The organism is Nocardia sp. NPDC006630, from assembly GCF_040611495.1.
Classification (GTDB): Bacteria; Actinomycetota; Actinomycetes; order Mycobacteriales; family Mycobacteriaceae; genus Nocardia.
The window spans coordinates 1-56,002 of the sequence record NZ_JBEXOK010000010.1 but is presented as its reverse complement, the minus strand read 5'-3'; the positions used below and the strand labels follow the sequence as shown (position 1 = coordinate 56,002).

General features: G+C 65.3%; 55 protein-coding genes and 1 pseudogene (1 of these 56 cut by a window edge). 21 read left to right on the top strand and 35 right to left on the bottom strand.

Annotated features, from left to right (window positions below; genetic code table 11):
* The 6 genes from ABZX86_RS28585 to narI all read left to right on the top strand — a co-directional run.
* Positions 1 to 677 carry the 3' portion of a LysR family transcriptional regulator gene (locus tag ABZX86_RS28585; protein WP_355127755.1) on the top strand. 238 nt of this gene lie to the left of the window's left edge, so only the last 677 of its 915 coding nucleotides appear in the window; its start codon lies beyond the left edge, outside the window; it ends in the stop codon at positions 675 to 677.
* Positions 678 to 776: 99 nt separating this feature from the next.
* Positions 777 to 1,346, top strand: coding sequence for a DUF308 domain-containing protein (locus ABZX86_RS28580; RefSeq protein ID WP_355127754.1), 570 nt, complete (start codon positions 777 to 779; stop codon positions 1,344 to 1,346).
* Positions 1,347 to 1,480: 134 nt separating this feature from the next.
* Positions 1,481 to 5,167, top strand: coding sequence for a nitrate reductase subunit alpha (locus ABZX86_RS28575; protein ID WP_355127753.1), 3,687 nt, complete (start codon positions 1,481 to 1,483; stop codon positions 5,165 to 5,167).
* A complete protein-coding gene (gene narH, locus ABZX86_RS28570) occupies positions 5,164 to 6,828 on the top strand; it encodes a nitrate reductase subunit beta (RefSeq protein WP_355127752.1) in 1,665 nt (554 codons plus the stop codon). The genes ABZX86_RS28575 and narH overlap by 4 nt, the downstream gene beginning before the upstream one ends.
* Positions 6,825 to 7,463, top strand: coding sequence for a nitrate reductase molybdenum cofactor assembly chaperone (gene narJ, locus ABZX86_RS28565; RefSeq protein ID WP_355127751.1), 639 nt, complete (start codon positions 6,825 to 6,827; stop codon positions 7,461 to 7,463). Before narH ends, narJ begins: the two co-directional genes overlap by 4 nt.
* On the top strand, positions 7,460 to 8,194 hold the full coding sequence (gene narI / locus ABZX86_RS28560; RefSeq protein WP_355127750.1) for a respiratory nitrate reductase subunit gamma: 735 nt from the start codon (positions 7,460 to 7,462) through the stop codon (positions 8,192 to 8,194). The genes narJ and narI overlap by 4 nt, the downstream gene beginning before the upstream one ends.
* An 11-nt stretch (positions 8,195 to 8,205) precedes the next feature.
* Here narI and ABZX86_RS28555 read toward each other — a convergent pair whose 3' ends face one another.
* Positions 8,206 to 8,580 (bottom strand): avidin/streptavidin family protein, encoded by a 375-nt coding sequence (locus ABZX86_RS28555; protein ID WP_355127749.1) that lies wholly within the window; start codon positions 8,578 to 8,580, stop codon positions 8,206 to 8,208.
* Between the two features lie 123 nt (positions 8,581 to 8,703).
* Here ABZX86_RS28555 and ABZX86_RS28550 point away from each other — a divergent pair, with 123 nt between their 5' ends.
* A complete protein-coding gene (locus ABZX86_RS28550; RefSeq protein ID WP_355127748.1) occupies positions 8,704 to 10,749 on the top strand; it encodes a M3 family metallopeptidase in 2,046 nt (681 codons plus the stop codon).
* A gap of 52 nt (positions 10,750 to 10,801) precedes the next feature.
* Here ABZX86_RS28550 and ABZX86_RS28545 read toward each other — a convergent pair whose 3' ends face one another.
* Positions 10,802 to 11,650, bottom strand: coding sequence for a helix-turn-helix transcriptional regulator (locus ABZX86_RS28545; protein ID WP_355127747.1), 849 nt, complete (start codon positions 11,648 to 11,650; stop codon positions 10,802 to 10,804).
* A 201-nt stretch (positions 11,651 to 11,851) separates the two neighbouring features.
* Here ABZX86_RS28545 and ABZX86_RS28540 point away from each other — a divergent pair, with 201 nt between their 5' ends.
* The gene (locus ABZX86_RS28540) at positions 11,852 to 12,754 is read left to right on the top strand and encodes an oxidoreductase (RefSeq protein ID WP_355127746.1); all 903 of its coding nucleotides are present in this window, start codon (positions 11,852 to 11,854) and stop codon (positions 12,752 to 12,754) included.
* A gap of 59 nt (positions 12,755 to 12,813) precedes the next feature.
* The gene (locus ABZX86_RS28535) at positions 12,814 to 13,179 is read left to right on the top strand and encodes a DoxX family protein (protein WP_355127745.1); all 366 of its coding nucleotides are present in this window, start codon (positions 12,814 to 12,816) and stop codon (positions 13,177 to 13,179) included.
* 23 nt (positions 13,180 to 13,202) lie between these two features.
* Here the strand turns inward: ABZX86_RS28535 and ABZX86_RS28530 are convergent, their stop codons facing one another.
* On the bottom strand, positions 13,203 to 14,276 hold the full coding sequence (locus ABZX86_RS28530) for an aldo/keto reductase (RefSeq protein WP_355127744.1): 1,074 nt from the start codon (positions 14,274 to 14,276) through the stop codon (positions 13,203 to 13,205).
* Between the two features lie 71 nt (positions 14,277 to 14,347).
* On the opposite strand from ABZX86_RS28530, the gene ABZX86_RS28525 reads away from it, so the two are divergent.
* Positions 14,348 to 14,950, top strand: a complete 603-nt coding sequence (locus ABZX86_RS28525; RefSeq protein WP_355127743.1) for a TetR/AcrR family transcriptional regulator — start codon at positions 14,348 to 14,350, stop codon at positions 14,948 to 14,950.
* A gap of 31 nt (positions 14,951 to 14,981) precedes the next feature.
* On the opposite strand, the gene ABZX86_RS28520 is transcribed toward ABZX86_RS28525, so the two are convergent.
* From ABZX86_RS28520 to ABZX86_RS28505, 4 genes are all read right to left on the bottom strand, one after another.
* A complete protein-coding gene (locus tag ABZX86_RS28520; RefSeq protein ID WP_355127742.1) occupies positions 14,982 to 15,803 on the bottom strand; it encodes an NAD(P)H-binding protein in 822 nt (273 codons plus the stop codon).
* Between the two features lie 109 nt (positions 15,804 to 15,912).
* Positions 15,913 to 16,272, bottom strand: a complete 360-nt coding sequence (locus tag ABZX86_RS28515; protein WP_327139434.1) for a VOC family protein — start codon at positions 16,270 to 16,272, stop codon at positions 15,913 to 15,915.
* A gap of 59 nt (positions 16,273 to 16,331) precedes the next feature.
* Positions 16,332 to 17,165, bottom strand: coding sequence for an alpha/beta hydrolase (locus tag ABZX86_RS28510; RefSeq protein ID WP_355127741.1), 834 nt, complete (start codon positions 17,163 to 17,165; stop codon positions 16,332 to 16,334).
* Positions 17,162 to 17,746, bottom strand: coding sequence for a WHG domain-containing protein (locus tag ABZX86_RS28505; protein ID WP_355127740.1), 585 nt, complete (start codon positions 17,744 to 17,746; stop codon positions 17,162 to 17,164). The genes ABZX86_RS28510 and ABZX86_RS28505 overlap by 4 nt, the downstream gene beginning before the upstream one ends.
* A gap of 165 nt (positions 17,747 to 17,911) precedes the next feature.
* Between ABZX86_RS28505 and ABZX86_RS28500 the strand changes: the two genes are divergently transcribed.
* The 4 genes from ABZX86_RS28500 to ABZX86_RS28485 all read left to right on the top strand — a co-directional run bounded on the left by ABZX86_RS28500 (position 17,912) and on the right by ABZX86_RS28485 (position 20,587).
* Complete coding sequence (locus ABZX86_RS28500; protein WP_355127739.1) at positions 17,912 to 18,376, top strand: hypothetical protein; 465 nt, start codon at positions 17,912 to 17,914, stop codon at positions 18,374 to 18,376.
* Positions 18,373 to 18,684 carry a transcriptional regulator gene (locus tag ABZX86_RS28495; protein ID WP_355127738.1) on the top strand — a complete coding sequence of 104 codons (312 nt, stop codon included), beginning with the start codon at positions 18,373 to 18,375 and terminating at the stop codon, positions 18,682 to 18,684. The genes ABZX86_RS28500 and ABZX86_RS28495 overlap by 4 nt, the downstream gene beginning before the upstream one ends.
* A gap of 78 nt (positions 18,685 to 18,762) precedes the next feature.
* Positions 18,763 to 19,665 carry an SGNH/GDSL hydrolase family protein gene (locus tag ABZX86_RS28490; RefSeq protein ID WP_355127737.1) on the top strand — a complete coding sequence of 301 codons (903 nt, stop codon included), beginning with the start codon at positions 18,763 to 18,765 and terminating at the stop codon, positions 19,663 to 19,665.
* Between the two features lie 94 nt (positions 19,666 to 19,759).
* Entirely contained in the window at positions 19,760 to 20,587 is an 828-nt protein-coding gene (locus tag ABZX86_RS28485) for an alpha/beta hydrolase (RefSeq protein WP_355127736.1), read from the top strand.
* A gap of 59 nt (positions 20,588 to 20,646) precedes the next feature.
* Here the strand turns inward: ABZX86_RS28485 and ABZX86_RS28480 are convergent, their stop codons facing one another.
* Positions 20,647 to 20,967, bottom strand: a complete 321-nt coding sequence (locus ABZX86_RS28480; RefSeq protein ID WP_355127735.1) for a hypothetical protein — start codon at positions 20,965 to 20,967, stop codon at positions 20,647 to 20,649.
* Positions 20,968 to 21,070: 103 nt separating this feature from the next.
* Positions 21,071 to 21,907, bottom strand: coding sequence for an SMP-30/gluconolactonase/LRE family protein (locus ABZX86_RS28475; RefSeq protein WP_355127734.1), 837 nt, complete (start codon positions 21,905 to 21,907; stop codon positions 21,071 to 21,073).
* A 375-nt stretch (positions 21,908 to 22,282) separates the two neighbouring features.
* On the opposite strand from ABZX86_RS28475, the gene ABZX86_RS28470 reads away from it, so the two are divergent.
* Positions 22,283 to 23,140: an alpha/beta hydrolase gene (locus ABZX86_RS28470; RefSeq protein WP_355127733.1), complete on the top strand. Its 858-nt coding sequence runs from the start codon at positions 22,283 to 22,285 to the stop codon at positions 23,138 to 23,140.
* Positions 23,141 to 23,187: 47 nt separating this feature from the next.
* On the opposite strand, the gene nuoN is transcribed toward ABZX86_RS28470, so the two are convergent.
* From nuoN to ABZX86_RS28395, 15 genes and pseudogenes are all read right to left on the bottom strand, one after another.
* The gene (gene nuoN / locus ABZX86_RS28465; protein WP_355127732.1) at positions 23,188 to 24,804 is read right to left on the bottom strand and encodes an NADH-quinone oxidoreductase subunit NuoN; all 1,617 of its coding nucleotides are present in this window, start codon (positions 24,802 to 24,804) and stop codon (positions 23,188 to 23,190) included.
* Positions 24,801 to 26,417, bottom strand: a complete 1,617-nt coding sequence (locus tag ABZX86_RS28460; protein WP_355127731.1) for an NADH-quinone oxidoreductase subunit M — start codon at positions 26,415 to 26,417, stop codon at positions 24,801 to 24,803. Before ABZX86_RS28460 ends, nuoN begins: the two co-directional genes overlap by 4 nt.
* Positions 26,414 to 28,285 carry an NADH-quinone oxidoreductase subunit L gene (gene nuoL, locus ABZX86_RS28455; RefSeq protein ID WP_355128286.1) on the bottom strand — a complete coding sequence of 624 codons (1,872 nt, stop codon included), beginning with the start codon at positions 28,283 to 28,285 and terminating at the stop codon, positions 26,414 to 26,416. The genes ABZX86_RS28460 and nuoL overlap by 4 nt, the downstream gene beginning before the upstream one ends.
* Positions 28,286 to 28,305: 20 nt before the next feature.
* Positions 28,306 to 28,605, bottom strand: coding sequence for an NADH-quinone oxidoreductase subunit NuoK (gene nuoK / locus ABZX86_RS28450; protein WP_297617092.1), 300 nt, complete (start codon positions 28,603 to 28,605; stop codon positions 28,306 to 28,308).
* Positions 28,602 to 29,420 (bottom strand): NADH-quinone oxidoreductase subunit J, encoded by an 819-nt coding sequence (locus tag ABZX86_RS28445; RefSeq protein WP_355127730.1) that lies wholly within the window; start codon positions 29,418 to 29,420, stop codon positions 28,602 to 28,604. Before ABZX86_RS28445 ends, nuoK begins: the two co-directional genes overlap by 4 nt.
* Positions 29,417 to 29,980 (bottom strand): NADH-quinone oxidoreductase subunit NuoI, encoded by a 564-nt coding sequence (gene nuoI / locus ABZX86_RS28440; protein ID WP_355128284.1) that lies wholly within the window; start codon positions 29,978 to 29,980, stop codon positions 29,417 to 29,419. The genes ABZX86_RS28445 and nuoI overlap by 4 nt, the downstream gene beginning before the upstream one ends.
* Positions 29,972 to 31,180, bottom strand: a pseudogene (gene nuoH / locus ABZX86_RS28435) (NADH-quinone oxidoreductase subunit NuoH); the annotation flags it as partial. The gene nuoI and the pseudogene nuoH, both read right to left, overlap by 9 nt.
* Positions 31,181 to 31,187: 7 nt before the next feature.
* Positions 31,188 to 33,653: an NADH-quinone oxidoreductase subunit G gene (locus ABZX86_RS28430; protein ID WP_355127729.1), complete on the bottom strand. Its 2,466-nt coding sequence runs from the start codon at positions 33,651 to 33,653 to the stop codon at positions 31,188 to 31,190.
* A complete protein-coding gene (gene nuoF / locus ABZX86_RS28425; protein ID WP_355127728.1) occupies positions 33,650 to 34,966 on the bottom strand; it encodes an NADH-quinone oxidoreductase subunit NuoF in 1,317 nt (438 codons plus the stop codon). Before nuoF ends, ABZX86_RS28430 begins: the two co-directional genes overlap by 4 nt.
* Positions 34,963 to 35,658 carry an NADH-quinone oxidoreductase subunit NuoE gene (gene nuoE / locus ABZX86_RS28420; protein ID WP_355127727.1) on the bottom strand — a complete coding sequence of 232 codons (696 nt, stop codon included), beginning with the start codon at positions 35,656 to 35,658 and terminating at the stop codon, positions 34,963 to 34,965. The genes nuoF and nuoE overlap by 4 nt, the downstream gene beginning before the upstream one ends.
* Positions 35,655 to 37,004 (bottom strand): NADH dehydrogenase (quinone) subunit D, encoded by a 1,350-nt coding sequence (nuoD, locus tag ABZX86_RS28415; RefSeq protein WP_355127726.1) that lies wholly within the window; start codon positions 37,002 to 37,004, stop codon positions 35,655 to 35,657. The genes nuoE and nuoD overlap by 4 nt, the downstream gene beginning before the upstream one ends.
* Positions 37,004 to 37,798, bottom strand: coding sequence for an NADH-quinone oxidoreductase subunit C (locus tag ABZX86_RS28410; RefSeq protein WP_355127725.1), 795 nt, complete (start codon positions 37,796 to 37,798; stop codon positions 37,004 to 37,006). The genes nuoD and ABZX86_RS28410 overlap by 1 nt, the downstream gene beginning before the upstream one ends.
* Positions 37,795 to 38,349 (bottom strand): NADH-quinone oxidoreductase subunit B family protein, encoded by a 555-nt coding sequence (locus tag ABZX86_RS28405; protein ID WP_327139455.1) that lies wholly within the window; start codon positions 38,347 to 38,349, stop codon positions 37,795 to 37,797. The genes ABZX86_RS28410 and ABZX86_RS28405 overlap by 4 nt, the downstream gene beginning before the upstream one ends.
* A 74-nt stretch (positions 38,350 to 38,423) precedes the next feature.
* Positions 38,424 to 38,804, bottom strand: coding sequence for an NADH-quinone oxidoreductase subunit A (locus ABZX86_RS28400; protein WP_327139456.1), 381 nt, complete (start codon positions 38,802 to 38,804; stop codon positions 38,424 to 38,426).
* 266 nt (positions 38,805 to 39,070) lie between these two features.
* On the bottom strand, positions 39,071 to 39,406 hold the full coding sequence (locus tag ABZX86_RS28395) for a hypothetical protein (RefSeq protein ID WP_297617196.1): 336 nt from the start codon (positions 39,404 to 39,406) through the stop codon (positions 39,071 to 39,073).
* A 297-nt stretch (positions 39,407 to 39,703) separates the two neighbouring features.
* Here ABZX86_RS28395 and ABZX86_RS28390 point away from each other — a divergent pair, with 297 nt between their 5' ends.
* Together ABZX86_RS28390 and ABZX86_RS28385 are read left to right on the top strand one after the other, a co-directional pair.
* Positions 39,704 to 41,077 carry an NAD(P)/FAD-dependent oxidoreductase gene (locus tag ABZX86_RS28390; RefSeq protein WP_355127724.1) on the top strand — a complete coding sequence of 458 codons (1,374 nt, stop codon included), beginning with the start codon at positions 39,704 to 39,706 and terminating at the stop codon, positions 41,075 to 41,077.
* Positions 41,078 to 41,165: 88 nt separating this feature from the next.
* Positions 41,166 to 41,594 carry a CBS domain-containing protein gene (locus ABZX86_RS28385; RefSeq protein WP_297617062.1) on the top strand — a complete coding sequence of 143 codons (429 nt, stop codon included), beginning with the start codon at positions 41,166 to 41,168 and terminating at the stop codon, positions 41,592 to 41,594.
* Positions 41,595 to 41,616: 22 nt separating this feature from the next.
* Here the strand turns inward: ABZX86_RS28385 and ABZX86_RS28380 are convergent, their stop codons facing one another.
* A complete protein-coding gene (locus ABZX86_RS28380; protein ID WP_355127723.1) occupies positions 41,617 to 42,183 on the bottom strand; it encodes a helix-turn-helix domain-containing protein in 567 nt (188 codons plus the stop codon).
* A 93-nt stretch (positions 42,184 to 42,276) separates the two neighbouring features.
* On the opposite strand from ABZX86_RS28380, the gene ABZX86_RS28375 reads away from it, so the two are divergent.
* Complete coding sequence (locus ABZX86_RS28375; RefSeq protein WP_355127722.1) at positions 42,277 to 43,488, top strand: pyridoxal phosphate-dependent aminotransferase; 1,212 nt, start codon at positions 42,277 to 42,279, stop codon at positions 43,486 to 43,488.
* 109 nt (positions 43,489 to 43,597) lie between these two features.
* Complete coding sequence (locus tag ABZX86_RS28370; protein ID WP_355127721.1) at positions 43,598 to 44,056, top strand: VOC family protein; 459 nt, start codon at positions 43,598 to 43,600, stop codon at positions 44,054 to 44,056.
* An 81-nt stretch (positions 44,057 to 44,137) separates the two neighbouring features.
* Here ABZX86_RS28370 and ABZX86_RS28365 read toward each other — a convergent pair whose 3' ends face one another.
* The 6 genes from ABZX86_RS28365 to ABZX86_RS28340 form a co-directional block, all read right to left on the bottom strand.
* Entirely contained in the window at positions 44,138 to 44,734 is a 597-nt protein-coding gene (locus ABZX86_RS28365; protein WP_355127720.1) for a DUF4352 domain-containing protein, read from the bottom strand.
* A gap of 192 nt (positions 44,735 to 44,926) precedes the next feature.
* The gene (locus ABZX86_RS28360) at positions 44,927 to 46,108 is read right to left on the bottom strand and encodes an MFS transporter (RefSeq protein WP_355127719.1); all 1,182 of its coding nucleotides are present in this window, start codon (positions 46,106 to 46,108) and stop codon (positions 44,927 to 44,929) included.
* A gap of 66 nt (positions 46,109 to 46,174) precedes the next feature.
* Positions 46,175 to 46,534: a hypothetical protein gene (locus tag ABZX86_RS28355; protein WP_355127718.1), complete on the bottom strand. Its 360-nt coding sequence runs from the start codon at positions 46,532 to 46,534 to the stop codon at positions 46,175 to 46,177.
* Between the two features lie 153 nt (positions 46,535 to 46,687).
* Positions 46,688 to 47,167: a MarR family transcriptional regulator gene (locus ABZX86_RS28350; RefSeq protein ID WP_327139465.1), complete on the bottom strand. Its 480-nt coding sequence runs from the start codon at positions 47,165 to 47,167 to the stop codon at positions 46,688 to 46,690.
* A gap of 4 nt (positions 47,168 to 47,171) precedes the next feature.
* Positions 47,172 to 48,815, bottom strand: a complete 1,644-nt coding sequence (locus ABZX86_RS28345; RefSeq protein ID WP_355128281.1) for an MFS transporter — start codon at positions 48,813 to 48,815, stop codon at positions 47,172 to 47,174.
* Between the two features lie 282 nt (positions 48,816 to 49,097).
* The gene (locus ABZX86_RS28340; protein ID WP_355127717.1) at positions 49,098 to 50,012 is read right to left on the bottom strand and encodes an SDR family oxidoreductase; all 915 of its coding nucleotides are present in this window, start codon (positions 50,010 to 50,012) and stop codon (positions 49,098 to 49,100) included.
* Between the two features lie 149 nt (positions 50,013 to 50,161).
* Here ABZX86_RS28340 and ABZX86_RS28335 point away from each other — a divergent pair, with 149 nt between their 5' ends.
* Both ABZX86_RS28335 and ABZX86_RS28330 read left to right on the top strand, forming a co-directional pair.
* Positions 50,162 to 50,782 (top strand): TetR/AcrR family transcriptional regulator, encoded by a 621-nt coding sequence (locus ABZX86_RS28335; RefSeq protein WP_355127716.1) that lies wholly within the window; start codon positions 50,162 to 50,164, stop codon positions 50,780 to 50,782.
* A gap of 285 nt (positions 50,783 to 51,067) precedes the next feature.
* On the top strand, positions 51,068 to 51,739 hold the full coding sequence (locus ABZX86_RS28330) for a hypothetical protein (protein WP_355127715.1): 672 nt from the start codon (positions 51,068 to 51,070) through the stop codon (positions 51,737 to 51,739).
* Positions 51,740 to 51,791: 52 nt separating this feature from the next.
* Here the strand turns inward: ABZX86_RS28330 and ABZX86_RS28325 are convergent, their stop codons facing one another.
* The 4 genes from ABZX86_RS28325 to acpM form a co-directional block, all read right to left on the bottom strand.
* Entirely contained in the window at positions 51,792 to 53,501 is a 1,710-nt protein-coding gene (locus ABZX86_RS28325; protein ID WP_355127714.1) for an endo-1,4-beta-xylanase, read from the bottom strand.
* A gap of 75 nt (positions 53,502 to 53,576) precedes the next feature.
* Positions 53,577 to 54,158, bottom strand: a complete 582-nt coding sequence (locus ABZX86_RS28320; RefSeq protein ID WP_355127713.1) for a TetR/AcrR family transcriptional regulator — start codon at positions 54,156 to 54,158, stop codon at positions 53,577 to 53,579.
* 24 nt (positions 54,159 to 54,182) lie between these two features.
* The gene (locus tag ABZX86_RS28315; protein ID WP_355127712.1) at positions 54,183 to 55,433 is read right to left on the bottom strand and encodes a KasA/KasB family beta-ketoacyl-ACP synthase; all 1,251 of its coding nucleotides are present in this window, start codon (positions 55,431 to 55,433) and stop codon (positions 54,183 to 54,185) included.
* A gap of 13 nt (positions 55,434 to 55,446) precedes the next feature.
* Positions 55,447 to 55,752, bottom strand: a complete 306-nt coding sequence (gene acpM, locus ABZX86_RS28310) for a meromycolate extension acyl carrier protein AcpM (RefSeq protein ID WP_355127711.1) — start codon at positions 55,750 to 55,752, stop codon at positions 55,447 to 55,449.
* Positions 55,753 to 56,002: the final 250 nt, after the last annotated feature.

Here is a 56,002-nt window from a genome sequence, read left to right as displayed (position 1 = left end):
ATCTGGTCGGCGCACTCGACGACGCGGTAAGTGTGGTGCGCAGCAATGCCGATCCGGACAGCGGCCTCGTACGCTTCGGCTTCCCACTCACCCTGGGTCCGGTCAGCATCCCCTCACTGCTCGCCGACTTCCACAGCAGTGCACCGCGAATCCGCTTGCACCTGGTGCAAGCTCATGGAGAAGCGCTTGCCGCCCAGGTCAGGGCAGGGCAACTGGACCTCGCGGTGATGATCCCCGCGCCGGCCGACCTACCCGCAACGGTGCTGGGCCACCAGCGCATTCACCTCTATGTCGCCCGCACGCACCGCCTTGCCGATCGGGACGCGATCGACCTCGGCGACCTGGCCGAAGAATCCTTCATCGCCAACCCGCCCACCTACCATCTGCGCCACCTCCTCGACTCCTGGTGCGCCGAGGCCGGATTCATTCCACGCGTGCCGTTCGAGATCACCGAATTCGATACCCTGCGCGCCTTCGTCGCACACGGCCTCGGCGTCGCCCTGCTGCCCGAACCCGAGATCCCGCACCCTGACCTGCATCGCATAGCGCTCGCCGGTCCGCGCGACCGCGGTATCGGCCTGGTCGCCGGAAACCATCGGCCGACCCCCGCCGTCGCGCGCCTGCACGACTATCTCGCGACGCATGCCATGGCCCACATCGACAAGGCCGCATCCTGAACAATGTGGCGATTCAGCTGACCCGCCCGGCATGCCGTGCAGACGTGCGGGATACGCCATCCTCCGATCATCTGGACTAATCGGTCATATCATCGATCTATGCCCACCAATCGGATCGAGGGGCGTACCGCGGTGTTTGCCGACTGGGCTTGGCAGGCACTGCTGGTCGTGGGCGCGTGTTCGGTGCTGGTGGGACTCACCCTGGCGGTCTGGCCGAACAAGTCCGTGACGGTCGAGGGCATCCTGTGCGGACTGGTCCTGCTGGCCACCGGCGGCGCGCAGTTCATCGTGGCATTCGGTGCAAATATCGCGACGCCCCTGAAGGTGCTGGAGTTCTTCGGCGGCCTGACGGCACTGTTGTTCGCCCTGTGGTGCATCAACAGCGGGCAGTGGGTGCTGTTGCTGGCCTTGTGGATCGGCATGGGCTGGATGATCCGCGGCATCGTGCAGGCGCTCGTCGCGGCCTGGTCGGACGAGTTCACGGGTTCGGGCTGGCAGGAGATCTTCGGGCTGTGCACGACGGTGGTGGGCGCCGTGGTCGCGGTCGGGCCCTTCCAGTCGACCACTTCGCTGTCGGTGGCGGTCGGATTGTTCACCATCGCCCTCGGCATCACCGAGATGTCGACCGCCGCGCGGTGGGAGCGCACCGGTATGGCGCAGACCGCCTGACGACATTCACCCGGCACTGCGACACTTCCCGAATTCCCCAATTGCCAAATATTTGCCGGTACGGTTCGGCTATTCGTGTGCTCGAGGAGATCGTGCGACGAGACGCCGCCCGGTCACGGTGAGAGGCAGGGCGGATGGCGCGTAAGAACGGCACTGTGCTCGACGGGGAGCTGACCGAGGCGCTGATCAAGGCGAGACGGTTTTTCACCCGGGCGGACATATCACCGGATCTGCGCAGTGAATACCGCACCGGCGGACGCCAAGCCGACGATTTCTATCGTGACCGCTGGTCCCACGACAAAGTGGTGCGCTCCACGCACGGCGTGAATTGCACCGGCTCGTGTTCGTGGAAGGTGTTCGTCAAGGACGGCATCATCACCTGGGAAACCCAGGCCACCGACTATCCCAGCACCGGCCCCGACCGCCCCGAGTACGAACCCCGCGGCTGCCCGCGCGGTGCGGCCTTCTCCTGGTACACCTATTCGCCGACCCGGGTGCGCTATCCCTACATTCGCGGGGTGCTGCTGGAGATGTACCGGGAAGCCAAGCGGCGCACCGGAGATCCCGTGCTGGCGTGGGAATCGATAGTGTCGGACCCGGAACAATCGCGCCGCTACAAGAGCCTGCGCGGGCGCGGCGGTCTGGTCCGCGCGAGCTGGGACGAGGCGGTGGAACTCATTGCCGCCGCGCATGTGCACACCATCAAGGCGTACGGACCCGATCGCATTGCCGGGTTCTCACCGATTCCCGCCATGTCGATGGCGTCCTTCGCGGCCGGCTCCCGGTTCATCTCGCTCATCGGCGGCGCGATGCTCTCGTTCTACGATTTCTATGCCGACCTGCCCGTGGCCTCACCACAGGTATTCGGCGACCAGACCGATGTCCCGGAGTCCGGAGACTGGTGGGACGCAGGCTATCTCATCATGTGGGGCTCGAATGTCCCGGTTACTCGTACCCCGGACGCGCACTGGATGGCCGAGGCGCGCTATCGCGGTCAGAAGGTCATCTCCATCGCCCCGGACTATGCCGACAATGTGAAGTTCGCCGATGAATGGCTGGCCCCGCATCCGGGCACCGACGGCGCTCTGGGTTTCGCCATGGGCCATGTGATCCTGCGCGAGTTCTTCGTCGATCGGCAGGTGCCCTACTTCCAGCAGTACGTGCGCCGCTACACCGATCTGCCGTTCCTGGTGCGACTGGAGCAGACCGACAACGGATACCGCCCCGGCAAGTTCCTCACCGCCGCCGATCTCCCGGAATTCGCGAGCGAGGCGAATGCGGAATTCAAGACGGTGCTGCTGGACGGCGAGGGAAAACCGTTGGTGCCCAATGGTTCCCTGGGCTTCCGCTACGGCGACGAGGGTCTCGGGAAGTGGAATCTGCAGCTGGAAGACGTGCAGCCGATGCTGTCCATGGAGGGGCAGGACGCGGTGCAGGTGACACTGCCCAGGTTCGATACCGGCGACGGTTCGGCCGCCGATCTGGTGCGCGGTGTGCCCACCCGGATCGTCGGCGGGCATCTGGTCACCACGGTCCTGGATCTGATGCTGGCGCAGTACGGGGTGCATCGCCCCGGAATGCCGGGGGAGTGGCCGACCGGATACGAAGATGCGACGCAGCCGGGCACACCCGCTTGGCAGGAGACCATCACCGGTGTTCCCGCCGAGGTGGCCGCGCGCATCGGCCGCGAATTCGCCGCCAATGCGGAGGAGTCGAACGGCCGCTCCATGATCATTCTCGGTGCGGGCACCAATCATTGGTTCCACTCCGACACCATCTACCGGACCTTCCTGGCGCTGACGACCCTCACCGGCTGCCAGGGCGTGAACGGCGGCGGCTGGGCGCATTACGTCGGCCAGGAGAAGTGCCGGCCGGTGACCGGCTGGGCGCAGGTCGCCAATGCGCTGGACTGGACGCGCCCGCCGCGGCAGATGATTCAGACCGCCTACTGGTATCTGTACACCGATCAGTTCCGGTACGACCCGTTCAGTGCGGATACGCTCACGAGCACCAATGGCGCCGGGCGATTCACGGGCCGCTCCACCGCCGACCTCATCGCACAGACCGCGCGGATGGGCTGGATGCCGTCCTTCCCGACCTTCGATCGCAATCCACTCGATCTGGTGGACGAGGCCGAGGCGTCCGGGATAGCGCCCGCGGATCATATTGTGTCGCAACTCAAATCGGGGCAGCTGCGGTTCGCCTGCGAGGATCCAGACGAGCCGCGCAACTTCCCGCGGCTGCTGACCATCTGGCGGTCGAACCTGCTGGGTTCTTCGGCCAAGGGCAATGAGTATTTCCTCAAACATCTCCTGGGCGCGGATTCCTCATTACGCGCGGAGGAGGCGCCACCGGAGGCACGGCCCAAGGACATCGTCTGGCACGAGGAAGCCCCCACCGGGAAGCTGGATCTGCTTCTGACACTGGACTTTCGGATGACGAGCACCACCATTTTCTCCGATGTCGTGCTGCCCGCCGCCACCTGGTACGAGAAGCACGATCTGTCCTCCACCGATATGCACCCGTTCGTGCACTCCTTCAGCCCGGCTATCGCGCCGCCCTGGCAGACCCGCACGGACTGGGAAGCGTTCATGACCATCGGCGCGGAGTTCAGCAAGCTGGCGCGCAGACATCTGGGCGTGCGCAAGGACCTGGTCGCGACTCCGCTACTGCACGACACACCGGATGAGATGGCCAACCCGCACGGTGTGGTCCGCGACTGGAAAACCGGTGAGTGCGAACCGATTCCGGGCGTCACCATGCCGCGCCTGACGGTGGTCGAACGCGACTACCCGGCCGTGCACGCCAAGATGAGCGCCATCGGGCCGCTGCTCGACAAGCTCGGCGCCACGACCAAGGGCATCACCTATCAGGTCGAGCGCGAAATCGAATATCTCGGCCGTAAGAACGGCCTCGTGCGCGGCGGACCGGCCGACGGGCGGCCCTCGCTGGTCCGCGATATCGACGCCTGTGAGGCGATTCTGGCGCTGTCGGGAACCACCAACGGGCACTTGGCAACCCAGGGTTTCCGCACCCTGGAGAAGCGCACCGGCACCGCGCTGGCGGATCTGTCCGCCGAGCACGAGGGCAAGCAGATCACCTTCGCCGATACCCAGGTCGCGCCGGTCCCGGTGATCACCTCCCCGGAGTGGTCCGGTTCGGAATCCGGTGGCCGCCGCTACTCGCCGTTCACGGTGAATGTGGAGCGAAACAAGCCCTGGCACACCCTTACCGGTCGCCAGCACTTCTATCTCGACCACGACTGGATGGAGGAGGTCGGCGAGCAGTTGCCGGTCTACCGGCCGCCGCTCAATATGACCGCGCTGTTCGCCGAACCGCGGCTGGGCGAGCACGGCGCGCAGGGCCTGACGCTGCGGTATCTCACGCCGCATTCGAAGTGGTCCATCCATTCCGAGTATCAGGACAACCTGTTCATGCTCAGCCTGTCCCGAGGCGGCCCCACCATCTGGATGTCGAATCTCGATGCCGCGAAACTCGGTATCGCGGACAACGAGTGGATCGAGGCCGTGAACCGCAACGGTGTGGTCGTGGCTCGCGCGGTGGTCTCCTATCGCATGCCCGAGGGCACGGTCTACATGCACCACGCCCAGGACCGCCTCATCGACGTTCCGCTCGCGGAGGCCTCCGGCAAACGCGGCGGCATCCACAATTCGCTGACCCGCCTGCTCATCAAGCCCACCCACCTCATCGGCGGTTACGCCCAACTCTCCTTCGCCTTCAACTATCTCGGCCCGACCGGTAATCAGCGCGATGAGGTGACGGTCATCCGCCGTCGCAGCCAGGAGGTCGAATACCGATGAAACCCATGGCGCAGATGGCGATGGTGATGAACCTCGACAAGTGCATCGGCTGTCACACCTGTTCGGTCACCTGCAAGCAGACGTGGACCAATCGTGCAGGTGTCGAGTACGTCTGGTTCAACAATGTGGAAACCCGTCCGGGACAGGGGTATCCGCGCACCTACGAGGATCAGGCGCGGTGGCGCGGCGGGTGGTCGCTCGATCGCAAGGGCCGGCTGAAACTGCGTGGCGGCGGGCGGATGCGCAAGCTGTTCACCATCTTCGACAATCCGATCCTGCCGGAGCTGTCGGACTACTACGAGCCGTGGACCTACGACTACGAAACGCTCACCACCGCGCCGGTGCAGAAGCACACGCCGGTGGCGCGGCCGAAATCGCTGATCACCGGGCAGGACACCAAGATCACCTGGTCGGCCAACTGGGACGACAATCTCGGTGGCGCACCGGAACTCACCCAGGGTGATCCGCTGCTCAAGCAGGTCGGCGACAAGGTGAAGTTCGAATTCGACCGCACCTTCATGTTCTATCTGCCGCGTATCTGCGAGCACTGCCTGAATCCTGCGTGCGCGGCCTCGTGCCCGTCCGGCGCGATCTACAAGCGCGCCGAGGACGGCATCGTGCTGGTGGATCAGGACAAGTGCCGGGGCTGGCGCATGTGCGTATCCGGGTGCCCGTACAAGAAAGTGTTCTTCAATCACCGCACCGGCAAGGCCGAGAAATGTACGTTCTGTTTCCCGCGGCTGGAGGTCGGACTGCCGACGGTGTGCGCGGAGACCTGCGTGGGACGGCTGCGGTATATCGGCCTGATGCTCTACGACGCCGATACCGTGTCAGAGGTAGCGGCGACCCCGAACGAGAAGGATCTGTACGCGGCACAGCGGGATGCTTTCCTGGACCCGTTCGATCCCGATGTCATAACCGCCTGCGAGCGGGCGGGCATCCCACGCGATTGGGTCCAGGCGGCACAGAATTCGCCGGTATACGCGCTCATCCGCAAATACCGCGTGGCACTGCCGCTGCATCCGGAATACCGCACGGTGCCGATGGTCTGGTACATCCCACCGCTCTCACCGGTCGTCGATTCCCTGCGCGATACCGGACACGATGCGGAGGATCACGGAAACCTGTTCGCCGCCATCGAGGCGCTGCGCATCCCGATCGAATATCTGGCGGAACTGTTCAGCGCCGGCGATCCGGCACCGGTGGACGCCGTGCTGCGCCGGCTGGCCGCCATGCGCAGCTATATGCGCGATCTGAATCTGGGCCGCGAGGCGCGCCCGGAGATCGCCGCCAAGGTCGGCATGAGCGAAGAAGACCTCTACGACATGTACCGCCTGCTGGCGCTCGCCAAATACGAGGACCGCTACGTCATTCCTCCCGCGCACGCCGAACAGGCGCACGGCCTGGAGGAATTGGCCACCGACTGCAGCCTCGACTACGACGGCGGCCCCGGCATGACCGGTTCGGGCCCGTTCGGCGAGAGCTCCGGCCCCCTGACTCCCGTTGCGGTGGAGAACTTCCGCATGCTGCAGGAACGCCAGACCGCCGATACCGGGGCGGCGATCGAAGGATCCGGACGCGTCAATCTTCTCAATTGGGACGGCCGCGGAGCCCCGGACGGGCTCATGCCACAGACCAACGGCGGAAGGCATCGCAAATGAAGCTGACGGATTCTGTACGTTCCGGAGCGTGGCAGGTGCAATCGATGCTGCTCGGATATCCCGATGAGCGGCTGCTGGATTCGCTGTCGCTGCTGTGCCGGACCGCCTCGGCGCTGCCGGAGGCAGTCGGTGCACCGTTGCAACCGCTGTTGAATCATCTCGAACGCAGCCAACCGCTCACGCTGGCAACCGAATACGTCGAGACGTTCGATCATCGCAAGCGGTTCAGCCCGTATCTGACGTGGTTTCTGTACGGGGACACTCGCAAGCGGGGGATGGCGCTGCTGAAGTTCAAGCAGCTGTATCGCGCGTCCGGACTGGTGCTCGATGACGGCGAGCTGTCCGACCATCTGTGCGTGGTGCTGGAATTCGCTGCCGCGTATCCGGAGCCGGGGCAGCAGCTGCTCGAGGATCACCGCGCGGGAATCGAGGTGATGCGCCTTGCCCTGCGTGACGCGCAGTCGCCGTGGACGGGTGTTCTGGAATCACTGTCGGCGACCTTGCCCGCCCTGCGCGGCGATGAACACGATGCCATCGCACGGCTTGTCGCGGCCGGACCGCCCGGTGAGGATGTCGGCCTGGAACCGTTCGCGCCGCCGACCTACATGCCGCAGGTGATCGGAGCGCGCCGATGACGCTCAGTGCCGAGGACGTGCTGCTGTGGGTGGCGGTTCCCTATGCCGCACTGGCGATCTGCGTGGTCGGCCTGATCTGGCGGTATCGCTACGACAAATTCGGCTGGACCACGCGCTCCTCGCAGATCTACGAGAACCGGCTGCTGCGGCTCGGCAGTCCGCTGTTCCACTACGGGATCATCTTCGTCTTTCTCGGGCATGTCATCGGCCTGGTGATTCCGGAGTCGTGGACCGATGCCGTCGGGATCAGCGAAAGCATGTATCACGCGGCGTCATTCAGCCTCGGTGCGATCGCGGGGGTGGCCACCGTCGCCGGGCTGCTCATCCTGATCTATCGGCGGCGGACCGTCGGCCCGGTGTTCTCGGCGACCACCCGCAACGACAAAATGATGTACGTCCTGCTGGGTCTTACGCTGGCGCTCGGCCTCGGTGCGACGCTGTACGGGAATCTGACCGGGCACGCGCACAATTACCGGGAAGACATCGCGCCCTGGTTCCGCTCCATCTTCTACTTCCAGCCGAAGCCGGAGCTCATGGTCTCAGCACCACTGGGTTTCCAGCTGCACGCGCTCTGCGCCTGCGCACTGTTCGCCTTCTGGCCCTTCAGCCGCCTGGTGCACGTGTTCTCCGCACCGATCGGCTACCTGACCCGCCCGTACATCGTCTACCGCAGCCGTGACGACTCCCTCGGCACCCAGCGCCCGCCGCGTGGCTGGGAGCGGGTCCAGTAGTACTCGCTGGATCAGCTTGTGCGAGTGAAGGTATCGCTATTGGTCAGTACCGCGTGCGCCCAGGGCAGAGCCATCAGCTTGGGCTCTGCTCCCGGATAGGGCGGTTTGATCGCCTCGTCGGAGACCACATGCCAGGCGGCGTGCAACTTCTCCTCCCGCAGCAGCCCGGTGAACGAGCAGATGCTCGCGATATCACCCGCCGCCACGAACGAGAACTGCGCGCACGGGCCGCGGTGCAGGCCGATGATGGGCACCGCGGAGGCGGCGAAGGCGCTGTCGCCCAATGCCGTCTCGAAGGTGCCGGTCAGCCGCCCGTCCGCATCATCGGTGATCGTCAATCGCGATCCGTACTCATTGACCCAGGAGCCATTCCAGTGCAAATCCATCACAGCTCCCGTATACCCCGATGGCGCGAGGCTAATTCGAGATGATCGAGCCGGTGCGACCGCCCCGCGCGCGAGCACCGGGTTCGGTGGGCTTCCCGCGCGGTTCCGGCATAGGGTTCGGTGGTGACGAGCAACCCGTTCTTCGAACCCAGCACCCTGCCGTACCAGCTGCCGCCGTTCGCGGAAATCCGCGCGGAGCACTATCTCCCCGCCTTCGAGGCGGGCATGGCCGAGAAGCTGGAGGAGGTCAACGCCATCGCCGCCGCGGCGGACGCGCCGACCTTCGCGAATACGGTCGTGGCGCTGGAGCGTTCGGGGGCCGTGCTGACCCGGGTCGCCAATGTGTTCTTCAATATCGCCTCCTCGGACTCCACCAAGGAGACGGAGGCGATCGAGGCCGAGCTGTCGCCGAAGCTGGCCGCGCTCAGTGATGCGATGCTGTTGAACCCGCAGCTCTTCGCTCGCATCCGGGCGCTCTACGAACAGCGCGACAGCTTGGGTCTGAGCGCCGAGGAGTCGCGGCTGCTCGAGCGGTACCACACCCGATTCGTCCGGGCGGGCGCCGCGTTGAACGACACCGAGCAGGATCAGCTGCGGGCCTGGAATATGGAGTTGGCCTCGGCGACAACCGAGTTCGGGCACAATATTCTGGCCGCAACCAATGCCGCCACCCTGCTGCTGGATTCCGAAGAGCAGCTCGCCGGGCTCGCGCCCACCGCGGTCGCCGCGGCGGCCGAGAACGCCAAGTCGCTGGGACACGAGGGGGAGTGGGCACTGAGCCTGCAGAACGTCTCCAACCAGCCGGTTCTCGCCGATCTGGCCGACCGCGATGTGCGGCACCGGATGATGATGGCCTCGCTGGGCCGTGGGTTCGGTGCCAGCAGCCCCAATAGTGAACTCGCGGGCCGAATCGCGAGCCTGCGCGCCGCACGGGCCGCACTGCTCGGCTACCCGGACCATGCCACGTACATCGTGGCGGACCAGACGGCGAAGACGCCGGAGGCGGTCGAGGAGATGCTCACCCGCTTGATCGGACCGGCCGTGGCCAATGCCGAGCGCGAAGCAGCCGAGTTGACGGTGGCCATGCACGCTGCCGACCCGGCGGCGGGTGAACTGCACTCCTGGGACTGGCTGTATTGGTCGGAAAAGGTGCGGGCCGAACGGTTCTCGGTCGATGCCGATGCGCTGCGCCCCTACCTGGAGCTGGAGCGCGTCCTGCGGGACGGCGTTTTCTATGCCGCGCAGCAGGTTTACGGCATCACCTTCCAGGAGCGCACGGATCTGGTGGGCTACCACCCCGAGGTCCGGGTCTTCGAGGTCTTCGACACCGACGGGAGCGGTCTGGGCCTGTTCCTCGGCGATTTCTTCGCTCGCCCGTCCAAACGTGGTGGCGCCTGGATGAACTCGCTCGTCGACCAGTCCGGTCTGGAGGGCACCAAGGCGGTGGTGATCAACAATCTGAATATCGTGAAGCCGCCCGCCGGCGACCCGGCGCTTTTGACCTGGGACAACGTCCGCACCCTCTTCCACGAGTTCGGGCACGCGCTGCACGGACTGTTCTCGGATGTGCAGTACCCGTTCTTCTCCGGCACCCAGGTGCCGCGTGATTTCGTGGAATTCCCGTCCCAGGTCAATGAGATGTGGGCGGCCCGGCCCGAAATCCTGGCCAATTACGCCCACCACGTCGAGACCGGCGAGCCCATGCCCGCCGAACTGATCGAAAAGCGTGTGGCTGCCGAACAATTCGGCGAGGGCTTCCGCACCGTCGAATACCTCGGTGCGACGCTCCTGGACTGGGCCTGGCACCGCATTACCACCGACCAGACCTCCGATATCGACGCCGAACTCTTCGAAGAGGCCGCCCTGCACAAGGCCGGTCTCGCCCTCACCGCGATCCCGCCCCGGTACCGCACCGGCTATTTCGCGCATATCTTCGCGGGCGGCTACGGCGCGGGCTACTACTCCTACATCTGGAGCGAAGTACTCGACGCCGACACCGTCGAATGGTTCGAGGACGGCGCGGCCACCATCCGCGACAAGGGCGAGCAATTCCGCCGCGGCTTACTCGCCCGAGGCGGTTCCGTGGACCCCCTCACGGCCTTCGAATCCTTCCGAGGCCGCGCCCCGGAGATTCAGCCGCTCCTGGTTCGTCGCGGACTGACCACCTAGAGGTAAACGATTCCCGCACACCGCGAATGCCATGTGCGGGAATCGCGAGGTATCACAGCCCGATCGTGAGGTTCTGGTTCCCGATCACCGAGAGCAGGTCGAGCTTCTCCTGGCTGCTGCTGCCAGGCGTGGCGATGAACAGCAGCAGGGCCTGATGCTGATCGGGATCGAGCAGGGTCTGGCAGTGCACTTCGATGAGCCCGACCTCCGGGTGCAGAATGCGCTTCTGCTCGGTGAATCCGAGACCGATTTCGTGATCACTCCAGAGCGCGGTGAACTCGGTGCTCAGTTGCGCGAGGGAGCGCGCCAATTCCGCCGCGGGCGATTCCGGGCCCTGCTCGGTGACAACACGCCTGAGCTGCGCGGTATAGATCCGCGCGACACCCGGCTGATCCTCTTCGGGGTAGATGTTTCGCGATGAAGGGTCGGTGAACCAACGATAGAAAACGCTGCGGGACGGGCCGGCGAATCGAGTCTCGTCGCCCAATAGCGCACGGGCGACGCGTGTTTGGCGCAGGGTCTCGCCGAGGCCGCTCATGATCTGGGCAGGTACATCATCGAATCGGTCGAGTACTCGCATGAGCGCCGGACTTATATGGTCGTCCCGAATTGCGCGCTGGGGAGCGTGATGTCCGATCAATTGGAACAAATGATCGCGTTCGGCGAGGGAGAGTCGCAACCCGCGCGCGAGGGCGGCGGTCATCTGCTCGGAGGGCCTGGGTCCGGTGCCGCGTTCCAGCCGGGCGTAGTAGTCGGCCGACATGGAGCACAATTGCGCGACCTCTTCACGGCGCAGGCCGCTGGTACGACGCCGGGGGCCGCGTTCGAGCCCGACATCCTCGGGCTGTAGCGCCTGACGGCGAGTGCGCAGGAAATCCGCGAGTTCCGGTCGATTCATCAATGCTCTCCCAGGACTTGTCTGTCTCCCTATGCCTACCGGTGTCGAACACTCTCATCCAGGACCTGATGATCCACCCTTGGCGAGTCACACGCCCGCGGCGCAGGTATCCGCAGATCATCTATCAGTGGATAGGTGCGTCCTTGTCGCCGCTGTTTCGCTTCGGTGGAGTAGATGCGAGACCCGAGACCGAAGGAGCCGACCATGGCGAAATGGACCGCAAGTGATCTGCCGGATCTGACCGGGCGTACGGCCGTGGTCACCGGCGCGACGAGCGGGATCGGCCTGATCACCGCGCGCGAACTCGCACGGGCCGGAGCCCGTGTGGTGCTGGCGGTTCGCGACCCGGACAAGGGCGACCGGGCTGTTCGGGACATGCCCGGCAATACCGAGGTGCGGCAGCTCGATGTGGCCGACCTGACCTCGGTCCGGAGTTTCGCGCGGGCATGGACCGGCGATATCGACATTCTCGTCAACAATGCGGGAATCATGGAGGTTCCCCTCGCCTATACCGCCGATGGCTTCGAATCGCAGGCTGCCACAAACTATTTCGGCCCGTTCGCATTGACGAATCTGCTGTTGTCGCACGTTACCGATCGGGTCATCACGGTCTCCTCGCAATTGCATCGCCGGGGGCGGGTCCGCCTCGACGATCTCAACTGGAGACAGCGGCGGTACAACCCCACGGCCGCGTACTGCGATTCCAAGCTCGACGTGACCGTCTTCGCGCTGGAACTCGATCGTCGCCTCGCGGCCTCCGGTAGCCGGGTGCGCTCGCTGCTGGCGCATCCGGGCATCGCGAGTACGAACCTCACCGCCCATGTCGGTGGCGGGCGGGCGATTCTGTACAAGGCACTGGGGTCGGTATTGAACGATGCCGAGCGTGGAGCGTTGCCGACCCTGTTCGCGGCCGTCAGTGATATTCCGGGCGGCTCGTATGTGGGACCCGACGGGTTCGGTGGCATCAAAGGGTTTCCCACGATCGGCAAGACCTCACGTGCTGCTCGGGACATGGATGTCGCACATGCTTTGTGGGACAACACTGTTCAGCTCACCGGCGCCGGTGAGCAGCTCCCGGCAGCCCCCGGAACTCTGCACGACCGGTAGTGCCGCCGCTGCTTCTATAGGGTGACCCCCGACAACTTGAAACCAGAGGGATGTGCTGAATGAACGTGGCGTATTGGATCGTTGCCGGTGTACTTTCCGTGTTCTACGTGTATTCCGGTGGGACCAAAGTGGTGCAGTCCAAGGAAAAGCTGCGGCCGATGATGGGCTGGATCGATACCGTGCCGATGAGCTTCGTGCGCACGATCGGCGGGCTGGAGGTGCTCGGCGCGTTCGGGCTGATCCTGCCGCCGCTGACCGGTATCGCGCTGGTGCTCGCCCTGCTCGCGGCTGTCGGGCTGGCATTGGTGCAGGTCGGTGGGCTGGCGCTGCACATCAGCCGGCGTGAGTTCAAGGTGATCGGGCTGAATATCTTCCTGCTCGTCCTCGCCTGCGTCGCCGCGTGGCTCGCGACCACCTGGCTGTAGCGCGAACCGCTGGTGGCAACCGCTCAAGCCTGTGAGCTGTACCCGGCCGGCTTGTTCCGGACATCGGCATTGAGGCCGCCCTGCAGCAAGGTCATGAAGCTGTAGGGCACGGCCGCAGGGGGAGCGCTGATCTCGTCCAGCCGGTGGCGGAGTTCTTCAGGGAGCGTGAAATCGAGAGACGTCACGGTCGACTGGATCTGGTGAAGTTTGCTGGCGCCCAAGAGAACCGAGCCCACCGCGGGCCGGTTGGCCACCCAGTTCACGGCCACTTCCGCGGGGCTGCGGCCGACCTGCTCGGCCACCGCGGCCAGTTCGGTCACGATGCGCCAATTGCGTTCACTGCGGTTGTCCTGCGAAGGCCGGTGGATGGCAGCGACTTTGACGCGTCCCTCGGGCAGGTCCTCGGTGGCCGAGGCATCGGCGGAGTACTTGCCCGACAGCAAGCCCTTGGCCAGCGGACCCCATGTCATCAGACCCATGCCCAATTCCTGTGCCAGGGATGGGAATTCGTATTCCAGTCCGCGCTCGGCCAGTGAGTACTCCAGTTGCAGTGCGATCAGCGGCGCGTAATCGCGCCACTCGGCCAGCGTCTGGGCGCGTGCGGCGTACCAGGCGGGGACGTCCGAGAACGCGATGTAGCGCACCTTGCCCGAGGACACCAGATCGTCCATCCCGCGCATCACCTCTTCCACCGGGGTCAGGCCGTCCCACGCGTGCATGATGTAGAGATCGATGTAGTCGGTGCCGAGCCGGCGCAGTGAATCCTCCAGGCAGTGCAGCATGGCTTTGCGGCCGTTGCCCGCGAGATTGGGATCACCGGCCCGCGCTCCGAGGGTGAACTTGGTGGACAGCACCGTGCGATCCCGAATCCCGCGCTCGGCGAGCAGTTTCCCGACCAGTTCCTCGCTGGCGCCACCGCTGTAGGCGTTCGCGGTATCGACAAAATTGCCACCCGCCTCCAGGTAGGCGTCGAAGATCTGCCCCGAGGTCTCGGCATCCGCGCCCCAGTCCGACTGCCCGAAAGTCATGGTGCCCAGGGCGAGTGGGCTGACCCGCAGTCCCGAACGGCCCAGCGTGTAGTAGGTGTCGAGCGCCATGATGCCTCCGTGCTGATCAATTTCTCATTACGATACTGAACGTGCAGTATCGTAATAGTAAGCTGGTCATCATGACAACCCCCGGTGAACCGGCCACCCCCGGCAGGCCACGCAGCGAACGCGCCCGCCAAGCAGTCCTCACCGCGGCGCGCGAGCTACTCACCGATAAGGGTCTCCCCGGCCTGAGCGTCGACGACATCGCCCGCAGCGCGGGCGTCAGCAAGAACACCATCTACCGCTGGTGGCCCAACAAAGCAGCGGTCCTCATGGACGCCTTCGCCGAAGCCACCAGCCCCAAACTGGAATTCCCCGCCGACGGCGACGCCCTCACCAACCTCCGAACCCAGGTCCGCCAGGTCGCCCACCTGATGAACGCCCCCCGCGCCCGCCGCCCCTTCGTCGCCCTCGTCGCCGCCAGCCAGCACGACCCCGAACTGGCCGCAGCCCTCCGCGAACGCTTCATCGCCACCCGCCGAGCAGGCGCCCACGCCATGATCTCGAAAGCCATCGACACCGGCGATTTCCGCCGAAACCTGGACCCCGACATCATCATCGACCTGATCTACGGCGCCCTCTACTACCGCCTCCTGATCACCGGCGCCCCCCTCAACGCCGACTACGCCGACCACCTACTCGACAACATCGAACCAGCCCTCCGCCCGGACGGACGATAAGCCGATCGCCGGCTTATCGCCGAACCGGTGTCTAGCGGAAGGCTTCGGCGTGGGTTGTGGCCCACTGGGCGAAGGTTCGGGGGGTGCGGCCGGTGATGTGTTCGACGGTGGGGCGGACTATGGATTCGTCGATGGCGCCGTTGACGTAGAAGTCGAAGAAGGCGTCGATGTATTCGACGGGGGTGTTGCTGAGCATATCGGCGCGGGATTCGTCGGGGGTGAGGCCTACACACTGGAGGTCGCGGCCCAGGACTTCGGCGAGGATGGCGATCTGGTCGGCGGGACGGAGGGGTTCCGGGCCTGTAGGCCAGAGGATTTCGCCGTTGTAGGTGTCTTCGAGGAGAGCGCGAGAAGCTACTGCCGCGAGGTCGTAGGAGTCCAGGGATGCGGTGCGTACGTCGGGGAAATTGGCGCGGACCACATCTCCGGCGCGGAGTTGGGGGAGCCAGCGCAGCGCATTGGAGTCGAAGGCGCAGGGGCGCAGGATAGTCCAGGAGACACCGGATTCGGTGACCTCTTTTTCGGACGCCATCATGTATCGCGTGACAGCGTTGCCGGTATCGCCGGTTGCCGCTGAAACACCTGAGAGCTGCACAATGTGCTCGACGCCCGCCTTCGCGGCGGCCTCGGCCACACCCGGATAGCCGGGCAGCAGGAACAGTGCGCGCACACCCTCGAGCACGGACCCCAGCGTGTCCGGTGCCGTCAGATCGGCGGCGACTGCCTCGACGCCGGCGGGCAGGACGGCCCGCTGCGGGTCACGCACCAGTGCCCGTACCGGTTCCGCGCCGCCGGCCAGGGACTGCACCAGATCCGCGCCGACATTGCCGGTCGCACCCGTCACCAGAATCATGCTCAACAACCCCTTATCAGTGGTTCCCGGATGGGCTACCCGATCTCAGGAATACACGAAAACACAACGGGTGGAGCATATTAGACGCAACCCCTACGGTGTCGGCGGATCATTCCAGGTCGTAGGCGACCGGGTGCAGCGGCTGATACAGGCCGACCTCACCCGCACCCGGCACCAGGAAGCTGGTGATCCGCCCCCAGCGCTCCTGGGTGATCTCCGAGGTGAACTCGACATCCTCGGCCCGCAGCTCCGCCACGGTGGCCTCGAGGTCGTCGCACATGAAATAGACCGCGGCCATACCGCTCTCCGGCGGCGCGGCCGGATGGACAGCGAGTTCGGCGGGCGGCGATTTGAAGATGAGCCAGTCGCCGCCCGCATCCACATTCGGCAGCTTCAGCACATCCCGGAAGAATGCCCGCGCGCGGTCGGCGTCGGAGGCGTAGATGATGGTGTGCGCACCATTGATCATGGATCGACGCTAGCAGTGCGCGGTCGTCCGCTTCGGCAGATCACGGGGTGGGTCGAGCGTCAGCTCCGCACCGGGGCGAGCAGCGTTTCCAGCAGCAGGCGGGCGAAGGCTTCGGGTTCATCGGTGAAACCGCTGTGGCCGCCCGGGAATTCGGTGATCTCGATGCCGAGCCGGTTGGCGAGTTCTGCCGCTGGACGTGCCGGAAGGTGTGTTCCGGTCTCCCGGCCCGAGCCCAGCACCAGTCGATCGACAACACCGGCGAGCGCATCGATATCCGGAATATACGAAGTGAACTGGCGCAGTTCGTGTTCCATCATGATCGGGGAATTGGCCTGCAGGCGCGTCATCATGGCAGCGGCCCTGGGCGGCAGCTCCGCAGGCGCCGGCATCGGCTTCAATGTCCCGCCGATCCCTTCCAGGAATCGCATACCCGCCGCGACCAGGCCCTCGGTGCGGAAGAGCGTGTACACCTCCTCGACGAAGGCACGCTGCTCCTCGGCATCGGGAAGGATTGCGAAGCACGGCGGTTCGTGCGCGACCAGCCGCCGGATGCGCTCCGGATGCCGAGCCAGCAGATCCAGGCCGACAATCGCCCCGCTGCTGCCGCCGAATACGTAGGCGGGCTCATCGGTGAGATGCGTGATCAGCCGGTAGGCGTCATCGCTCTGCACCTGCACCCGCTGGTCCCGCGGCTCCGCGCCGTCGAGGGTGCTGCGGGAGTAGCCGCGCGGATCGAGGCAGGCCACGGTGAAGTGCTCGGCGAGCAGATCCGCGATCGGATCGACCACCGCGGCATCCCCGCCGCCACCCGGAATCATCAGCAGCAGTGGACCATTGCCGCGCACCTCGTAATAGAGGTGCGCGCCGGGCACGCGGAGGGTATCGGATCTCATCGGTTCTCCTTGATGGTCGGCCACTGCAGCAGCAGGACGTGCAGGGCATCCAGAATGTGTGCCCACGAACTGTCGGTTTCGCGGGAGTGCGCGAAGCCACCGCTCGTCTCGAGCGTGGCGTAGCCGTGAAAAGTGCTGCGCAACAACCGGCCTGCGTCGATGAGGTCGTCATCGTCGAGGTGGTAGGCGCGCAGCATGGCGGTCGTGAGTTCCACGCTGCGCAGCAGGCCGGGGGCGTCGGCGATCGCGGCGGGATCGACCCGGCTCTGTGTGGCGGCATAGCGGCCCGGATACCGAACCGCGAAGTCGCGGTACGCATCCGCGAATGCGACAAGTGCGTCCTTGCCCGCTCGTCCCGCGACGGCCGCGGCAATCTTGTCGGTCATCTCGACGGCGCCCAGCAGCGCGATACGCGTGCGCAGATCCTGCAGATTGCGCACATGCGAGTAGAGGCTCGGATCCTTCACACCGAACTTCCTGGCGACCGCGGACAGCGTCACATTGTCGAACCCGACCTCGTCGGCGAGTTCGGCGGCGGCGCGGGTAATGCGATCGGCGGACAGGCCCGCTCGGGGTGACATCGCAGCTCTCCGTTCTTCCTATGAAGATTAGGCAGAAACCTAATATACATAGGTTTCCGGTCTCGGCAAATGGCCCCGAACCCGTCTACCTGCGCGATGGCCCTTGACTTTCCTGATGGGAAAGTGGGAATCTTACTTTCCTAGTAGGAAAGTAAGGGAGTCGTCATGGACAACACCGCACCTGATCAAGCCCGCGCCGCACTCGATGCGGCCGCCGCCGCGCAACGCCGAGTCGCCGAGGAGGTCGGCCTGCCGCGCGGTTACTGGTGGGCAATGGCCGCCGGGTGGCTCGTGCTCGGAGTGATCGGCGGCGTCGGGCCGACATGGCTCATCACGGTCGCCACCCTGGCCTTCGGCATGGGACATTCGGCCCTCGCGTCACGATTGCTCGATGGTCGGCGGCGCACGGATCAACTCCAGGTCAGCTCATCGGTCGCGGGACGCCGCACCCCGCTGGTTGTGATCGGCATGCTGCTCGGGCTCGTTGCGCTCACCATCGGTGTGGCATTCGCGCTCGATGCCGACGGAGCCAGGCATGCCGGTATCTGGGCGGGCGTATTCGTCGCGGCCGTCATCGGATTCGGCGGCCCGGAGATGCTGCGGGTGCTGCGCCGCTGGGCCCGGGCATGACAACTGCGCGGTTCGACGAGCTGATTCATCCGAGCACCCGGCTCACCCTCGTCGCGACTCTCGCCGCCGCCGACTGGGCCGAGTTCGCCTTCCTCAAAGATCGTCTGGGGCTGTCGGATTCGGCCCTGTCCAAACAGCTCGCGACGCTCGAGGAGGCCGGATACGTCCTCACCGAACGGCGGCTCGACGGTGGCCGGCGCAAGGTGCGCGCCCAATTGACGAGTACCGGGCGCGATGCCTTCAACGGTCATATCGCGGCACTGCAGGAAATTGTCGCCGGTGTCGCGCCACCGGTGGTAGGTGAGTGAGGCACCGGAATCTAAGGTGAGGGCGCGCGTTCGTCGATGCCCGGCACGAGAGATCGTCTGCCGAGTGAGGAGTTGGTCATGCCCACAGCCGAGATCGCGAGCCGGCGAAGTCTGCGTCGGCTCGCCGCGGTGGCGGCGGCGTGCACCACGGCGGGCATTGCGACCGGTACGGCACATGGCAATTCGCCGCTCATCGAGGCGGGAACGACGTACGTCGCGCTGGGCAGCTCCTATGCCGCCGGTCCGGCTCTCGAGCCGATTGCCGACATCGATTGCCTGCGTTCCGGGTCCGACTACGCGCATCAGGTCGCGGACCGCTTCCATCTGAATCTGGTCGACGCCACCTGCAGCGGCGCCACCAGCGCCGATATCCTGACCAACCACCAACACGGAGTCACCGGCCGGAGCCTCGCACCGCAGATCGATGCCGTCACCTCCGACGCACGTCTGGTCACCATCACCATTGGCGGGAACGACCTCGGATACGTCGGTGCGCTGACCACACTGAGTTGCCGAAACACCCTCGGCCCCAATGCCTGTAGCGGCAAGGCCGTGCAGGCCACGGCCGCCGACTTGGACCGGGTGAAAAGTTCGCTCACCGAGGTGGTCAATACCGTTCGCGCGAAGGCCCCGGACGCGACCGTCATGCTGGTCGACTACCTACCTGTCCTCGACGTCCATGCCGAAACCTGCGCCGCCGTGCCTCTCACCCCGGACCAGGCAACAGCCTTGCGCGCCACCTACACCGGCCTGCTCGCCGCCACCCAGCACGCCGCCGACGCCACAGGCGCGACTGTGGTGCGTGCCGCTGCGGACGAATCCCAGCACACCGCCTGCGGACCGCAACCCTGGGTCACCGGTTTCGAACTTCCGAATCCGATGGCAGGCAAAGGCGCTCCGTACCACCCCAATTCCTCCGGCATGGCCGCCGTCGCGGATGCGATCACCACAATTCTCGGCCACGAGACGACTGAGCAGTAGGCAGCCGACTCGCGGAGTTGGCAGGTTCCGATGAATCCGGGCCGGGCGTACCGTCTCAAATGGTGTAAGCGTCGCCTGCCCATTGGGAGTAACCATGACCTCGACCACCCCCGTGACCACCGGCTTCCTGACCGTGCCCGACGGCCGCCTCTATTACGAAGTACGCGGCAGCGGGCCGCTGCTGGCGCTGGTGGGTGCGCCGATGGATTCGGGGCCGTTCGTTCCCGCCGCGGAACTGCTCGCGTCCGATTACACGGTGCTCACCCCGGACCCGCGCGGGCACGGCAAGAGCACACTGAACGATCCGAATCAGGACTCCACCCCCGAACTGCGTGCCGATGATCTGGCACGGCTGATCACCGATCTCGATGCGGGCCCGGCCATTGTGATCGGGTCCAGTGGCGGCGCCATCACCGGTCTTGCGCTGGCTCTGCATCACCCAGAGGTGGTGTCCACACTCATCGCGCACGAGCCGCCACTGCGTGAACTCCTCGACGATCGTGACGCCTTGCGCGCCGAGGCCGAGGACATCATCGACACCTACAGCTCGGTCGATGCCGAAGCCGGAGTGCGAAAGTTCTTCGCCATGACCGGACTGGCCATGCCGGAGCCGGTCATGCAGCAGATGTTCGCCAATCCACGCAATCCCGAGGCCGTCGCCTCCGAAGCGTTCTTCTACAAGCACGAATTCCGCGGCACCGCGGGCTGGGAGCCCGACCTGGACGGTCTGCGCGCGACTCCCACCCGCGTCATCATCGGCATCGGTGACACCTCCACCGACAAGTTCTGCGATCGCACCTCCCGCAAGCTCGCGGCGGCGCTGGGTATCGAGCCGGAGCTGTTCCCCGGCGGCCACGGCGGCTTCGTGGAGGATCCGGAAGCCTTCGTCAAGCGGGTGCGAGAAGTGCTGCGGGACAACTGAAGACCGTGCGGCCGGGTCGAGATCCGGCCGCATCCGCTCGCCTGTCGTAGGACATTCCGTCAGTTCGGCGGGATGACCCAGCGGGTGTAGGTGTTCTCCGGATTGACGGTGATCACATCGGCCAGATCGATGATTCGGTCGGGAACTTCGCCGTCGAAGTGTTCGAGGCCGACCGTGATGACCGCATCGGCCTCGAGCTGGGAGACCGCATCGCGCAGCTGCTCGATCGGCTCGTCCGTCTCCGGTCCGAACACCAGCATCTTGCACAGGTCATAGCCCAAACGTTTTGCCAGGTGCTGTATTTGGGCGATATCCCACTGCTGGTGCGCGGCAGACACATCATGGCGCAGGTATCCGATCGCCCCCGGTTGCTGTCGCATCTGCCCCTCCTTCCGCGGATCCGGCTCGGTTCTCTACTTCAACGCTATGGCACTGCCCGCCATCCTGCGAGGAAAACTCCTGGGAGTGCGGGGCAATTGCGCGTCAGGGCTTTCCGGCGCCCGGCGCGGGAGCGCGGAACGCGACAATCTGCCCCGTGGGTTCCGAGGCTTCGGGCCCACCCCAATTCTGGCCCACCACATACAGATACGGGTTTTCGCCCCGGCTGAGCGCACAGGCGAACGCACCCCGGTCGAGCTCGACGGTGGCCAGTATCGCCCCGCCCTCGGCGACCCGGACGCAATGCCGATTGCCCACATCGGCGTACCAGACCGCATTCTCGGCATCGATACAGATCCCGTCCGGATGGTCGCCCGGAGTCGCCGCCCAGACCCGGCGATTGCCGAGACCGCCGTCGGGCTCGATGTCATAGGCGGTCAGCTGTTCCGCATAGGATTCCGCGACGATCAGCGTCCGCCCGTCGGGCGTGATCGCCATCCCGTTCGGGAAGGCGAGGTTGTCGGCGACCTGCCGAACGGTGCCGTCCGCCGTGACCACGACAACGAACCCCGGCGCGAATTCCTCTGCGGGGAAATTGAATCCGATGCTGTTGACGTAGGCATAACCCCGGTCATCGACCACAATATCGTTCCACGGCTTCTCCGACACCGCGGACAGGTCGGCATGCCGAACCAGCGATCCGTCGGCCGCGCGGCGCAGCAACTGGCGCTGCGCCGAATCCACGATCAGCAATTGCCCGTCCGGCAGAAAGTCGATGCACATCGGAAACGACGGAATCTTCACGATCACCTCGTGCCCGCCGTCCCGGCCGAGCGCGATCACCTCGTTCGCTCCCCAGTCGGAGAACCAGAGTTTTCCCTCGTGCCAGCGCGGAGACTCACCGAACACGATTCCCCGCATAAGAATCTCGGGCTCATTCACGTCGCGACGTCCTTTCTGGGTCGGTAGTAATGGTGACGGCCCCGGCCTCGAAAACTCATCGTTCGACACGCATACAGTTCGATGCATATTCGGACTGGCGAAGTTCGTCTCGAAGGTGCAGGCCACCACCGGTTCGGCAAAGCTGGACATGGGTCTTCTACGAGGATCCTTTCCCGGACAGCCCGGCGGTGGATCATTCGACCCTGCGTTCGAGCCCGCAGGCCGCGAACTGGGTTGTGGACCAACTGTATTCACGCTGAGACCGAACGAAGCCGCCGTCGGCGAACTTCGCGAGGATGTCCAGCTCTTCCTGATCGAACTTGCACGACAGGTCGGCGCAAGCGTGACGACAGGGCCTTTCTGCAGACTCCGTTCATGAGCAAAGCGGCAGTCATGACGTCGATGACCATCAATTCAGTGCAGGCGCCGGATGGCACCCGAATCGGGTACCGGCAGATCGGGGAAGGTCCGGGGCTGGTCCTTGTGCACGGTGCGATGATGGCTTCGAAGGACTTCGAAACACTTGCCGGTCTTCTCGCCGCGGACTTCACGGTGTATGTTCCCGATCGCCGAGGTCGCGGGAGGAGCGGGCCCTTCGGTCCCGGCTATGGCATCAGGACCGAAATCGATGATCTGGCAGCCCTGTTGGAGGAGACCGGCGCACACTACGTTTTCGGTCTCAGTGCCGGTGCGACCGTCGCGCTGCACGCCGCACGCGCCCTGCCGCAGATCACCAAGTTGGCCCTCTACGACGCGCCGCTCGCTGATGCCGACGGCATCTCACCGCTCGGCTGGCTGGACCGCTACGAGTACGAAATGAACTACGGCAAGACCGCCACGGCGTTTGTCACCGTGGTCAAGGGGACCGGTGATATCGGCGGCGTCGCGAAACTCCCCAGATTTGTGTTGACGCCGGTGATCGCCCTGATGTTGCGACTGAACAAGGGCACGGAGGACGACCCGTCCCTGGGTGATCTGCTCCCCACTGTGCGCTACGACGTGGGCATGGTCGAAAGCGTCATCGGTGACAAGGATTTCGGCGCGCTGGGCTGCGATACCCTCCTGCTCGGTGGCGAGATGAGCATCGGCTACCTCCGGGACGCTTCGGACACTCTGGAGAAGCTGCTGCCGGACGTCCGCCGCGTCACGCTCCCCGGAGTCGGTCATACAGCGGCATTGAATGATGAGAAGCCCGAACTCGTCGCCGCCGAACTCCGCAATTTCTTCCGATGACAACAAAAGGCCCGCCACGAAATCGCGGCGGGCCTTTGTTCGTGGGATCAGTGTGCGAAGGTGGCCGCGTTCTTGGCGAGGTCCAGCAGGGGCTGGGGGAAGATGCCGAGGACGAGGGTTGATGCCGCGGTCAGGGCGACCACCGTGGTGGTGAGGGTGGGGGAAACGACGGTGGCGGAAGTGGTGGGTGCGTCGGTGAAGAACATCAGGACGATGACGCGGATGTAGAAGAAGGCCGCGATGGCGCTGCTGATCACACCGACGATGACCAGGGTTGCGGCCTCGCCGGAGGACGCGGCTTCGAAGACTGCGAACTTGGCGATGAAGCCGCTGGTGAGCGGAATTCCGGCGAAGGAGAGCAGGAACAGGGAGAAGATGGACGCGAGCCAGGGAGAGCGGCGTCCCATTCCCGCCCAGGCCGAGAGAGACGTTGCCTCGTCACCGTTTTCGTCGCGGACCAGGCTGACCACGGCGAAGGCGCCGAGGGTTCCGAGGCCGTAGACCGCGAGGTAGAACAGCACCGAGGAGACGCCCGCCGTATTGGCGGCGACCAGGGCCGTGAGAATGAAGCCGGCGTGCGCCACCGACGAATACGCGAGCATACGCTTCATATCCGTCTGCGTGATGGCGAAGACCGCGCCGACCACCATGGTGGCAATGGCGATGGCCGCGAGCACCGGCCGCCAGTCATTGCGCAGCCCGGGGACCGCCACGTAGAGCACCCGCAACATGGCGCCGACCGCCGCGATTTTGGTTGCGGCGGCCATGAATCCGGTGATCGGAGTAGGCGCGCCCTGGTACACATCGGGCACCCAGGACTGGAACGGCACCGCACCGATCTTGAAGAGCAGCCCGACGGCCAGCATGCCCACACCCAGCACCGCCAGGGTGTGCGAGGAGCTGGTGTCGCGGGCAACCGCATCGGCGATCCCGGAGAGCCGTACGGTCCCGGCGTAGCCGTAGAGCAATGCCATTCCGTAGAGGAAGAACGCCGACGAGAACGCGCCCAGCAGGAAGTACTTCAATGCCGCTTCCTGCGACAGCAACCGCTGTCGGCGGGCCAGCCCGCACAGCAGGTACAGCGGCAGCGACAGCACTTCCAGCGCCACGAACATCGTCAGCAGATCATTGGACGCCGGGAAGAGCATGAGCCCGGCCACCGCGAAGAGCGTGAGCGGGAAGACCTCGGTGGTGGCGACTCCCGCTCGCGTAGCGGCGATTTCGTCGGAACTGCCCGGCATGGACGCGGCCTGCGGAGCAAAGGCGTCCACCCCGCGCGAGGCGGTGAGGCTCCAGGTGCCCGGCCCTTCCTTGCGCACCGGCTGCCGATCGGACCGGCGCTCGGCAATGAACAGCAGCCCGAGGATCGAGACGACCAGGATGGTGCCCTGCAAATACAGCGTCACCCCGTCGATGGCGACCGCCCCGACCACCGCGGTCTCATTGGTGCCGCGCAGCCCGATCACCGCGCCGAGCGCGACACCCATGCCGCCGAGCCCGAGGATCAGTTGAATCAGGTACCGGGATTGCCTGGGCGCGAACGCCTCCACCAGTACGCCCGCGACCGCGACGCCGAACACGATGAGCATCGGCGCGAGATCGCGGTACTCGATACTCGGCGCGGGAACGGACACGGTGGCGAGGATCAAGGGTGTAGCACTCACTTGTGAGCACCTCCGCTAGGTGTCTGTGCGGCTTCGGGTTTCACGGCCGGCGCCGGATCGTGCTGTCCGATGGTGTCGAGCGTGCGGGCCACCGCCGGATCGATGCGGTCCAGAACGGGTTTCGGGTACGCGCCCAGGAACAGCAGCGCGGCGATGAGCGGGACCACGACCACCATTTCTCGGGGCAGCAGGTCGTAGAGCCGCTCATTGCCCTCCTTGACCGGCCCGGTCATCATCCGCTGGTACATCCACAGCACATACAGCGCCGCGAGCACCAGGGCGCTGGCCGCGAAGATCGCCGCCACCGGGTACCGCGTGAATGTGCCGATCAGCACCAGGAATTCGCTGATGAAAGGTGCGAGTCCGGGCATCGAGAGCGTCGCCAGACCGGAGATGAAGAAGGTGCCCGCCAGAATCGGCGCGACCTTCTGCACCCCGCCGTACGCGGCAATGAGCCGACTTCCCCTGCGCGACACCAGGAATCCAGCGATCAGGAACAGCGCCGCGGTGGAGATCCCGTGATTGACCATGTACAGCGTCGCCCCGGATCCGCCCTGCGTGGTGAGCGCGAAGATCCCGAGAATGATGAAGCCGAAGTGCGAGATCGAGGTGTAGGCGATGAGCCTCATGACATCGGTCTGCCCGATGGCCAGTAGCGCCCCGTAGATGATGCCGATCACCGCGAGCACACTGATGAACGGCGCGTAAGTCGCTGTGGCGGAGGGGAACAGCAGCAGGCAGTAGCGCAGCATGCCGAAGGTCCCGACCTTGTCGACCACCGCCATCATGAGTACCGCACTGGCCGGAGTGGCGGCCACGGCCGCATCCGGCAACCAGGTGTGCAACGGCCACAGCGGCGCTTTCACCGCGAAGGCGAACATGAATCCGAGGAACAGCGCGTTCAGCACCGCGGGCGTCGCGCCCAGCTGCCCGGAGTTGGCGGCATGCATCACGACCCGGAAATCGAACGTCCCGGCCCCGTGCAAGCCGAGCTTCTCCCGCGCGGTCAGTACATACAGCCCGATGACCGCCGCCAGCATGATGAGCCCGCCGAACAGGTTGTACAGCAGGAACTTCACCGCCGCCCGCGACCGCTGGGCCCGCATGCCCGGATCTCCCACACGCGGCCCGAACCCGCCGATGAGGAAGTACATCGGGATGAGCATGACCTCGAAGAAGACGTAGAACAGCAGAATGTCCAAGGCGGTGAAGGAGATCAGCACCATGGCTTCCACCACGAGCATGAGCGCCACGTAGTAGTGCGCCACGCGCGGACCGTTGCCGACCTCGCGCTCGTCCTGCCAGCCGGCGAGAATGAGCAGCGGCGCCAAACCTGCGGTGAGCAGGATCAGCACCAGGGCGATACCGTCGATGCCGAGGGTGTATCCGGCCCCGAAGGCCGGAATCCACTCCCGCGATTCGACGAACTGATACTGCGCCCCACCGGTTTTGAACTGCGTGGCCAGCCAGATCGCGATCCCGAGCGTGCCCAGCGACACCAGCAGCGCGAAGATTCGCGCCCCGCTGCGCCAGGCGGACGGGAAGAACAGCACCAGCGCGGCCCCCACCATGGGCACCGCCCACAGCATTGTCAGCCAGGGAAAGTCACTCAAAACAACCTCACCGCCAGCAGGGCGGCGGCCACCAGTGCCGCGCCGGTGAACATGGACAGAGCGTAGGAGCGCACAAAACCGGTCTGCAGCCGCCGGACTCGGCCCGACAGCCCGCCGATCATGGCGGCGGTGGTATTGACCAGACCGTCGATACCGCGATTGTCGACGAAGACCAGCGAGCGGGTCAGATGCTGACCGGGCCGCATGAACGCACCCTCGTTGAACGCGTCGCCGTAGAGATCGCGGCGGGCCGCCTGGGTGAGAGCCGTTCCCTCCGGGGCGATTTCGGGAATCGGATGCGCCGCGTACTGGTCGTAGGCCACCCATGCGCCCGCGGCCACCACGGCCAGGGCGAAGAAGGTGATGGCCCACACGGGGATGATCGGCTCACCGTGATGGGTGCCGACCACCGGCGCCAGCCAATTCTGCAGCGAGGAACCGTAGGCCAGCAGTGCGCCGGAGGTGACGGAACCGATGGCCAGCAGGATCATCGGGCCGGTCATGGAGGCGGGGGATTCGTGCGGATGCACCCCTTCCTTCCAGCGCTTCTCACCGAAGAAGGTGAGCAGCATGACGCGGGTCATGTAGAACGCGGTGATACCCGCACCGGCCAGCGCCGCGAGTCCGGTGATGATGCCGCCGAATCCGCCGTGCGCGAAGGCTGCTTCGATAATCCGGTCCTTGGACCAGAACCCCGCGAAGGGCGGCACTCCGAGGATGGCGAGATAGCCGAGCCCGAAGGTGACGTAGGTGATCGGCAGCAGTTTGCGCAGTCCGCCGTACCTTCGCATGTCGGTTTCGTCGTCCATGGCGTGCATGACCGACCCCGCACCGAGGAACAGCCCGGCCTTGAAGAACCCGTGTGTCAGCAAATGCATGATGGCTGCGGCATATCCGACCGGGCCGAGGCCCGCCGCCAGAATCATGTAGCCGATCTGACTCATCGTCGAGGCGGCGAGGGCCTTCTTGATGTCGTCCTTGGCGCAGCCGATGATCGCGCCGTACAGCAGCGTGACCGCACCGACCGCCATCACCGCGGCCTGCGCGCCCGGCGCCAGATCGAAGATCGGATTCGAACGCGCGATCAGATACACACCGGCGGTGACCATGGTGGCCGCGTGGATGAGCGCCGACACCGGAGTCGGGCCCTCCATCGCGTCCCCGAGCCAGGCCTGCAGCGGCACCTGCGCCGACTTACCGCACGCGCCGAGCAGCAGCAGCAGGCCGATGGCAGTGAGGGTTCCACTGCTCGCCTGATGCGCCGCCCCGAACACCGTCCGGAAGTCGATGCTGCCGAAGGTCGCGAACATGATCATGAGCGCGATCGCCAGACCCATATCGCCGACCCGGTTGACCACGAACGCCTTCTTGGCAGCGGTTGCGGCGGAAGGCTTGTGGTACCAGAACCCGATCAGCAGGTACGACGCCAGACCGACGCCTTCCCAGCCGAGATACAGCACCAGGAAGTTGTCCGCGAGCACCAGCACCAGCATGGCCGCCAGGAACAGATTGAGGTAGGCGAAGAACCGCCGCCGTCCCTCGTCGTGTGCCATGTACCCGATCGAATAGATGTGGATCAGCGATCCGACACCGGTGATCAGCAGCGCGAAGCACATCGACAGCTGATCCAATTGCAGTGCGGCATCGACCTTGAACCCGGTGACCGGCACCCAGCTGAACAGGGTGTAGTGCACGCCGCGAGTGGCATTGGAGCGATCGAGCATCTCCGAGAAGGCCCAGATCGCCACCCCGAAGGATCCTAGAGCCAGCGCGGTACCGACCCAGTGACCCCACTTATCGCTGATTCGTCCCAGCATCAGCAGGAATACGGCGCCGCCGAGGGGCAGCGCCGGCAGCAGCCACAGCATCATCTGTGCAGTTGTCATGGTTAGTACCGCAGCAGACTGGCGTCGTCGACCGAGGTCGAGCGGCGGGCACGGAAGATGGTCATGATGATGGCCAGGCCGACCACGACCTCGGCGGCCGCGACCACCATGGTGAAGAAGGCGAACACCTGCCCGTCCAGATTGGCGTGCAGCCGGGCGAAGGTGACAAACGCCAGGTTCACCGCATTGAGCATGAGCTCGATGCACATGAACACCACGATCGCATTGCGCCGCACCAGCACTCCGGCCGCGCCGATGGTGAAGAGCAGGGCGGAGAGATACAGATAGTTGTCCGGGTTCACCGCGAGCCTTCCTCTGAATTGTCGTCACCACTGCCGCTGCCGACCGTGCGCACCACCGCTTCCTCGTGGGCGCGATTGCGGCGATGCCGCAGAATGGAACTGACCGACAGCTCCTCGAAGGAGCCGTCCGGCAGTCGCGCCGGTGCGTCGACGGCATTGTGGCGGGCGTACACGCCGGGTGTCGGCAGCGGTGTGACCCGCCTGCCGTCCCGGAATCGCTGTTTGGACAGTTCGCGCTGATCGGCGCGCGGGCCGAACTTCTCCCGGTGCGCGAGCACCATGGCGCCGATGGTGGCGGTGATGAGCAGTGCGCCGGTCAGTTCGAAGGCCCAGACGTAGCGCACGAAGATGAGTTCGGCCAGCGCCCCGATGGCATCCTTACCGCCCAGCCCCGGGCCGGTGGCCGCGACGCTGGTGGACTTCATACCGCGCGCGAGCGCGGCGATGATCAGCATGCCGAACCCGACGCCGACGACGATGACCGCAATCCGCTGGCCCCGCAATGTCTCTCGCAGCGATTCCTGCGAGTCCACGCCGACCAGCATCAACACGAACAGGAACAGCATCATGACCGCGCCGGTGTAGACGACAATCTGCACAATGCCCAGGAACAGCGCGTTCTCGGCGATATAGAAGGCCGAGAGCGTGATCATGGTGGCCGCCAGGCACAGTGCCGAATGCACGGCCTTGCGTGCGCACACCATGCCCAGCGCGCCGACCACCGCGATGACGGCCAGAATCCAGAACTGCACGGCCTCGCCGGTGGAGGTGTGCGTGATCACCTGCTGCGCCGGTTGGGCGTAGAGGGAATTCATCGCTTGACCCCTCCTTCGACTCCCGCGAGTTCGACTGCCGCACCGGGGACTTCACCGCGGTAGTAGGTGCCCTCGTCCGCGCCCGGGTACATGGCGTGCGGCGCGGGCTGCATACCCGCCAGCATGGGCGCGAGCAGATCCCGCTTCTCGAGGATGAGATCGGCGCGATTGTCATCGGCCATCTCGTACTCGTTGGTCATGGTCAGCGCCCGGGTCGGGCACGCCTCGATGCACAGGCCGCAACCGATGCAGCGCAGGTAGTTGATCTGATAGACCTGGCCGTAGCGCTCACCGGGTGAGAAGCGCTCCTCCTCGGTGTTGTCCGCGCCCTCCACATAGATGGCGTCGGCCGGGCAGGCCCAGGCGCACAGCTCGCAGCCGATGCACTTCTCCAGCCCGTCCGGATGCCGATTGAGCTGGTGCCGCCCGTGATAGCGCGGCGCCGTCGGGGTTTTGACCTCCGGGTACATCTCGGTATTCGGCTTCTTGAACATGGTGGCGGCGGTGACGTAGAACCCGCCGAGCGGTTCCAGCAGACCGGATTTCGGTGTCGAGGCCATCGGCTCGGCCGGCATGGGCGGCACCGGAAAGTCCGAATACATCCGGGTCGCATCCGCATCCGGTGCGGCCTTGGAACGATCGTCGCCCGCATGCCCGGCGCGCAGCACCATGCCGATCATCACCGCGGCGACCACCAGGCCGCCGATGACCATGCCCGGCGTCTGGACGTGAATGCCGTTGTTCTGCAGCGCGCGCAGCGTCGCCACGAACATGACCCAGGCCAGCGAGATCGGAATCAGCATCTTCCAGCCGAGATTCATGAACTGGTCGTAGCGCAGTCGCGGCAGGGTGCCACGCAACCAGATGAACACGAACAGGAAGGTCCACACCTTGGCGACGAACCAGATCATCGGCCACCAGCCGTGATTGGCGCCCGCCCACAGGCTGATCGGGAACGGCGCGTGCCAGCCGCCGAAGAACAGCGTGGTGGCCAGCGCGGAAACCGTCGCCATATTGATGTACTCGGCCATCATGAACATGGCGAACTTCAGCGAGGAGTACTCGGTGTGGAAACCGCCGACCAGCTCACCCTCGGCCTCGGGCAGATCGAAGGGCGCACGGTTGGTCTCACCGACCATGGACACCGCGTAGATGAGGAACGAAGGCAGCAGCAGGAAGACGTACCAGGTGCCGAACTGCGCCCGCACGATATCCGAGGTGGCCATACTGCCCGAGAGCAGGAAGACCGCCGCGAAGCACAGCGCCATGGCGATCTCGTAGGAGATGACCTGCGCGGTGGAGCGCAACCCGCCCAGCAGCGGGTAGGTGGAGCCGGAAGACCAGCCCGCCAGCACGATTCCGTACACACCCACCGAGGCCATGGCCAGCACGTAGAGCACACCCACCGGCATATCCGTCAGCTGCAGCGGCGTGCGGTGCCCGAACATGGAGACCTCGGGCCCGAACGGAATCACCGCGAACGCCATCACGGCCGGAATCAGCGAAATGATCGGCGCCAGAATGAAGATGGGCTTGTCCACGATGGTCGGGATGATGTCCTCTTTGAGGAGCATCTTCACGCCGTCGGCAATGGACTGCAGACTCCCGCGCGGGCCGACCCGGTTCGGGCCGACGCGCATCTGCATGAACGCCACGATCTTGCGCTCCGCGTACACCGCCAGCATCGGGATGAGCAGCAGGAAGACGAAGATGCCGACGGATTTGATCAGCACCAGCCACCACGGGTCGTGGCCGAACATACTCAGATCACTCACGGTGGTCCTCCCGACGGATGCGCACGAGGTGGCCGGGCGTGGTGCCGAGCTGCACCAGCACATCGGCCCCCGGGGAATTCATGGGCAGCCATACGACCCGGTCCGGCATCTCGGTGATGACCAGGGGCAGGGTGATATGACCGTGATCGTTGCCGACCGTCACCGGATCGCCTGTGGTGGCGCCGATTTCGGCAGCGGTATCGTGCGAGAGCCGCACCACCGGCGGGCGGGCGGTGCCGGCCAGATTGGGTTCACCGTCCTGCAGGCGGCCGCGGTCGATGAGCATGCGCCAGGCGGCAAGCACGGCGGTGCCCGAGACCGCCTGCGCGAGCGGTTGCGGCGGCAGCGCCGGGGTGGTGGCGGCCGGGCCGTCCCACACCCCCATATCCGCCAATTCGGCTCGGGCACTTGCCACATCGGGCAGTCCGAGCCGCACGCCCATCTCCTGGGCGATGGCATCGAGGACACGGTGTTCCGGCATGGGCGCGGATTCCCGGCGCACGGTCGAATCACGCAGTGCCGCATCGAATTGCCGGTGGCGGCCCTCCCAGGTGAGGAAGGTGCCGGCCTTCTCCATGGCCGAGGCCACCGGGAAGACGACATCGGCGCGCTCGCTGATATCGCTGCCCCGAAGTTCCAGGCTCACCACAAAACTCGCGGCGTCGATGGCGGTGAGCGCGGCATGTGGATCGGGCATATCGCCGACCTCCACGCCGCCGATGAGCAGTGCGCCCAGCGTCGGTGCGGCGGCAAGAATGGCAGCGGTATCGCGGCCCGGAGCAGTCGGCAGCTCTCCGACACCCCAGGCATTGCGAACCTGTTGGCGCGCAACAGGATCAGCGACCGGTCGGCCGCCCGGCAGTAGCACCGGCAGCGCACCCGCCTCGAGCGCACCACGTTCACCGGCACGCCGCGGAATCCAGGCCAGCCCGGCCCCGGTCTCATCGGCCAGGCGCGCGGCCGCCGACAACCCGCCGGGGATGCCGCCGAGCCGCTCGCCGACGATGATGAGCGCATCGGGCTCGCGCAGCATGGTGGCGACATGCTGCAGATGACCGGGAGCGATGGCGACAGCGGCGGAATCGCCCGTGCGGATGGCCTCCAGGAGATATGCCTCCGCACCGGGCGAGGTCGGCAGCAGCGTGCCGTTCATGCGCTGCAACCCGCGCGTGGTGAACGGCGCGAGCGAGTAGATCTCGGTGCCGCGCTTGCGCGCCGCCTTGCGCAGCCGCAGATAGATCATCGGCGACTCTTCTTCGGCCTCGAACCCGGCGAACAATACGATCGGCGCCCGCTCCAGCGCCGCGTAGTCGACGGTGATGCCCTGCCCGGCAATGCGGGCGGCGAGGAAGTCGGCCTCCTCCGCGGAGTGCTCGCGGGCGCGGAAGTCGATGTCATTGGTATCGAGGGCGACCCGCGCGAACTTGGAGTACGCGTAGGCGTCCTCCACGGTGACACGACCGCCCACCAGCACACCGGCATTGCCGTGCGCTGCGGCCAACCCGCGTGCGGCGGCCGTGATGGCCTCCGACCACGAGGCGGGCTGCAGCGTCCCGTCCCAGGTGCGCACCAGCGGGGTGGTCAGCCGATCCCGCTCGGTGGCGTACTGGAATGCGAATCGTCCCTTGTCGCAGTTCCATTCCTCGTTGACCTGCGGATCGTCACCGGCGAGGCGGCGCATGACCTTGCCGCGGCGGTGATCGGTGCGCTGTGCGCATCCGGAAGCGCAGTGCTCGCACACGGCCGGACTGGACACCAGATCGAAGGGCCGCGCCCGGAAGCGGTAGGTGCTGCCGGTGAGCGCGCCCACCGGGCAGATCTGCACGGTATTGCCGGAGAAGTAGGAGTCCATCGGCTCCCCGGCGGCAATGCCGACCTGCTGCAGCGCACCACGATCCATCAGCTCGATGAACGGATCACCGGCCACCTGCTGCGAGAAGCGGGTACAGCGGGCGCAGAGCACGCAGCGTTCCCGGTCCAGCAGAATCGCCGAGGACAGCGGAATCGGCTTGGGGTAGGTGCGCTTCTCACCGTCGAACCGCGATTCGGCGCGACCGGAGGACATGGCCTGGTTCTGCAGCGGGCATTCGCCGCCCTTATCGCACACCGGGCAGTCCAGCGGGTGATTGATGAGCAGCAGCTCCATCACCCCCTCCTGCGCCTTGGCGGCGGCGGGGGAGGACAGCTGGGTGCGGATGACCATGCCCTCGCTGACCGTCTGCGTACAGGAGGCGACCGGCTTGCGCTGCCCCTCCACATCGACCAGGCACTGCCGGCAGGCGCCGACCGGGTCGAGCAGCGGGTGATCGCAGAAGCGCGGGATCTGAATGCCGACGAGCTCGGCGGCGCGGATCACCAGGGTCCCGACGGGCACCGAAACCGTTGTGCCGTCGATGATTACGCTGACCATATCGGCAGGCGTCACATCGCTGGTATTGGAGTTGACTGTCTGTGTCATCGCGCTCCTTCAGCCCAGACGGTGGACCGGGCCGGGTCGAACGGGCACGCGCCGAGGCGCAGATGCTCGACGTACTCGTCGCGGAAGTACTTGAGGGAGGAGAAGATCGGGCTGGCCGCACCGTCACCGAGCGCGCAGAAGGATTTGCCGTTGACGTTGTCGGCAATGTCCAGCAGCTTGTCGAGGTCGGTTTCGTCGCCCTGCCCCTTCTCCAGCCGTTCCAGCAGCTGGACCAGCCAGTACGTGCCCTCACGGCACGGTGTGCACTTACCGCAGGATTCGTGGGCGTAGAACTCGGTCCAGCGCAGTACGGCGCGCACCACACAGGTGGTGTCGTCGAAGATCTGCAAGGCCTTGGTGCCCAGCATGGATCCGGCAGCGGTCACACCCTCGTAGTCGAGCGCGACGTCGAGGTGCTCCGCGGTGAAGATCGGAGTGGAGGAACCGCCCGGGGTCCAGAACTTCAGGGTGTGCCCCGCGCGGACGCCGCCCGCGTGTTTCAGCAACTCCCGCAGGGTGATTCCGAGGGGCGCTTCATACTGCCCCGGTCGCGTCACGTGACCGGAGAACGAGTACAGCGTGAAGCCCGGCGACTTCTCGGTGCCGAAGGACCGGAACCACTCCACGCCATTGGCGATGATCGCCGGTACGGAGGCAATGGATTCCACATTGTTGACCACGGTCGGGCAGGCGTAGAGACCCGCGACGGCCGGGAACGGGGGACGCAGGCGCGGCTGACCGCGACGGCCCTCGAGGGAATCGAGCAGTGCGGTCTCCTCACCGCAGATGTACGCACCCGCGCCCGCGTGCACCACGATCTCCAGGTCGTAGCCCGAACCCTGGATGTTCTGGCCGATATAGCCTGCGGCATAAGCCTGTTCGACAGCAGCCTGCAGCCGGCGCAGGACCGGCACCACCTCGCCGCGCACATAGATGAAGGCGTGTGAGGCGCGAATGGCGTACGACGCGATGATCACACCCTCGATCAGGGTGTGCGGGGTCGCCAGCATGAGCGGAATGTCCTTGCAGGTACCCGGTTCCGACTCATCGGCATTGACCACCAGGTAGTGCGGTTTGGTCACGCCGTCGGGGCCCGGGCCCTGCGGGATGAAGCCCCACTTCATACCGGTCGGGAAGCCCGCGCCGCCGCGTCCGCGCAGACCGGAGTCCTTGACGGTGGCGATGACCTCGTCGGGCTGCATGCGCAGCGCCTTCGGGAGCGCGCGGTAACCGCCCTGGCGGCGGTAGGAGGGCAGCGTCCAGGAATCGGGCTCGGCCCAGTGCTTGGACAGGACCGGGGTCAGTGTCGTCACTTGACGCCTCCCTCGGTCGAATCCTGCTCGGCCGCATGCAGTCCCGCGAGCGTGGCCGGACCGGCGACGCCGTCCGTGGCACCCGGGCGCGCATCCGGATAGCCCGCGAGAATGCGCGCGGTCTCCCGGAAATTGCAGAGCGGAATACCGCTGCGGGACCCGGTGACCGGGTCACCGCGGCGCAGCGAATCCACCAGTTCCCGTGCCGATTCCGGCGTCTGATTGTCGAGGAACTCCCAGTTGACCATGATCACCGGCGCGAAATCGCACGCCGCATTGCACTCGATGTGTTCGAGGGTGACCGCACCATCGGCAGTCGTCTCCCCGTGCCCGATGCCCAGGTGCTGCTTCAGGTCCGACATGATCTCATCGCCGCCCATGACCGCGCACAGCGTGTTCGTGCAGACGCCGACATGGAAATCGCCGGTGCGGCTGCGCCGGTACATGGAGTAGAAGGTGGCCACCGCGGTCACCTCGGCATCGGTCAATCCCAGCTGCTCGGCACAGAATTCGATGCCGGTGCCGGAGACATAGCTCTCCACCGATTGCACCAGATGCAAAAGGGGCAGCAGGGCCGAGCGCGGATGCGGATAGCGCTCGATGATCTCCTTCGCCTCCAATTGCAGGCGGTCGTGCACCTCCTGCGGATACGGAATGGGGCGCACGGTCAGGTTCAGCAGAATCTCTGTCATCGGTCCACCCCGCCCATCACCGGATCGATACTGGCCACCGAGGCGATGACATCGGCGAGCAGACCGCCCTCGCACATTGCCGCCACCGCTTGCAGATTCGTGAACGAGGGGTCGCGGTAGTGCACCCGATACGGGCGGGTGCCGCCGTCGCTGACCATGTGCACACCCAGCTCACCGCGCGGCGATTCGACCGCCACGTAGACCTGACCGGGCGGGACCCGCATGCCCTCGGTCACCAGCTTGAAGTGGTGGATGAGGGACTCCATGGAGGTGCCCATGATCTTGGAGATGTGCTTGGGGGAGTTGCCGAGACCGTCCGGACCCAGCTCCAGGTCCGCGGGCCAGGCGATCTTCTTGTCCGCCACCATGATCGGGCCCGGTCGCAGCCGGTCCAGGCACTGCTCGACGATCTTGAGCGACTCCTTCATCTCGTTCACACGGATGAGGTAGCGGCCGTAGCAGTCGCAGCCGGTATCGACCATGACATCGAAGTCATAGGTCTCGTAACCGCAGTACGGCTGCGCCTTGCGCAGATCGTGGGGCAGGCCCGTCGAGCGCAGCACCGGACCGGTGATGCCCAGCGCCATACAGCCGGTCAGGTCCAGCACACCGACATTGCGGGTGCGGGCCTTCCAGATGGGATTCTCATTGAGGAGAAGTTCCATATCCCGCAGGCGCTTCGGCAGCAGCTCCAGCAGCTCGCGCACCTTGGCGACGCCGTCCTCGGGCAGATCCTGGGAGACGCCGCCGGGCCGGATGTAGGCGTGGTTCATGCGCAGGCCGGTGATGTTCTCGAACACGTCGAGGATGAGTTCGCGCTCGCGGAATCCGAAGAGCATCGGCGTCAGCGCACCCAGCTCCATACCGCCGGTCGCGAGCGCGACCAGATGCGAGGAGATGCGGTTGAGCTCCATGAGCATGACGCGAATGACGCTGGCGCGCTCGGGAATATCGTCGGTGATGCCGAGGAGCTTCTCCACACCCAGGCAGTACGCCGTCTCATTGAAGAACGGCGACAGATAGTCCATGCGGGTGACAAAGGTGACGCCCTGCACCCAGCTGCGATATTCCAGATTCTTCTCGATACCGGTGTGCAGATAGCCGATGCCGCAGCGGGCCTCGGTGACGGTCTCGCCCTCGATCTCGAGAATCAGGCGCAGCACCCCGTGTGTGGAGGGGTGCTGCGGGCCCATATTCACGACAATGCGTTCTTCGGCGGCGCCGTCCAGGGCCGCGGAGATCTCATCCCAGTCATTGCCGCCGACGGTGATCGTGCGCTCCGGGCGCCGTGCGGGCTCCGGATTCGACTGGTCCTGCTGACTTTCGAATACGTCCGTGTCGTTCATTAGTGGTACGCCCTCCGCTCGTCGGGCGGCGGGATGCGCGCACCCTTGTACTCGACCGGGATCCCGCCGAGCGGGTAGTCCTTGCGCTGGGGGTGACCGCGCCAGTCGTCGGGCATCGAAATCCGGGTCAGCGAGGGGTGGCCGTCGAACAGGATGCCGAAGAAGTCGTAGGTCTCGCGCTCGTGCCAATCCGTGGTCGGATACACGGAATACAGCGAGGGGAGATGCGGATCCGCGTCGGGGACCGAAACCTCCAGGCGCACCCGGCGATTGTGGGTGATGGAGTTCAGGTGGTAGACCGCGTGCAGTTCGCGGCCGGTGTCCTCCGGGAAGTGCGCGCCGTTCACGCCGAGGCAGAGCTCGAAACGCAGAGCCTCGCTGTCGCGCAATGTCTTCGCGACCACCGGCAGGTGCGCGCGGTGCACGTGCAGGGTGAGTTCGTCGCGGAAGACCACGATCTTCTCGATGACATCCGCGAACGCGATGCCGGCGCCTTCGAGCGCACGGCTCAGCGCCGTCACCAGATCGTCGAAGTAGCCGCCGTACGGAGGCGCGCTGCCACCGGGCAGGCTGACGGTGCGCACCAGCCGGCCGTAACCGGAGGTGTCGCCGGTGCCGGTGACGCCGAACATGCCCTGGCGGGTGCTGATCACCTCATCGGCCGGAGGCTGCCCGGATTCGATTGCGGCAGTCTCGATCTCGTCCGGAGTGGACTCGATGTCCCGCTCGGACTCGGCGGGTGGCTGCACGGTCGCCTCCTCCGGAGGGCTTTCGGTCGGTGAATCGAAGCTCATCGCAACAGCCCCTTCATCTGAATGGTCGTGGGGCTGGCGAGCGCGGCGGCCTCGGCGGCCCGCACGGCTTCCTCGCGATTGACGCCGAGCGGCATTTCCTGAATCTTCTCGTGCAGCTTCAGGATCGCGTTCAACAGCATCTCCGGCCGCGGCGGGCAGCCGGGCAGGTAGATGTCCACCGGCACGACGTGATCGACGCCCTGCACAACGGCATAGTTGTTGAACATGCCGCCCGAGGATGCGCAAACACCCATGGCCAGCACCCATTTGGGTTCGGTCATCTGGTCGTAGACCTGGCGCAGGACGGGGGCCATCTTCTGGCTCACCCGTCCGGCGACGATCATCAAATCGGCCTGGCGCGGCGAGGCGCGGAACGCCTCCATGCCGAAGCGGGCGATATCGAATCGTCCACCGCCGGTGGCCATCATTTCGATCGCGCAGCATGCCAGGCCGAATGTTGCGGGCCAGAGCGAACTCTTGCGCAGATAGCCCGCGAAATCTTCCACCGTGCTCAGCAGGAATCCGCTGGGCAGTTTCTCCTCGAGACCCATGTCGAACTACATCTCCCGGATCGAAACACCCCGCACAGGGCGGGGTGCAATGTTTGGAAACCCCTGTACGCCACTCAGTCCCAGCTGAGTCCGCCTCGCCTCCACTCGTAGGCATAGGCCACCGAGACGTTGAAGACGAACAGCGCCATCGCCGCCAGCCCGAACAGGCCGAGCGAATCGAAGTGCACCGCCCACGGGTAAAGGAACACGATCTCGATGTCGAAAATGATGAACAGCATGGCGGTGAGGTAGTACTTCACCGGAAAGCGTTGTCCACCAGTGTTTCCCGGGCCACCGCCGACAGCGTGCGGCGTCGGCTCGATACCGCACTCGTACGGTTCGAGCTTGGCCCGGTTATTGCGTTTGGGGCCGATCAGGGCCGCCAGAAATACGGAGAACACCCCGAACGCGGCAGCTACCGCGCCGAGGACAAGCGTCGGCACCTCGATATTCACAACAGCACTACCCCTCCTGGTTGCAACCTTGCGCAGGGGCGATGACGCCCCGGACGGCCCGGATTTTCGGAGATCGGGCATGGCGGCGATTGATACCGTCAGCCAGGCTCGTGTGAGCTAGGGCACAGCCTACAACTCACGCGACAAGATACATGACGTTTCGCGAGGCCGTTTGATTCAATTCGGAACGGTCTTTCATGACCGATTCGACGGAATCGCGAATGTCACGTGACACAGATATCCCCAGGTCGCGGGGAGGGGAGAACTCAGGCCGCGGAACGGTTCCGCAGTACGCCGAGTACGGCGTCGGTCAACCGGATCGGATCCAGCGGATGCGAGACAGCCGCATCGGCCCGCGACCAGTTCGCCAGCCAGGCATCATCCGGGCGACCGGTGAGCACCACAATCGGCGGGCAATTGTCGATTTCATCCTTGAGCTGCTTGGCCAGACCGAGCCCACCCGTCGGCGCGGATTCGCCGTCCAGGATCGCCAAGTCCAGCTTGTGAGCATCCATGTGCTCCAAAACCACAGCGCCGGTAGCCACTTCGACATATTCGATGGGCGGCAGATCCGGATGCGGCCGTCTGCCCAGAGCCAGCATCACCTGGCTCCGAGTATCGGCATCATTGCTGTAGACGAGAACCCGCAGCGCGGCGGGACGCTTGGCATCGACCACGCACCGGATGGTACGGGTTAGCTATGGGTGCTGGTGGCAGGTTCGCCCGAATCCCTCCGCGCGTCGGGGCGAACCAGACATCCGGAACAATTCAGCAATCGCCGCAAGTTGTGAAATTTTCGGAACGTGCCGATGCGCATCGGCATACGCGGGGTGATGCCGCGCCATGCTGGTTGGGTAGTTCCGTCCGGTGAGAGACCTGTCGAGCAAAGGAAACAAGCAATGCCTGCTGAAGTCGTGGATGCCGTGGTGGTCGGAATGGGGCCCGGCGGTGAGGACGTCGCGACACGGTTGGCGCAGGCCGGATTGACGGTGGTCGGGGTGGAGGGGCGGTTACTCGGGGGCGAATGTCCGTACTACGCGTGCATTCCCACCAAGATGATGGTGCGTGCGGCCGGAGCGCTGCAGGAGGCACGACGGGTGAATGAGCTGGCGGGGTCGGCGACGGTGACCCCGGATTGGGCGCCGGTGGCGGCGCGCATTCGCGACGAGGCGACCGATAATTGGGATGACACGGTCGCGGTCGAGCGGTTCGAGAAGGCCGGCGGGACCTTTGTGCGCGGGTGGGGCCGGATCTCCGCGCCGGGTGAGGTGACTGTGGCGACCGATGGGGGAGAGCGGGTCTTTCGGACAACCCGGATAGTGCTCAACCCGGGTACCGCTCCGGCTGTTCCACCGCTGGCAGGTCTCGAGGGCACGCCCTACTGGACCAATCGGGAGGCCGTCACCACCACCGAGGTCCCGCGCTCGCTGATCGTGCTCGGCGGCGGACCGGTGGGTGCGGAATTCGCGCAACTCTTCGCACGCTTCGGCGCGGACGTGACCGTCATCGTGCCGCGCCGGTTGCTGCCGCAGGACGAGCCCGAGGCCGGTGACCTGCTGGCGAAGGTCTTTGCGGACGAAGGCATCACGGTGCGCACAGGTGCGCACGCGGCAAGCGTGGCGCACGACGGTGCGAACTTCACCGTCGAACTGGACAATGGGCAGTCGGTGCACGCGCAGCAGCTGCTGGTCGCCACCGGCCGTCGAACAGACCTGTCGGCCTTGGGAATCGGCGCGCTCGGCCTGGACGAGACCGCGAAGACCCTCCCGGTCGATGAGCGCATGCGCGCCGCCGACGGCGTCTGGGCCATCGGTGATGTGACCGGTCAAGGGGCCTTCACGCATATGTCGATGTACCAGGCCCGCATCGCCGCGCAGGACATTCTCGGATCCTCCGACGAAACCGCGCAGTATCGAGCTGTCCCGCGCGTGACGTTCACCGACCCGGAGGTCGGTGCGGTCGGCCTCACCGAGGCGCAGGCACGCGCGGCGGGCCTGACCGTGCGCATCGGAAGCGTCGATGTTCCGACGACCACGCGCGGCTGGATTCACAAGGCTGGCAACGAGGGATTCATCAAACTGATCGAGGATGCCGACCGCGGCGTCCTCGTCGGCGCGACCTCCGTGGGACCGCAGGGCGGCGAGGTGCTCAGTGCCTTGAGCGTCGCTGTCCACGCCGAGGTGCCGACCAGTACGCTGCGCCAGCTGATTTTCGCCTACCCGACCTTCCACCGCGGCATCGAAGCCGCCCTCGATGCACTCGCTGCCGGTTAGGTATCGCCCCGTAATCGTTGCTGTTCACCGGCCCGCAAACGCGCGATCCTGAGAGGCATCGATATCCGAGCAAATGGGCGGTGGACGTATGCGGATTTCGGAGATACTGCGGCGTAAAGGGCCGGGTGTGGTCACGATTGCACCCGATGCCACAGTGCGTGAACTACTGCGAGTGCTGAACGCGCACAATGTCGGCGCGGTGGTGGTGTCGCCGGACGGAGTGCTCATGTCGGGCATCGCCTCCGAGCGCGACATTGTGCGGCGACTGCACAGCAGAGGGGCCGAGCTATTGGATGCACCGGTATCGGACATCATGACCGCGGCGGTGCATACCTGCTCACCCGAGGATCAGGTGGAGACACTCAATGCCACGATGACCGAACATCGGATCCGGCATCTTCCGGTGCTCAGCGAGGGGCGCATGGTCGGCATTGTCAGCATCGGGGATGTGGTGAAGAGCCAGATCTCCGAGCTGGAAGAGGAGCGCGAACACCTGGTTCGGTACCTACACGGGTGAAAACCGTTGCCTCTCGCCGATGTCAGCTGACATCGGCGAGGGTGCGTGCGCCGGTGGCCACATCGGTGGCGGTGGCCAGGTCGAGGTGGAGTTCGAGGTCCGGGGCGGTGGCGGCGCCGTCGTGGTGGGTGATGCCCGCATCAGTGATGACGTAATGCAGCGTGGTCTCACCGATGTGCACGGTGGCGGTACCGGCCGGGAGCAGTTCGGCCACAGCGCGTCCGAGCGGGAGTGCGAACCAGTGTGCGCGGACGGCGTCGGTGGCGCGGCGGTCGCCGAGCAGCTGTGTGCCCCAGATCGAGAGCGCGTCGAGTGCGGGGCGTAATGCCGTGCCCGCCTCGGTGAGTTCGTAGACCGCGGTCGCGGCGCGGGGGCCGACGCGGCGGCGGGTGAGGATGCCGTCGCGTTCCAGATCCTTGAGCCGGGCGGCAAGCACATCGGTGCTGATACCGGGCAGGTCGGCGAACAGATCGCTGTATCGGCGCGGGCCGGAACACAATTCGCGGACGACCAGCAGGTTCCAGCGGTCGCCGACAATGTCGAGGGCGCGGCTGACGGTGCAGTAGTGGTCGTAGCTTCGGCGTGACACGTCTCCCACTGTAACCTGGAACTTGGAAAAACAAAGTGCAAACTTGGAAATTCCAAGTAGAGTGTGGCTCAACCGCATTCAGAAGGGACGTCCATGCAGGTCAAGCAGTCGAGCAAGCTGGCGGGTGTGTCGTACGAGATCCGCGGACCGGTGGCCGAGCACGCGGCCCGGCTCGAGGCCGAGGGCCATCACGTGGTCAAGCTCAATACCGGCAACCCGCTGACGTTCGGATTCGAAGCACCTGCGGACATGTTGCAGGACATGATTCGCAATCTGCCGTCCTCGAGCGGGTACTCGTCCTCGAAGGGTCTGCTGTCCGCGCGGCGGTCGGTTGTGCAGTACTACCAGACCCTCGGCGTCGAGGATGTCGACGTCGAAGAGGTTTTCCTCGGCAACGGCGTCTCCGAACTGATCATGATGGCCATGACGGCGCTGCTGGAGAACGGTGACGAAGTACTCGTTCCCGCACCGGATTTCCCGCTCTGGACTGCGGCCACGGCGCTCAATGGCGGTAAGCCCGTGCACTACATCTGCGATGAGCGCTCCGACTGGTTCCCGGATGTGGCCGATATCGAATCCAAGGTCACCGACCGCACGCGGGCCATCGTGCTCATCAATCCGAACAATCCCACCGGTGCGGTGTACTCGCCCGAGGTGGTGCGGCAGGTGCTCGAGGTCGCGCGGCGGCACAACCTGGTGGTGTTCTCCGACGAGATCTACGACAAGATCCTCTACGACGACATGAAGCACACGGCGACCGCTTCGCTCGCGCCCGACCTGTTGGTCCTGACCTTCTCCGGGCTGTCGAAGTCCTATCGGGCCGCCGGATTCCGTTCCGGGTGGCTGGTGGTTTCCGGGCCGACGCAGCACGCGCAGAACTATCTCGAAGGCCTGACCATGCTCGCGGGTCTGCGCCTGTGCGCGAATGTGCCTGCGCAGCAAGCCATTCAGGCGGCGCTCGGCGGGCATCAGAGCATTTTCGATCTCACCGCGCCCGGCGGGCGGCTGCACGAGCAGCGTGATCGCGCGTGGGAGGCCCTCAATGCCATTCCCGGCATCTCGTGTGTGAAGCCCAAGGGTGCGCTGTACGCCTTCCCGCGCATCGATCTCGAGATGTACCCGATCCACAATGACGAGCAGTTCGTGCTGGACCTGCTGCTGCAGGAGAAGATCCACATCGTGCAGGGCACGGGCTTCAACTGGCCGCGCCCCGACCACTTCCGGATCGTGACGCTGCCGCACGCCGATGACCTGGAGGCGATCATCGAACGCATCGGCCGCTTCCTGGCCACCTACCGGCAGTGACGGGCGGCGCGAAAAAATATCTCGAGAAATGTCCGGAGATACGTCGAAGTGATGTGATGGGCTCCGACCAGTAGGTGAAAGCAGGTCACCAACTCGTCAGGAGCCCATCATGAGCACCACCGTCACCACCTTCCTCTGGTTCGACACCCAGGCCGAGGAGGCCGCGGAGTTCTACACCACACTGGTCCCCGGTTCCCGGATCACCGATATCTCGCGCGGCCCCGATGGCGCGGCCTTCATCGTCTCCCTCGAATTGGCAGGTCACTCCCTGACTCTGCTCAATGGCGGCCCCGCACACCCGCACACCGATGCCGCCTCCATTCAGGTCGTCGTCGACGGCCAGGAAGAGGTCGACCGCCTCTGGGACGCCTTCACCGCCGAGGGCAAGCCCGGCCCCTGCGGCTGGCTCACCGACAAGTACGGCCTGTCCTGGCAGGTGGTTCCCTCCGGCCTCCCGCAACTCATGGGCGGCACCGATCCCGCCCGCAGCGCCGCCGCTTCAGTCGCCCTGCGCACCATGTCCAAGATCGACCTGAAAACCCTGCAGGACGCCTACGACAACGCCTGAACCAGCACACCGCATTCGGCCGGCCCGGAAACACCCCGGGCCGGCCGAATCATGCGATACCTATTTCTGAGCTATTCAGGGCTATTTCAGGGCGACGCGTGCACCGCCCGAGAACATCGAGTCGTGAAACTCGACGGTGGCCGGGACCGTGCCCTTGGGAACATCGAACGGGATGCTCACGGAAATCTTGTTGCCCGGATTGATTTCGGCGGTGAGGTCTCCGTTGGCCGCAAGCTCGGCCGAGGTGTCATTGCTGTACTGCTTGCCCTGATCGTCGATCAGCTTCTGATTCTCACCGAAGTAGCTCTGCGCCTTGTCGCCGATATTGGTGATGGCGACATGTACGAGGACATACTCGCCCTGCGCGGTCTTGCGCAGGATCTCATTGTCCCCGACTGTCGCGACGGGCGGGTCGACCGCGGTAACAGCGAAGGCGAACTTGCCATCTCGCACTTCCGAGCCTGCCGCCGCCACCGCCGTGCTCTTGTCGGTGCTCTTCGAAACCTCGTGTGCGGCAGTGCCGACCAAGGCGAAGCACCCACCGAAGAACAGCACGACCACAGCGAGCAGAATCCAGGGCCAGAGCTTCCGCTTCTTTCTGGGCGGCGGGGGATACCCCTGCCCGTACATCGGCGGACCACCTGGAGGCGGAGGTACCGGCTGATTCGGAATGGACATGGGCAACCTTCAATTCAATGTTCGCGCAAGGGCCGACCCTTCCCTTGCGGATGGATCGATCAATGTTGCCAATTATGAACCAGTTTCGCGGAATTGATCGCAGATCGAATTACCGAGAAGGCTGCTTGGTGTTTAAAAGGCCTTACAGGAGTAGATATTCGGACATTTACCCCGTAGGAAACCCTCTGGCATCTAATTATTAGCTGATGCGCGGCGGCTGAGGCATATTCCCAGGACCAGTAGGGCCGTGATGCCCCCGCAGATCAGGACCGTGGAGGGGGAGGTGCGGTCCAGGAGCAGGCCACCGGCCAGGGCGCTGAGGGAGAAGGTTGCCTGGAAGGAGGCGGTGAAGAGGACGGAGGAGACTTCGGCGTGATCGGGGACGGCGCGGGCGAAACAGGTCTGCAGGATGACCGGGATGCCGCCGTAGCCGATGCCCCAGAGGAGCAGCAGGGCTGCGGCGCCGAATTCCGCTCGGCCGAGTATCGGCAATAAGAGCATGGCGGCTGCCATCGCTGCGGCTGCGGAGATCAGTGCGGCGCGAGGGTGGTTGGTAATCATGCTGCCGCCCAGGGCATTTCCGGCGATTCCCGCGATGCCGTAGATCAGCAGGAGGGCGGTGACGCTGCCGACGCCGGTGACCTGTTGCAGGAATGGCGTGATGTAGGTGTAGCTGCCGAATTGTGCGAGGACGATGAGAAAGGTGGTGAGCAAGGCGAATCGGGTGCCGGGGGCACCGAGGCCTGCGCGCAATGTCGGCCAGTCGAGGGCCTGCTGTGCGGGGAGTGCGGGCAGGGACCACATCAGCAGTACCAGTACCGCGGCCGACAGGATGCCCAGCACCACGAAGGCGGTGCGCCAGCCCGCGAGATTGCCGACGAATGTGCCTGCTGGAACGCCGAGTACCGAGCCGAGCGGGACGGCCGCGAAGATGATCGTTGTCGCGCGGGCCGTCGATGCCGGTGGCACCAGTCGCTGCGCCAATCCTGCTGCGATGGACCAGTATCCGCCGATGGTGATGCCGAGCAGGACTCGGGACGCGAGCACCAGCCAGAACTCCGGTGCGAGTGCGGCAATCACATTGGCGGCCAGCAGAAGCAGCGTGCAACCGCACAGCAGCAGCTTGCGATCGATACGCGCCGCCGCCACCGTGACCACGGGTGCGGCGATCGCTGCGAGGAGGCCGGGCATGGTCATCATCAGTCCGGCCATGCCGTCGGAGACGGCGAAGTCCGAGCCGATGGAGGTCAGCAGCCCGATGGGCAGGATCTCCGTGGTTACGATCGAGAAGATCCCCAGCATCACCGCGACGACGCCGAGCCAGCGGATTCTTCCGGATCTGGTTGCGGGAGAGGGCGCAAGAAGTATGGACACAAGGTCCAGTCCAGCAACTCGCGCGCCCGATCACCGGCGGGTCTGCGCCACCATAGTGGGCCGGCCTCAGCGGTCCGGACCTCGATCGCGGTAGTGCGGATTGCTGTACGGCCGGCGAGGTTCGATGGTTCTGAGGTCCTCGGGGTTCAGTGCGAAGCGGCGAGGTCCGGAGTGCAGCGGACGGGATGGGTCAGCGCCCGCGGCGCCGGAGCGGCGGCTGGCGGTATTGATGATTTGCAGCGTGGCGACCAGGAAGTCCATCAATTCCAGGCCCAGCGGACCGGTGTAGTCGTAGTCCGAGAGTTTCCGCAGCTCCTCGGCAAACCGGATGCGCAGCCGACTTGCCTCCTCGGAGGCGTAGGCGCCCTCGGCGATGCGCTGCGCGTCCCGCGCAATGGCATTCAATCGATCTGCGCTGTAGGTCATCTCGCGCCTGCCTTCATCGGCTGGTGCCACCACAGCCGGATTTCAGGGTACCGCGTTCACGATGCGAGCAACGCCGCTCCGCAGGGTTCGGGTGCACGCACATCGGCCTCTCGACAGCGGTTTACGCACTGTCGAGAGGCCGAATGCTGTTGCTCAGGAAGGGTTGGTCTCCTGATCGAGCGCGTCGATCAGAAAGCCGAGCGAGCCCTTGAGCGCCTCACGCTGCGGCTCGTCGAGGCGCGCCATGGCCGCTGCGAAGCGTTGAATACGGGCGGAGGTCAGGCCGGTGACCAGATCGTGAGCACGGGAGGTTGCGCTCAGGAGTTGGGCACGGCCATCCTCCGGATCGGCGTCGCGGACGATATAGCCCGCCTTCTCCAAACCGGTGACCATGCGCGACATGGTCGGTGCGCTGACACGTTCGACATTCGCCAGATCGCTCAGTCGCATCGGCCCGCCGCGCGCGACCGAAGCCAGGGCCGAGGCGGCGCCGGGGCTGAGCTGACCCAAGTCACCGGAGGTGCGGAGCAGCCGCAGCAGGCGGCCGATCGAGTGGTAGAGATCGGCCGCCTCCGTGAGCTGATCGGGGTCGGCGACACCCGTGGACTGTTGCAGCGTGGCCTCCTCGATCATCGGGTCAGATTCCCGCGCGGTCGGCTTCGATGAGTTCCTCGGTCTCATCGGCAGCCTTCCCGCTGCCGGCGAACCACGAAGCCACTGCGCCGATCAGCATCATAAATGCGGCGACCAGGAATACGACGATCAGACCCGAGTGGAACGGGCCGGAGATCAAGTGCGGGAAGAACTCCTGACCGGTGAGGACATCGCTGTTCACACCCGGCTTGTCGAGAGTGCCGCTGGGGCCGAGCAATTCCTTGAACGGGTTGTAGCCCAGGAAGGTCGCGAACAGGCTGCCCACCGGGGGCATATCCGCAACCTGACCGGCGACCTGCGCGGACACGCCCTGGCTCTGCAGACCGGAATTCATTGCGCCCGGAAGGGTTCCGGACAGGCCGACGATCATGAGCGAGAAGAACACACCGATCGAGAGCGCCATGCCGCCGTTCATCAGCGTGCCGCGCATGCCGGAGGCGACGCCACGTTGCGATGCCGGCACCGCGCCCATGATCTCCGCGGTGTTCGGCGAGGTGAAGATGCCGGTGCCGAGGCCGTTGAGCAGGATGATCAGTCCGAACAGCCAGTAGTTGAAGTCGACCGGGATGATCACCAGCAGTACGAAGGTGACCGCCGCCAGCGTCAGGCCGCCGGCCGCGAACAGCCGGGGGCCGTACTTATCGCTGAGCCAACCCGAAACCGGGCCCGCCACCAGGAATCCGACGGTCAACGGCAGCATGTAGATACCGGCCCACAGGGGAGTGGATTCGAAGTCGTACCCGTGCAGCGGCAACCAGATGCCCTGCAGCCAGATGATGAGCATGAACTGCATGCCACCGCGTCCCAGCGATGCCATCAGGCCGGCGAGGTTGCCGAGTCCGAAGGCCCGGTTGCGGAACAGCGACAGCTGGAACATCGGCTGGCTGACCTTGGATTCGATGTAGCAGAACAGCAGCAGCAGTGCGATGCCGCCGAAGACGCCGGCGAGCACCCACGGGTTGCCCCAGCCGGTCTTCGAATCACCGTACGGCTGAATGCCGTAGGTGATGCCCGACAGCAGTGCGGTCAAGCCCAGCGCGAAGGTGAGGGTGCCGGGGATGTCCAGCGATCCGGGCGTGCGGGTGCCGGTGTCGTGCAGCGAGCGGTACGACCACACGGTGCCGAGGATGCCGAACGGAATGGTGACCCAGAAGATCGCCTTCCAGTCCCACTCCGAAAGAATGCCGCCGATGAGCAGACCCAGGAACGAACCGGCAACGGCCGCAACCTGATTGATGCCCAGCGCCACACCGCGACGGTTGGCGGGGAAGGCATCGGTGAGGATCGCCGCCGAGTTGGCCATCAGCATGGCGCCACCGACGCCCTGCACCACACGCCAGCCGATCAGCCACAGCGCTCCGGCCCCGTGCGTGAACGGATCGAAGGACAGGGCGATCGCACAGAGGGTGAACACCACGAACCCGAGGTTGTAGATCTTCACCCGGCCGAACATGTCGCCGAGCCGCCCGAACATGACCACCAGTACCGCGGAGGTCAGCAGGAAGCCCATGAGCAGCCACAGCAGGTAGCTCACATTGCCGGGTTCGAGCGGATTCAGGTCGACGCCGCGGAAGATCGCGGGCAGCGAGATGATCACGATCGACGAGTTGATGGTGACCATGAGCATGCCCAATGTGGTGTTGGACAGCGCTACCCACTTGTAGTGCGGATGGTCCCGGTCGACGCGAAGGCGCCGGCGAATGGTCTGGACATCATCTTTGTCCAGATCGGTGGTCGGTGCCGCAGCCAACTTAGCCTCCCAAAAACGCAACTTACGAACTTGTCCAATATAGTTGCATGAGGCTAACTAACGAAATGGTGGGCTGCCTCACCCCTGCTGACCAGGCGAAATATGCGGTGGAGTGAGCTGACCGTGCAGTGAAAGCCGGTATGGGGAGTTGATCGAGCCTTATGCGGGCAGGTGGGTGCCGGTGAGGCGCTCCGCGACATCCCAGAGCCGGGCGCTCACCTTCTCATCGCGTGCCCGGCGGGTGATCTTGGCGGGGCCGGACGGACCGACGAGGCCGAATCGTCCTGTGGGGCCGTAGTATTCGCCGCTGCGCGCCGACGGATCACCGGCCGCGTACAGCAGGGGTTCCGCACCCTGCTCGACATCCTGTGAGGGCAGGATGGGCAGACTGCCGAGCAGGCCTCGTGCGGGCTTGTCGCGGCCGATGCCGGCTCCGGCTGTTTGCAGATTGGTCCGGGTGTAGCCGGGATGCGCGGCGGTGCTGCGCAGGTTCCAGCCGCGCTCCCCGGCGATCTCGGCCAGGCGCACCGACAGGATCAGGTCCGCGAGCTTCGACTGGGCGTACGAACGGGTCGGGCTGTAGCGGCGCTCCCACTGCAGATCGTCGAAATTGATGCGACCGAAGTTGGCGGTGCCGCTGCTCATGGTCGTGACGCGGGGATTGTCGGCGCGAAGCAGTAGCGGCAGCAGGTACATGGTGAGTGCGAACGGGCCGAGAAAGTTGCTGCCGAACTGCAGCTCGAATCCGTCTGCGGTGGTGTGCCGATCCGGCGGAGCCATGACGCCGGCGTTATTGACCAGTACATCCAACGGTGCGCCCGCGGCGAGCAGATCGTCGGCGAAGCCGCGCACCGACGCGAGATCGGCCAGGTCGATACGGCGAACCTCGAGCTTTGCGGCGGGGTGCCGACGCAGGATCTCCGCCTTGGCCTGCTCACCCTTTTCCGGGGTGCGCACCGCCATGATCACCTGCGCTCCGGCGGCGGCGAGACGCGCCGCGGCTTCCTTGCCGGTTCCGCTGTTGGCCCCGGTGATGACGATGGTCTTACCGGTCTGATCAGGGACTTCATACATGGTGAGCTCCTTGTCTGGAATAAAAGACCGTCGGTCTTTAGCAGTCTCGACATTAAGAGACCGGTGGTCCGTTGTCAAGAGACCGATGGTCTGAAATACTCGGCTGCATGGTCCACTTCCAACGAGCACGCAGCGACGAGCAGCGAGAAATGCGCAGACAGGCAATCCTGGATACGGCCGCGGACATGCTCGCCGAGATGCCCGTTGTCGATCTCGGGCTCAATGAGCTCGCCCGCCGGGTGTGCCTGGCGAAGTCGAATGTGCTGCGCTACTTCGAATCCCGGGAAGCGGTCCTGCTGGAACTGCTCGACCTGCGCTACCGCGACTGGATTGCCGCCGTGACACCGCTGCTGGCCGATCACGCCGGTGATCTGCGCACCCGCCGCGATCGGCTGGTCGCCGCGCTGGTCTCGTCGCTGGCGAAGGAGCCGATGCTGTGCGATCTCGTCAACGCACAGGCCGCGATCCTCGAACGCAATATCTCGGCCGAGGTCGCGGCCAGGTACAAGCACAAGATGCTGGATGCCACCGCCGGCCTGGTCGCTCCGGTCGAACGCCTCGTCCCGGAGTTCGGCGCCGACGGTGCGATGAAATTCTGTGCGGCAGCACTGCTTTCGGCAGGAGCGCTGTGGAGCCACAGCAACCCTGCCCCCGCCATGCTCGCCGCTTACGAGCAGCACCCCGAACTGGCCGCCGCCCGCCTGGAGTTCGTGCCGATCCTCACCGAGCTGCTCGAGGTCCTGGCGCGCGGACTACTGACCCGGGACTGAGGGGCGCAAAGCCCAACTCCCGCAACGCTTCAGTACCTTGATGTCGGTAGTTTTCGAAACGATCGATCAGGGGAGGGGCAGGCAATGCCTGTACCGAATACGCGGGAGGACCGTTCCGAACTCGAACGGGCTGTGGTCACCAGGCTCATCCAGGAGCTGCAACCGGGGTGGAAGTCCGCGCAGCTGTGGGTATTTTCGGTCGGCGGATTCCGGTATGCGACGGTTGAAACGAGATACGGGCTGGTGAAGACGGTGCGCTCCGAGCCGTCGGAGGCCCTGTGGGCGATGCTCGCCGAGCACAAGCGGGTCTCTTATGACCAGCGCACCGGGACCTGGATGAGCGGTCACATCATGACCGACGGGGACGAATTCACGTGCGCCTTTCACAACGACGGCGCCCCCGAGGGCATGCCGCCACTCGACCATCACGACTATCGGCGCGAGTTCGAGCTGTATCCCCGTGTCCTCGCACATGTTCCCGGGGCGATCAAACAGCTCGATGGTTCGACACTGCTCATCGAGCCCATTATCGAAGACTTCTCCCTGACGGATGTCGATGCCGCGACGCTCGAGGCCGAAGTGCTGAAGGTCGTGCTGCCGGTGCTGCCGCGCAAGTGGACCTTCGCGTACGTGTGGTTCTCGATGGTGGGCGGCGAAGGCCATGCGGGTATATCGGTGACGGTCGGCAAAGACGCGATACAGAATCTGCAACCCCCGGACGCGATGCTCGCGCTTCTGACCCGGCTCAAAAAGGCCGCATACGATCCGCGAACGGGCACCTGGGTCAGCGGGCGGCTCGAATTCAAACCCGGGGGCCAATACCGTTCCCAGTACTCCAATAGCGAGACGCCGGAATGGGTTCCGGCTCCCACCGTGGCCGAGTACCGGCATGAGTTCGAGGCCTATCCGCGCGATCCCAGCGCGATCCCCGAGCGAATTCGCGGCCTGCTGATATGACCTGAGGTCTGGTTACCTCGAGCGGCGATCTGGTGCCGATGAGCACATTTGGCTACTCGGCGCTGAGAGCTTGTGCCAGTGCGGCATAGGCAGGTTTGGGTTGGAGGTCGGTGGTCCAGAGGAGTTCGTCGCCGGGGCTCGGGGGATAGGCGCCGGGGTCGGCGGTCGAGCCGTAGCGGTCGGTGATGCCCCAGGTGGAGAAGGAGGTGCAGCTGGGTTCGGCGCGGCAGGCGCGCAGGCTTTCCGCGTATTGATCGGCCTGCACCGCCGAATCCTCGCCGTGGATGTCGGTTTCGGAGATGCGGGAGGCGATGCCGAGGGCTTGCAGGGCCTGGATATGACGGCGCAGGGCGGACTGGTCGAGGTGATCGCCGGACTCGTGGATGTGGTTCTGGAAGCCGACGCCGTCGATCGGCACATTGTCCGCGACGAGTCGTTTCACCAAGGCGTACAGCGCATCCCAGCGCCTGCCGTCCGCCTCGATGCCGAATTCGTTGAGGTACAGCTCGGCGGCCGGGTCGGCGGCCCGGGCCGCACGGAAGGCATGTCCGATGTAGCTCTCACCCATTGCCTGCATCCAGAGATGTTGGCGCAGACCGGGTTTGCCGTCCGCGTAGTCGCTGTCCTCGACCGACAGGGGTTCGTTGACGACATCCCATTCGGCGACCCGGCCGCGATAGTGGCCCGCAACGGTCGCGATGTGGTCTTCCATCACCCGGCGCCGATCCTGCGCCGGCGTATGAGTCATCCAGCGCGGATTGGCCTCCCCGAAGACCAGCGTATGGCCATGGACCGACATGCCGTTGCGTTCGGCGAATTCCACCAGGGTGTCGGCCTCGGTGAAGTCGTAGACACCCGGTTGCGGATGCACGAACTGCGGTTTGAGTTCGTTCTCGGTGGTCAGCATGGAGAACTCGCCGGCGGCGATACTTCGATAGGCGGCATCGGTCGACAGTGGTCCGGCACTGACCGCTGCGCCGATACGCAGCGGCGGCCGCTGCGGGATAGCCTCCGCCAGAGTGCGCAGCGATTCCCGCGGTGCGGGTGATTGCGCGAGATCCGGAGCGTCCCGCACCTCTACCTTGCCGCCGTCGAGACCCTGGGCCGACAGCGCGGACAATGTCCACCCGGGACCTCCGGCCGCCGCGTCCGCACCGAACCACACTGTGCCGGTGGCGAATACACCGGAATCCGGCAACTCGCCGAGCTCGCTGCCGTCTGCCGATATCCGCAACCTGCCGCCCCGGTGTTCGAGTGCGACCGAATGCGGGCCGAACTTCGCCACCTCGAAGGTCCGTTCGGTGACCGGTTCGGCGCTCATGCCGTCCCACACCGCCACGTGCAGCGAACCTGCGTCCAAGCCGAGGCGCACCGCGCGTCGCTGCTGCCGCCATTCGTCGAAGACGACCGGAACTTCGCCGTAGAGGTACAGATATGCACTGTGGTCCCCGACCTGCCGCCACCCGGAAGCTACCTGGAAGTCACCCCGCACCTCGAGGAACGGACCCCGCAGATTGACCGGCGGGTTCGGCGACCCGCCAGTTCCGTCCTGTTCGACGAGTGCCCGGCCCAGCGGGGAAATGTGAATACCATCGGATTCCCTGCGCGCTCCGGCGAAATGACTCCAATCGCGTCCGGCCAGCAGATCACTCGGAGTGCTCTGCTCCTGCGCCTCGGCCCCGCATGCGGTAACGGCGAACATCGCCACCGTCGCCAGGACGGGCAGCGCACAACCTCGAAATCCCTGCCGTTCACCGATCATCGGTCAGATTCTCCTCAGCGCGCATGAGGGAATCATGAGGTTGTCAGACGCAATCCGCGCCCTGACTGCGCGGGTTCAGCCGGACGTGAGGTGGTGGCGCAGGAGGATGGCGAGTTGGGTGCCGGCGCAATCGAACGGGTGGCTCGATTGCAGGGCGCGGCTCTGCACTATGGCGCCTTCGATGGTCAGTAGGAGGAGCGCGGCCATCGAGCAGGCGGGGGCGCGGTCGATGCCGGCGGCGATGAGGCCGTCGGCCAGGCGGGCGGTCCATTCGGTGAAGGCCTGACCGGCGGCGGATTGCACGGCCGGGTCCTGTCCGTAGAGGGCTGCGGCCATCATGAACGAGCCCACGCGATAGTCGCTGGACTCCAAGGGATTACGCCAGTAGGCGAACAGTTCGTCGAGCCAGCCCTCCAGAGAGGGGGCGGTCGCGAGCGCGTCCGCCATCCGGCTCACATGCGAATAGCCCATTCGGGAAACGGATTTCGCCGCTGTTCCCACCAGCTCCTCTTTACCCAGCGGAAAGTGCTGGTACAGCGAATCCGGTGAGGCGTCGCTGCGTTCGAGCAGTTCGGTGAGCCCGGTGGCGTGCACCCCATGCTCCATGACCGTCAGGATCGTGTTCAGAATCAGTCGGGCGCGCGGTCCGGCGGGCATGGAGCTTCCTCGATCTCGATGTGTTCAGTAGCGGCCGAAGGCGAGCGCGACATTGTGCCCACCGAAACCGAACGAGTTGTTGATCGCGTACTCGATGTCCTGACGGCGAGCCTCGCCGTGCACGACATCAAGGTCGATCTCCGGATCCTGGTTCTCCAGATTCAGCGTCGGGGGCACGATGCCGTCCCGAATGCTGAGGACCGTGAGGATCGATTCGAGCGCCCCGACGGCGCCGATCGAGTGGCCCAGGGCGGATTTCGGCGCGTACACCGAGGCGTGGCCGACTCCGGCTCGGTGAATCGCGTTCTTCTCGGCGGTGTCACCGATGGGAGTGGCGGTGGCGTGCGCGTTCACGTGCGTGATGTCCCTGGCCGACAGACCGGCGGTCTGCAGGGCCCGCGTCATCGCCCGGCCTGCCCCGGCGCCCTCCGGATCCGGCGCCACCAGGTGGAATCCGTCGGAAGTGATGCCCGCACCCATAAGTCGCGCGTGGATCGTCGCACCCCGGGCCTTGGCGTGCTCCTCGGTCTCGATGACCATGAGCGCACCCGCTTCGCCGAAGACGAAGCCGTCGCGATCCCTGTCGAAGGGCCGGGAAGCGCCCTTCGGATCGTGATTGCGGGTGCTCATGGCCCGCATCATCGAGAATGCCGCGATCGGCACCGCATCGATATAGCCCTCGACGCCACCGGTGACGGCGATATCCGCGTCGCCCATGACGATCATGCGCCACGCGGTGGCAATGGCCTCCGAACCCGAGGAGCACGCGGACACCGGAGTGATCACTCCCGCACGAGCTTTCAGTTCCAGACCGACCACGGCCGACGGACCGTTGGGCATGATCATCTGCACGGCGAGTGGCGAAATCTTGCGGTAGCCCTCGCTTTTCAGGCGATCGTTCGAGCTGACAACGGCATCCGCGCCGCCGAGGCCGGTGCCGATGGCGACGGCCAGCCGCAGCGGGTCGACGTCCGGGCTGCCCGCGTTCTTCCAGACCTCGCGCCCCATGACGGTGGCCAGCCGCTCGACATAGGACATGCGGCGGATCTCGACCCGGCTCAGCAGCGTGTCCGGGGACACCTTGAGGTGACCGCCGATGTGTACCGGAAGGTCGTAGTCGGTGATGAAATCGTCGGTGAGCGTGTCGATACCGCTCTCGCCGTTGAGAAGGCCCTTCCACGTCGCATCGACATCGCTGGCGATAGAGGTGGTCGCCGCCATGCTGGTGACGACGACGCTGGGGAATTTTCCGTTCGAGCTGAAGGGGTTGGTCATGACGACCCGCCCGCTATTCGCCGTGGCTCTCTTCGAACTTGGACTTGAGTTCCGCCGCGAGCTCGGAGTTCTCGACCTCCATCTTCTGCACGTAGGCCACCGCGTCACCGACGGTACGCAGGCTGGTCAGGTCCTCGTCCGGAATCTTGATGCCGTACTTGTCCTCGAGCTGCACGGCGATCTCCACCAGCGACAGCGAATCGATGTCCAGGTCGTCGACGAAGGACTTCTCGATCGTCACCTCGGCGGCCTCGATACCGGTCACTTCCTCGACGATCTCGGCAATGCCCGCGACGATCTGTTCCTGCGTGGTTGTCATAAATATCCCCTAGCTCGTTGCGTTGGATACCGATAGTCCACCTGCTCAGCGCACCGCATGGCCGGCGACCGGTTGGTTCTCTCAAACCGATTGCCGCTCAACGTCTTTTGCTTCGACTACCGCTGCCAAACTTATAGACCGCCGCTGCCTCTTCGGGGAGTTTCGGATTAACGGTGGATCCGGTCTCGGTGTGGGTTAGTTTCCGGTTGGGTGGATCCGGCCTTCGAAGGTGATCGCGAAGGCGTTGAGC

What these genes read in the sequence shown, in the direction of transcription:
- ABZX86_RS28510 (WP_355127741.1), bottom strand. Translation starts at nt 17,165, where the DNA reads ATGAGATCCGATACCCTCCGCGTGCCCGGCGCGCACCTCTATTACGAG.
- ABZX86_RS28445 (WP_355127730.1), bottom strand. Translation starts at nt 29,420, where the DNA reads ATGAATTCCCTCTACGCCCAACCGGCGCAGCAGGTGATCACGCACACC.
- ABZX86_RS28330 (WP_355127715.1), top strand. Translation starts at nt 51,068, where the DNA reads ATGCTCGCCGAGCACAAGCGGGTCTCTTATGACCAGCGCACCGGGACC.
- ABZX86_RS28480 (WP_355127735.1), bottom strand. Translation starts at nt 20,967, where the DNA reads ATGCGACAGCAACCGGGGGCGATCGGATACCTGCGCCATGATGTGTCT.
- ABZX86_RS28575 (WP_355127753.1), top strand. Translation starts at nt 1,481, where the DNA reads ATGGCGCGTAAGAACGGCACTGTGCTCGACGGGGAGCTGACCGAGGCG.
- ABZX86_RS28350 (WP_327139465.1), bottom strand. Translation starts at nt 47,167, where the DNA reads ATGATCGAGGAGGCCACGCTGCAACAGTCCACGGGTGTCGCCGACCCC.
- ABZX86_RS28320 (WP_355127713.1), bottom strand. Translation starts at nt 54,158, where the DNA reads ATGCCCGCCGGACCGCGCGCCCGACTGATTCTGAACACGATCCTGACG.
- nuoE (WP_355127727.1), bottom strand. Translation starts at nt 35,658, where the DNA reads ATGACAGAGATTCTGCTGAACCTGACCGTGCGCCCCATTCCGTATCCG.
- ABZX86_RS28495 (WP_355127738.1), top strand. Translation starts at nt 18,373, where the DNA reads ATGACAACTGCGCGGTTCGACGAGCTGATTCATCCGAGCACCCGGCTC.
- ABZX86_RS28430 (WP_355127729.1), bottom strand. Translation starts at nt 33,653, where the DNA reads ATGACACAGACAGTCAACTCCAATACCAGCGATGTGACGCCTGCCGAT.
- ABZX86_RS28500 (WP_355127739.1), top strand. Translation starts at nt 17,912, where the DNA reads ATGGACAACACCGCACCTGATCAAGCCCGCGCCGCACTCGATGCGGCC.
- ABZX86_RS28375 (WP_355127722.1), top strand. Translation starts at nt 42,277, where the DNA reads ATGCAGGTCAAGCAGTCGAGCAAGCTGGCGGGTGTGTCGTACGAGATC.
- ABZX86_RS28370 (WP_355127721.1), top strand. Translation starts at nt 43,598, where the DNA reads ATGAGCACCACCGTCACCACCTTCCTCTGGTTCGACACCCAGGCCGAG.
- nuoD (WP_355127726.1), bottom strand. Translation starts at nt 37,004, where the DNA reads ATGAACGACACGGACGTATTCGAAAGTCAGCAGGACCAGTCGAATCCG.
- ABZX86_RS28470 (WP_355127733.1), top strand. Translation starts at nt 22,283, where the DNA reads ATGAGCAAAGCGGCAGTCATGACGTCGATGACCATCAATTCAGTGCAG.
- ABZX86_RS28390 (WP_355127724.1), top strand. Translation starts at nt 39,704, where the DNA reads ATGCCTGCTGAAGTCGTGGATGCCGTGGTGGTCGGAATGGGGCCCGGC.
- nuoI (WP_355128284.1), bottom strand. Translation starts at nt 29,980, where the DNA reads ATGGCCTCGACACCGAAATCCGGTCTGCTGGAACCGCTCGGCGGGTTC.
- ABZX86_RS28515 (WP_327139434.1), bottom strand. Translation starts at nt 16,272, where the DNA reads ATGATCAATGGTGCGCACACCATCATCTACGCCTCCGACGCCGACCGC.
- ABZX86_RS28355 (WP_355127718.1), bottom strand. Translation starts at nt 46,534, where the DNA reads ATGACCTACAGCGCAGATCGATTGAATGCCATTGCGCGGGACGCGCAG.
- narI (WP_355127750.1), top strand. Translation starts at nt 7,460, where the DNA reads ATGACGCTCAGTGCCGAGGACGTGCTGCTGTGGGTGGCGGTTCCCTAT.
- ABZX86_RS28505 (WP_355127740.1), bottom strand. Translation starts at nt 17,746, where the DNA reads ATGTCACCCCGAGCGGGCCTGTCCGCCGATCGCATTACCCGCGCCGCC.
- ABZX86_RS28520 (WP_355127742.1), bottom strand. Translation starts at nt 15,803, where the DNA reads ATGATTCTGGTGACGGGTGCGACCGGCAATGTCGGCGCGGATCTGGTG.
- ABZX86_RS28580 (WP_355127754.1), top strand. Translation starts at nt 777, where the DNA reads ATGCCCACCAATCGGATCGAGGGGCGTACCGCGGTGTTTGCCGACTGG.
- ABZX86_RS28410 (WP_355127725.1), bottom strand. Translation starts at nt 37,798, where the DNA reads ATGAGCTTCGATTCACCGACCGAAAGCCCTCCGGAGGAGGCGACCGTG.
- ABZX86_RS28365 (WP_355127720.1), bottom strand. Translation starts at nt 44,734, where the DNA reads ATGTCCATTCCGAATCAGCCGGTACCTCCGCCTCCAGGTGGTCCGCCG.
- ABZX86_RS28325 (WP_355127714.1), bottom strand. Translation starts at nt 53,501, where the DNA reads ATGATCGGTGAACGGCAGGGATTTCGAGGTTGTGCGCTGCCCGTCCTG.
- ABZX86_RS28530 (WP_355127744.1), bottom strand. Translation starts at nt 14,276, where the DNA reads ATGGCGCTCGACACCTACTACACGCTGGGCCGTTCGGGACTGCGGGTC.
- ABZX86_RS28490 (WP_355127737.1), top strand. Translation starts at nt 18,763, where the DNA reads ATGCCCACAGCCGAGATCGCGAGCCGGCGAAGTCTGCGTCGGCTCGCC.
- ABZX86_RS28485 (WP_355127736.1), top strand. Translation starts at nt 19,760, where the DNA reads ATGACCTCGACCACCCCCGTGACCACCGGCTTCCTGACCGTGCCCGAC.
- ABZX86_RS28405 (WP_327139455.1), bottom strand. Translation starts at nt 38,349, where the DNA reads ATGGGTCTCGAGGAGAAACTGCCCAGCGGATTCCTGCTGAGCACGGTG.
- ABZX86_RS28345 (WP_355128281.1), bottom strand. Translation starts at nt 48,815, where the DNA reads ATGCTCATGGTCACCATCAACTCGTCGATCGTGATCATCTCGCTGCCC.
- narH (WP_355127752.1), top strand. Translation starts at nt 5,164, where the DNA reads ATGAAACCCATGGCGCAGATGGCGATGGTGATGAACCTCGACAAGTGC.
- ABZX86_RS28525 (WP_355127743.1), top strand. Translation starts at nt 14,348, where the DNA reads ATGACAACCCCCGGTGAACCGGCCACCCCCGGCAGGCCACGCAGCGAA.
- ABZX86_RS28395 (WP_297617196.1), bottom strand. Translation starts at nt 39,406, where the DNA reads ATGCTGGCTCTGGGCAGACGGCCGCATCCGGATCTGCCGCCCATCGAA.
- narJ (WP_355127751.1), top strand. Translation starts at nt 6,825, where the DNA reads ATGAAGCTGACGGATTCTGTACGTTCCGGAGCGTGGCAGGTGCAATCG.
- ABZX86_RS28335 (WP_355127716.1), top strand. Translation starts at nt 50,162, where the DNA reads ATGCGCAGACAGGCAATCCTGGATACGGCCGCGGACATGCTCGCCGAG.
- ABZX86_RS28385 (WP_297617062.1), top strand. Translation starts at nt 41,166, where the DNA reads ATGCGGATTTCGGAGATACTGCGGCGTAAAGGGCCGGGTGTGGTCACG.
- acpM (WP_355127711.1), bottom strand. Translation starts at nt 55,752, where the DNA reads ATGACAACCACGCAGGAACAGATCGTCGCGGGCATTGCCGAGATCGTC.
- ABZX86_RS28340 (WP_355127717.1), bottom strand. Translation starts at nt 50,012, where the DNA reads ATGTATGAAGTCCCTGATCAGACCGGTAAGACCATCGTCATCACCGGG.
- ABZX86_RS28540 (WP_355127746.1), top strand. Translation starts at nt 11,852, where the DNA reads ATGGCGAAATGGACCGCAAGTGATCTGCCGGATCTGACCGGGCGTACG.
- ABZX86_RS28315 (WP_355127712.1), bottom strand. Translation starts at nt 55,433, where the DNA reads ATGACCAACCCCTTCAGCTCGAACGGAAAATTCCCCAGCGTCGTCGTC.
- ABZX86_RS28555 (WP_355127749.1), bottom strand. Translation starts at nt 8,580, where the DNA reads ATGGATTTGCACTGGAATGGCTCCTGGGTCAATGAGTACGGATCGCGA.
- ABZX86_RS28535 (WP_355127745.1), top strand. Translation starts at nt 12,814, where the DNA reads ATGAACGTGGCGTATTGGATCGTTGCCGGTGTACTTTCCGTGTTCTAC.
- nuoL (WP_355128286.1), bottom strand. Translation starts at nt 28,285, where the DNA reads ATGCTGTGGCTGCTGCCGGCGCTGCCCCTCGGCGGCGCCGTATTCCTG.